The sequence below is a fragment of the Citrobacter sp. wls716 genome, assembly GCF_005280975.1.
GTDB lineage: Bacteria > Pseudomonadota > Gammaproteobacteria > Enterobacterales > Enterobacteriaceae > Citrobacter > Citrobacter youngae.
In genome coordinates this window covers 288,358-343,641 of the sequence record NZ_SZWX01000057.1, presented here as the reverse complement: position 1 = coordinate 343,641, position 55,284 = coordinate 288,358, and the positions used below count along the sequence as shown (strand labels likewise).

Sequence of the window (55,284 nt, the reverse complement as noted above, 5' to 3'; positions counted from 1 at the left end):
GCCGTGTCGATGGAGGCGCATTATAGGGAGTCGACTCAGGAAGACAAGCGGAAAAATGCATTTTTGTTTCAACCGCTCACCTTTTATCCATAGCGCTTACTTTTGCTGCTTTTTTATCGCCATTGGCAAGTCCGCCAGACTATTTAGCACTAAATCTGCCGCATTTTCTGCTTCCGGAGTGACTGGCTTGCCAGTGCGCACTAATACCTTCGTTCCTACATTTGCAGCTGTCGCCGCCTGCATATCTTCTATTTTATCGCCCACCATATAAGAAGCAGCCATATCGATGTGCAGAAAGTCTCGCGCAGAGATAAACATACCCGGATGCGGTTTACGGCAGTCGCAGACCTGGCGGTACTCTTCGGCTGTGCCCTGCGGATGATGAGGACAATAATAGATACCATCCAGATCAACATCACGATCGGCCAATGACCAATCCATCCATTCAGTCAACGTTTCGAATTGTGCCTCGGTAAATTTGCCACGGGCAATACCAGACTGGTTCGTCACGACAATCAGCGCATAACCCATCTTTTTAAGTTCACGCATGGCATCAATAACGCCGTCGATAAATTCGAACTCGTCGATCTCATGGACGTAACCGTGGTCCACATTAATAGTGCCGTCACGGTCGAGAAAAATTGCGGGTACAGATTTTGCCACCTTTTATAGCTCCTGAATAAGGCATGTGGCTCTAGTATCGCATGTTTCGGCGGGCAAGAAAGTGCTCATCGTGCAAAGCTAGATTGATTTAGACGTCTGGATGCCTTAACATCCATCTTGTTGACGGCGTCGACCGTCCCAGACAGACGAAAATGCCACGGCTAACTTAATTACGATAATAAATAACCAATGATTAAACTTTCGAATATCACCAAAGTGTTCCAGCAGGGGACTCGCACCATTCAGGCGCTAAACAATGTCAGCCTGCATGTTCCTGCCGGGCAGATTTATGGCGTTATTGGCGCCTCCGGTGCCGGTAAAAGTACGCTCATCCGCTGCGTAAACCTGCTCGAGCGCCCCACCGAAGGCAGTGTTCAGGTCGGCGGCCAGGAGCTGACGACGCTATCTGAATCCGGGCTGACTAAAGCGCGCCGTCAAATTGGCATGATTTTCCAGCACTTTAACCTGCTCTCTTCCCGCACCGTGTTTGGCAACGTTGCGCTGCCGCTGGAACTGGATAACACACCAAAAGAAGAGATTAAACGCCGTGTAACAGAGCTGCTGGATTTAGTCGGTCTTGGCGACAAGCATGACAGCTACCCGGCCAACCTTTCCGGTGGACAAAAACAGCGTGTGGCGATCGCCCGTGCGCTGGCAAGCAATCCCAAAGTACTGCTGTGCGATGAAGCCACCAGCGCCCTTGACCCAGCAACAACCCGCTCGATTCTGGAATTGTTGAAAGACATTAACCGTCGCCTGGGTCTCACCATTCTGCTGATTACTCATGAGATGGACGTTGTAAAACGTATCTGTGACTGCGTCGCGGTCATCAGTAATGGCGAACTGATTGAGCAGGACACCGTCAGTGAAGTGTTCTCACACCCGAAAACACCACTGGCACAGAAATTTATTCAGTCCACGCTGCACCTGGATATCCCGGAAGATTATCTGGAACGGTTAAAAGCAGAGCCGCAAGCCGACAGCGTGCCGATGTTGCGTATGGAATTCACCGGCCATTCCGTTGATGCGCCATTACTCTCTGAGACGGCTCGCCGCTTTAACGTGAATAACAACATTATTAGCGCGCAGATGGATTACGCCGGCGGCGTGAAGTTCGGCATCATGCTGACTGAAATGCACGGCACACAGGAAGATACACAAGCAGCCATTAGCTGGTTGCAGGAACACCACGTAAAAGTAGAGGTACTGGGTTATGTCTGAGCCGATGATGTGGCTGCTGGTTCGCGGCGTATGGGAAACGCTGGCAATGACCTTTGTGTCCGGTTTTTTTGGTTTTGTGATTGGTCTGCCGGTTGGCGTGCTGTTGTACGTCACGCGCCCGGGGCAAATCATTGAGAATGCGAAGCTCTACCGTACGCTCTCTGCGCTGGTGAACATTTTCCGTTCCATCCCGTTCATCATCTTATTGGTGTGGATGATTCCGTTCACCCGCATGATCGTAGGCACCTCTATCGGACTGCAGGCCGCTATCGTCCCGCTGACCGTCGGCGCCGCGCCATTTATTGCTCGTATGGTGGAAAACGCCCTGCTGGAAATCCCGACCGGGCTGATTGAAGCCTCACGTGCGATGGGCGCTACACCGCTGCAGATTGTTCGTAAGGTATTACTGCCAGAAGCGCTGCCAGGGCTGGTCAATGCGGCCACCATCACCCTCATCACGCTGGTTGGTTACTCGGCGATGGGCGGTGCTGTCGGTGCCGGTGGTCTTGGCCAGATTGGCTATCAGTATGGCTACATTGGGTATAACGCTACCGTAATGAATACAGTACTGGTATTGCTCGTCGTTCTGGTTTATTTAATTCAGTTATCTGGCGATCGCATCGTCCGGGTAGTCACGCACAAATAACGTTACACACAACACTAAAAACTCATTAAGAAAAGGAAATAAGCATGGCGTTCAAATTCAAAACCTTTGCGGCAGTTGGAGCCCTAATCGGTTCTCTGGCACTTGTGGGTTGTGGCCAGGATGAAAAAGATCCTAACCACATCAAAGTGGGTGTTATCGTTGGCGCAGAGCAGCAGGTTGCTGAAGTCGCCCAGAAAGTGGCTAAAGAAAAATACGGTCTGGACGTTGAGCTGGTCACGTTTAACGATTACGTTCTGCCTAACGAAGCGCTGAGCAAAGGCGATATCGATGCTAACGCCTTCCAGCACAAACCGTACCTGGATCAGCAGATCAAAGATCGTGGTTACAAACTGGTTGCCGTAGGTAATACCTTTGTTTATCCGATTGCAGGCTATTCCAAAAAAATCAAATCACTGGATGAACTGCAGGATGGCTCTCAGGTCGCTATTCCAAACGACCCGACTAACCTCGGCCGTTCCCTGCTACTGCTGCAGAAAGTCGGTTTGATTAAACTGAAAGATGGCGTTGGCCTTCTGCCGACCGCGCTGGACGTGATTGAAAACCCGAAAAACCTGAAGCTGGTTGAACTGGAAGCGCCGCAGTTGCCACGCTCACTGGATGACGCGCAAATCGCGCTGGCAGTCATCAACACCACCTATGCCAGCCAGATCGGCCTGACGCCAGCAAAAGACGGTATCTTTGTTGAAGATAAAGATTCTCCGTACGTAAACCTGATCGTGACGCGTGAAGACAATAAAGATGCTGAGAACGTGAAGAAATTCGTTGAAGCATACCAATCAGACGAAGTTTACGAAGCGGCAAACAAAGTCTTCAACGGCGGTGCTGTTAAAGGCTGGTAATTTTAGGCTGTTTTCACAATCTGTAATATCATCAGGACGGGCGCTTGCCCGTCTTGTCATTTATGCAAGCACCTGATTCAATATCTGACGTTTAGATCATTCATTGAGGAAATATTATGCGTGCTTTACCGATCTGTTTAGTAGCACTCATGCTGAGCGGCTGTTCTATGTTAAGCAGATCCCCTGTTGAACCCGTTCAAAGCACCGCTACCCCGCCAAAAGCGGAGCCGGAAAAACCAAAAGCACCGCGCGCGACGCCGGTAAGAATCATCACTAACGCTGAAGATTTAGTGGGCAAACCGTTCCGCGATCTCGGCGAAGTCAGCGGCGAATCCTGCCAGGCATCCAACCAGGATTCCCCGCCGAGCATTCCAACCGCACGCAAACGCATGCAGATTAACGCCTCTAAAATGAAAGCAAATGCGGTATTGCTGCACAGCTGCGAAGTAACCAGCGGGACGCCGGGCTGCTATCGTCAGGCAGTTTGCATCGGTTCTGCTCTGAACATTTCGTCTAAATGAGTCATTTTCAGTTCGAGCAAATAGGCGTTATCCGCTCTCCTTATAAAGAAAAGTTCGCTGTGCCGCGCCAGCCAGGTCTGGTGAAAAGCGCCAACGGCGAACTGCATTTGCTCGCGCCCTATAACCAGGCCGATGCTGTTCGCGGCCTGGAAGCATTCAGCCATTTGTGGGTGATTTTTGTTTTTCATCAGACAATGGAAGGTGGATGGCGTCCAACCGTGCGCCCACCCCGTCTGGGCGGTAACGCCAGAATGGGCGTCTTTGCCACGCGTTCGACCTTTCGTCCTAACCCTGTCGGTATGTCGCTGGTTGAGTTAAAAGAAATTGTCTGCCACAAAGAGAGCGTCATTCTGAAACTGGGTAGTCTGGACCTGGTCGACGGAACGCCGGTGGTCGACATCAAACCTTATCTGCCATTTGCAGAAGCACTGCCTGATGCCACAGCCAGCTACGCGCAGCATGCGCCGGTTGCCGAAATGGCGGTAAGTTTCACTACAGAGGTTGAACAACAGCTCCTGGCGCTGGAAAAACGTTATCCATTGCTGAAAACATTTATCGGCGAAGTACTGGCACAGGACCCACGTCCTGCGTATCGTAAGGGTGAAGAGACAGGCAAAACATATGCCGTCTGGCTACACGATTTCAACGTGCGCTGGCGCGTAACGGAAGAAGGTTTTGAAGTCTTTGCGCTTGAACCCCGCTAATTTCGTGCCCTTCTCTTTTGACATCCCTTTCTCGCTGGTAAACTAAACCACTTTTTTTGTGTCAGGCTGGCATCCAGCCTGTTCGATCGTTCAACTGGAACCGTAACAACATGCGTACTAGCCAATATCTGCTCTCCACTCTGAAGGAGACACCTGCCGACGCCGAAGTCATCAGCCACCAGCTGATGCTGCGCGCCGGGATGATCCGCAAGCTGGCCTCCGGGTTATACACCTGGCTGCCGACCGGCGTGCGCGTCCTGAAAAAAGTCGAAAACATCGTGCGTGAAGAAATGAACAACGCCGGTGCGATCGAGGTGTTGATGCCGGTCGTTCAGCCTTCTGAACTGTGGGAAGAGAGCGGTCGTTGGGAACAGTACGGCCCGGAACTGCTGCGTATCGCAGACCGTGGCGATCGTTCATTCGTACTCGGCCCAACGCATGAAGAAGTCATCACCGACCTGATCCGTAATGAGCTGAGCTCTTACAAACAGCTGCCGCTGAACTTCTATCAGATCCAGACGAAATTCCGTGACGAAGTTCGCCCACGATTCGGCGTGATGCGTTCCCGCGAATTCCTGATGAAAGATGCGTACTCTTTCCATACTTCTCAGGAATCTCTGCAGGAAACTTACGACGCGATGTATGCCGCGTACAGCAAAATCTTTAGCCGTATGGGCCTGGATTTCCGCGCAGTACAGGCTGATACCGGATCTATCGGCGGTAGCGCTTCTCACGAATTCCAGGTACTGGCGCAGAGCGGCGAAGATGACGTTGTATTCTCCGACAGCTCCGATTTTGCTGCCAACATCGAATTTGCTGAAGCCGTTGCGCCGAAAGAGCCGCGCGCAGCAGCAACTCAGGAAATGACGCTGGTTGATACTCCGAACGCCAAAACCATCGCCGAACTGGTTGAGCAGTTCAACCTGCCTATCGAAAAAACCGTGAAAACCCTGCTGGTGAAAGCGGTTGAAGGTAGCAGCTACCCGCTGGTTGCTCTGCTGGTTCGCGGCGATCACGAGCTGAACGAAGTCAAAGCAGAAAAACTGCCGCAGGTTGCCAGCCCGCTGACTTTTGCTACTGAAGAAGAAATCCGTGCCGTCGTGAAAGCAGGTCCGGGTTCGCTCGGTCCGGTGAACATGCCGATTCCCGTAGTTATCGACCGTACCGTTGCGGTAATGAGCGATTTCGCCGCCGGCGCCAACATCGACGGTAAGCACTATTTCGGTATTAACTGGGATCGTGATGTTGCAACTCCGGAAGTGGCAGATATCCGTAACGTGGTCGCAGGCGATCCAAGCCCGGATGGCAAAGGTACACTGCTGATCAAACGCGGTATCGAAGTGGGCCACATCTTCCAACTGGGTACCAAGTATTCTGAAGCGATGAAAGCTGCTGTTCAGGGTGAAGATGGCCGTAATCAGATTCTGACCATGGGCTGCTACGGTATCGGGGTGACTCGCGTGGTTGCTGCTGCTATTGAGCAGAATTTTGACGATCGCGGCATTGTATGGCCAGACGCCATCGCACCGTTCCAGGTCGCTATTCTGCCAATGAACATGCACAAGTCCTACCGCGTGCAGGAGCTGGCTGAAAAACTGTACGCTGAGCTGCGCGCTCAGGGCATTGAAGTGCTGATGGACGACCGTAAAGAGCGTCCGGGCGTGATGTTTGCCGATATGGAGCTGATCGGTGTTCCGCACACTATCGTGCTCGGCGACCGTAACCTCGATAACGATGATATTGAATACAAATATCGTCGTAACGGCGAGAAACAGCTGATTAAAACCGGCAACATCGTTGACTACCTGGTGAAAGCCATTAAAGGCTAATACCAGCAAAAGGCCCTGAGGATCAGGGCCTTTTTTACATCAATTAATTACATCCTTTACCGGGGATAAATTTCGCATCTTTATCCGCCATCAGCGTTTTCACTTTCTCGCCGGTGTCCGGGTTCGCCTCCATTGTGAAATGCGCCTCAAGCGTCAGCAATACGGACTGTCCATTTTCTGCACGCGCAGCTAAATAGTCACGTTCAAGCTGAGCATTATTCGCCACTGGCATCCGCTTACCCGTTGCGCAGTCGGTAAAGATTGCCGCATCAGCCATATAGAAGTACATTCCCCGCATCGGCATTGGCGTCACCGGTAAGCTGGCGGAAACTGGCTGGAGGGTATAGTTGAACTGCGACTCTATCGGATTACCTTCACGATCGAGCATTTCCAGCGCCTCGCCTTTTGCCCGGTAGTACGACTTTTCACCTTTGCTGTCCGTTAGCACCAGCTTATCAGCCGTACGCGCCCACGAGCCATATGAAGCAAACGAAGACGGTTCATCACGTACGCCCTGATAGCGTTCGTTCATTACCCATGTTCCATCTTTTTCCAGGAACAAAGAAGTTTCAATCCCTTCGCAGTCCGCACAAGGCAAGATGCCACGCCAGCTTTGCTGCATCGGTTTTAATTCTGCCGCTTGCGTCGGTTGCAAAGCATCAACTTCAGAGCGGTTGTTACAGCCGATCAAGGCAAAGAGTGTAAATACAGCTGCTAATGACAGTATTGCTGTTTTCACCACAGATTCCTTCTCAATATTGTATTCCCATTCGTCAGTCCTGTGGGCGACGAACTTTCCCGCGCAGTGCCTTCACAGTGGACTTTTGCGCCTTCGATGACAATCTGCGTTCTTTTGAAGCGCGAGTCGGGCGCGTAGCCTGCCTACTTTTCTGCACTGCGGTTAATTCTTTTATCACCGCCACCAGTCGGGAGATTGCCGCTTCCCGGTTCAATTCCTGGCTACGGTATTCCTGCGCCTTAATAATAATCACGCCATCGCCTGTAATCAGATGATGACTGGCAGCCAACAGGCGTTCCTTGTAATACTCTGGCAGCCCAGAGGCCCGAATGTCAAAGCGCAAATGGATAGCCGTCGAGGTCTTATTAACGTGCTGTCCACCTGCACCCTGTGCCCGAATCGCCGTGATTTCCAGCTCGTTATCTGGGATAGAGACATTTCGGGAGATAACGATCATGAACGCGGCTGCCACGTGGTCAGGTGAATTTCCAGATTATTCTGAGAATCAGACAGCCAGATAGCGCCATCCTGAATAGTCGCCTGTAGCGCCATTGTACGACCGGCAAAGTCACTCAGTTGTGCCAGTTGTTCATCATCCAGATACCACACGGTAAGATTCTTAAACTGCGCGCATTTGCTTTGGTTCTGCTGCCACCAGATTTGCGCTGCACGGCTGTTATAGGCAAACAAAGCGACTTCAGCAGACTGGGTACACGCCTTCTTAATGCGACGCTCATCCGGCAAGCCGAGTTCAATCCAGAGATCAATGCCCAGGTGGTCGTTGCGCAACCATGCTTCGGGTTCGTCTTCAGCGCTTAAACCCCGCGTGAATTGCAGCCGCTCGTCAGCATATTTAATCCATGCCAACAGACGCAACATCATGCGTTCCTGGGTTTCTGAAGGGTGACGCGCCAGCGTCAATGTCGCGTCAAGGAACTGGTTGCGGTCAAGATCCGCTACGTTGACGACGGCTTTGTAAATTGTCGCTTTAAGCGCCATGAGAGAACTCCTTTCGAATCAGGCGCACATTGTAGCGAAAACTGCGGCAAAAGGCTGCTAACTGCTCCTCTATCAAGGCGCTGATATTGCTTGAATGAGTATGGTATAGTCACCTTGCTAAACAGAGTTTATCTTCGTAGGCTTAGACTTGCATCCACGGTTAAGTCAGAGTGCTGACAGGAGGGCATGTGGAAAAATATTGTGAGTTAATACGCAAGCGGTACGCGGAAATCGCCAGCGGAGACTTAGGGTATATCCCGGATGCGCTGGGTTGCGTATTGAAGGTGCTTAATGAAGTGGCGGCAGACAGCGCCCTTCCAGAGTCGGTCAGGGAAAAAGCGGCGTATGCTGCCGCGAACTTACTGGTGAGCGATTATGTCAATGAATGAAACGTATCAACCCATCAACTGCGATGATTACGACAATCTTGAACTCGCCTGCCAGCACCATTTGTTACTGACGCTGGCACTAAAAGATGGCGAAGTTTTGCAGGCGAAAGCGAACGACCTGGTTTCACGCAAAAACGTGGAGTATCTGGTCGCAGATGTCGCAGGTGAAACCCGGGAGCTTCGTCTCGACAAAATTGCCAGTTTCAGTCACCCGCAAATTGGTACCGTGGTGGTCAGCGAATCTTAACTTTTTTTCGCCTTATCCGGCCTGCTTTCCATGTGATACGTAGGCCTGTTAAGCGCAGCACCATCAGGCATGCCATACCAGACTCACGCCTTCTTCGCCTTCCGCCGCCCCCTCACGCGTCACGAAAACACCCGCAGCCGCAATCAACGTTTCGCCGTAAAACAGCAGCGGTGTGATATCTCGTCGCCAGGGCGGGATCCCCTGCTCCTGCCAGATTTTCTTTAATTTCCGTCCGCCGTTACGCCCGACAATATGCAATACCCCTGGCGCTTTAAAACGGATACTGACGACTTCATCCGCTTGCGGCAAGCGCAAATCACCCGCAGAGATTAACTGAACCGAACCCAATCCGGCAGGCAGCGCCAACGGTGTTTTCCACTCTAACCACGGGATAACAGTTTCGCTTTGCCCATCGACTGACTTCACCCACCACAGCTGTGACTGATAACGACGGACCTCGTACTCCCCGAGGCGAAAACTTGGTGACGCATCTTCCCGCGCCAGCGCCACTTCCTGCCAGATACGTTCCAGCCCATCACGGGAAGGCATCGGCGCATTTAACCCCGCCAGCCAGCGACGAAGCAGCGCGGCACGACGCACGCCGCTCATCATCATTAATGGCGTCAGTAACAGTGTTCCGCGGGATGTGATGCAATCGGCTAAATCGCTGGCCAGCAGTTCATCCAATAAACTCTCCTGCTCGGCGCACAGCGCGGCGCTGCGGGCAACGGCTTGCGCGAAGTGCGGCCAGCGCTGTTGGAGCAATGGGGTAACGCGCAACCTGAGGAAATTGCGATCGTAGGTATCATCCTGATTGCTTTCATCTTCAATCCAGCATAATTCATGCTGCCGTGCCCATGCTTCAAGCGCCTCTCGCGTTTGCGCCAGCAGCGGTCGAATCAGTTGGGTTCCGGCAAACGGATAGCTTTCCCCCATGGCGGAAAGTCCGGCAGGACCACTGCCGCGCTTAAGCGCCAGCAGAAAGGTTTCACACTGGTCATCGAGATGCTGTGCGGTCATCAGCACCTCGCCCGGTAGTAAGGTCTGCGCAAACGCCTGATAGCGCGCGCGTCGCGCCTGGGCTTCGATGCCCAGACCATCATCCTCAAGGTGTACCCGCTCAACCACCAGCGACACCTGCCACTGCGCGCATACCGACTCACAGTGCTGTACCCAACTGTCTGCGTGCGGGCTTAATCCGTGATGAATATGGATTGCGCGTAGGGCGACATCAGGATGCTGCGCTCGCCACAGCACCAACTGATGCAGTAGTACGGTAGAGTCGAGGCCGCCGCTAAAGGCAACGAGGATCGCGTTAGTGTTCAGAAGTGAAGTGTTCAGTGTAAGTGTCGTCATAATGATTGCTTACAATAGCATTGCCCGGCACGTTACCGGGCTAACGCCACAATGACAAGCCTTACAGCTCGTACAATTCAAGCGGTAATCCGTCTGGATCGTTAAAAAACGTAAAGCGTTTGCCGGTAAACGGATCGATGCGCACCGGCTCACATTTCACATGATGGGCTTCAAGATGAGCAATCGACTTTTCCACATCCTCGACGCTGAACGCCAGATGGCGTAAACCGCAGGCTTCCGGTCGACTCGGGCGGCAAGGCGGAAACGGAAAAGAAAACAGCTCAATCACGTACTGGCCGTTCAGCGCCAGATCGCCTTTCCAGGAGTCACGCTCTTCCCGGTAGGCTTCGCTCATTAACGTGAAACCTAATACATCGCAGTAAAATGCCTTACTGGCTCTGTAGTCCGTCGCAATAATGGCAATATGGTGAACCTGTTTTAACCCCAGCATGCTCTTCGCCTCTTTAATTTTACTCTCAGCACGTTACTCGTGCGCAACGGGTTCAGGCAAGTCGTTATGCCATTTTCAGGACTCTCACACGATACACGCCGTCCTCACCCAGTTTAGCGCCATGGATATCGGTTTCAAATCCAGGGTAGCGCTGCCCCACCGAGCACAGCATCAGCAGGAAATCGAGTACAGCGCGGCTTTTGGCAGTGATCATTTCCCCGGGCATCAGCAGCGGCACACCGGGAGGGTAAGGCAGGATCATATTGGCGGAAACGCGCCCCACCAGTTGATCAAGTGCTACCGTTTCGACTTCACCCTTGATCTGCCGCTGCCAGGCCTGGTGAGGTGTCATTTTCATTTCCGGTAAGGTATCAAATGCCCGCAGCATCAGCCCGGAGAGATCGTGCTGGCGGATCAGTTTATGGATCCCCTGAGCCAGATCCTGAATACGCATATTACGATAGAAATCAGGATCTTCGGCATACAGATCCGGCAGCATATTTTTCACGCGTAAATTCAGGTCGTATGAACGTTTAAATTCCGTCAGGCCACGTAGCAGCCCCATCGCCCGGGTTTTATCAATACCAATGCTGAACAGGAACAACAGGTTATACGGTCCCGTTTTCTCGACGACGACGCCGCGTTCATCGAGGAATTTCGCCACCAGCGCTGCGGGGATCCCCTCTTCGCTCATATTTCCCTGTTCATCCATTCCCGGTGTCAGAATGGTCACTTTCACCGGGTCGAGGAACATGTGGTCGGCGTCAGCATCGACAAATCCGTGCCAGTCTTCGCCAGGCGACACTGGCCAGCACTCTGCTTCATCCACCCTTTCCGGCTGCCAGATGTCAAAGAACCAGCCATCTGACTCTTCGCGTAGCCGCTGCACTTCTTTACGGAAATGCAGCGCCCGTTCCACCGAACGATTGATTAACCGCTTGCCTGAATTGCCACGCAGCATTGCCGCCGCCGTTTCGATAGACGCAACAATCGGGTAGCTTGGAGACGTAGAGGTGTGCATCATAAAGGCTTCGTTGAACGTGTCTTCGTCATAATCGCCCTTAATGTGGATCAGCGAAGCCTGTGACAACGCCGCCAGCATCTTGTGGGTGGACTGGGTTTCAAAAATCACCTTTCCCGGTACCCGTTCGCCGCTCATCCCGCTTTTCCCCTGATAGATCGGATGAAAATGGGTATACGGCACCCAGGCTGAATCAAAATGGATGGAGGGCACATCCAGCGTTTGTTTGATCCAGTTGGTGTTATACAACAGGCCATCATAGGTGGAGTTGGTGATCACCGCGTGGACCGGCCATTGCGCCTGATTGGTTTCCTCAACTTTGCGTTCAATGCTTGCGTGGGTAAATTCCCGACGGGGTATACCGCCGAGGATCCCCAGCGCGTTACGCGTAGGCTTCAGCCAGATTGGCACCACATCACTCATCATCAGCAAATGCGCCAGTGACTTATGGCAGTTGCGGTCAATCAGGAGAGTACTGCCTGCAGGTGCAGCATACATACCGACAATCTTGTTCGATGTCGAGGTGCCGTTGGTCACCATATAGCTCTGCTCGGCACCAAAAGTACGCGCGATATACTCCTCCGCTTCCAGATGCGGACCGGTATGATCAAGCAATGAGCCCAGTTCGGTTACGGAAATGGACACGTCGGCTTTCAGCGTATTGCCGCCAAAGAAATCATAGAACAGGCAGCCGACAGGACTTTTCTGGTACGCCGTTCCCGCCATGTGCCCAGGCGTGCAGAAGGTATACTTCCCTTCCTTCACATAGGTAAACAGCGCTTTGGTAAAAGGTGGCGTAATGTTGTCGAGATATTCATTGGTGTACTGGCGAATACGCGTAGCAATATCGTCAGACTGGCCCAATGCGTACTCAAAGAACCACAGCGCCATGCGCAGGTCGTGTGCGCTGACATCCATCGTCGAATGGGTATTAATAAAAGCGTAGAGCGGGAGATACTCATTGAGCTGATTGATGTCACTGCACAGATCCAGACTGTATTCATCCCAGTCAAAAATGACGCCGCAAATTCGCGGGTTATGCTCGATAAACTTCAGCAGGTCGACGCTATTCTGCGGCCAGATAATCTGAAATCCCTGCTGCTGCAGCGCACGTTCAAGTTCCTTGATGGGCTCATCTTTATAAAAGACGCCATGCGGTCCCATGATGGCAATGATATTCATGCGTTCCTCCTGGAAAAACCTTAGTTAAGCATAGCCTGGTCAAACTGCAGGTAAAAAAAAGGGCCACAGCGTTGTGGCCCTTTTCAGAATTAATGCAGTTTACGCGTAACCATAGCTCATCAGACGCTGGTAACGACGGTTTTTCAAATCTTCTTTGCTTAACACGTCGAGATCGGCGAGATCGGCCAGCAGTTGTGCTTTCAGGGATGCCGCCATCACTTCCGGGTTACGATGGGCGCCGCCCAACGGTTCCGGGATGATAGAGTCAATCAGCTTCAGCTCTTTCAGACGCGGGGCGATGATGCCCATCGCTTCTGCGGCCAGCGGCGCTTTGTCGGCGCTTTTCCACAAAATGGAGGCGCAGCCTTCCGGAGAGATAACGGAATAGGTGCTGTACTGCAGCATATTCACTTTATCACCCACGCCGATCGCCAGCGCGCCGCCGGAGCCACCTTCACCGATAACGGTACAGATAACCGGCACGCTCAGACGCGACATTTCACGCAGGTTGCGCGCAATCGCTTCAGACTGGCCACGCTCTTCCGCGCCCACGCCCGGGTATGCCCCTGGGGTGTCGATGAAGGTAATGATCGGCATGTTGAAGCGCTCAGCCATTTCCATCAGACGCAGCGCTTTGCGATAGCCTTCCGGCGCTGGCATGCCGAAATTACGACGGATTTTTTCTTTGGTCTCACGGCCTTTCTGATGACCAATGATCATCACCGGACGGCCATCCAGACGCGCGATGCCGCCGACGATAGCTTTATCATCCGCATAGGCACGATCGCCCGCCAGCTCATCAAATTCATCAAATGCCAGGCGGACATAATCCAGGGTGTACGGACGCTGTGGATGGCGCGCCAGTTGGGCTACCTGCCATGCGCCAAGATCGGCGAAGATTTTACGCGTCAGTTCTACGCTTTTTTCACGCAGACGATGCACTTCTTCATCGATGTTAATATCCAGTTTCTCATCCTGACGGCTAACCGCAGTCAGAGAATCGATTTTTGCTTCCAGCTCTGCAATCGGCTGTTCAAAATCAAGGAAATTCAGACTCATAGTATTCCTGTATTAGTCAAACTCCAGTTCCACCTGCTCCGAACCAATAAGGCCACGGAGATCGTTTAGCAAACGATCGCTCGGAGAGACACGCCACGTTGCGCCAAAACGCAAACGCGCACGCGCATCCGCCCTCTGATAGTAGAGATGTACTGGAATTGTCCCCGAGCGGTGGGGTTCCAGAGACTGACGGAGTCGGTTTAAAAGCTGGTCATCAATTTGCCTGTCCGTCAGCGAGATAGCAAGCCCGCGAGCATATTTTTCCCGGGCTTCGTCAATATCCATGACTTCACGGGCCATCATTTTAAGCCCGCCGCTGAAGTCATCAAAGCTGACCTGTCCGCTGACGATAAGTATGCGGTCTTTTTCCAGCAATTGCTGGTATTTATCCAGAGCATCGGTAAATAACATCACTTCCAGACGCCCGGAACGGTCATCCAGTGTACAGATGCCGATACGATTGCCGCGCTTGGTGACCATTACCCGCGCAGCAATGACGAGCCCCGCAGCCGTGGTGACTTTACCACGTTCTGTCGGATGCATGTCTTTCAGCCTGTGGCCTCCAACATAGCGCTCAATTTCTTTTAAATACTGATTGATAGGATGTCCCGTCAGGTAAAGACCTAACGTTTCACGCTCACCGTCTAATACCACCTGCTCCGGCCACGGCGTACAGTTGGCATAAGACTGTTCAATTTGTTCCGGCTCTTCCGCCAGTACGCCAAACATATCAGCCTGACCAATTGCCTCGGCTTTCGCATGCTGATCGGCGGCTTTTAGGGCATCGCTGAGCGAGTTCATCAACGCCGCGCGATGCGGGCCAAGGCGGTCAAACGCCCCGGACATGATTAGCTTTTCCAGCACCCGGCGGTTGAGTTTTTTGATATCCGTACGCGCACAGAGATCAAACAGCTCGCGGAAGTAACCCCCTTCATTTCGCGCCTCAATAATAGCCTCAATTGGCCCTTCACCCACGCCTTTTATCGCGCCGATGCCGTAGACAATCTCGCCATCATCATTCACGTGAAAATGATAAAGCCCGGAGTTGATGTCCGGCGGCAGGATTTTGAGCCCCATGCGCCAGCATTCATCCACCAGTCCGACGACTTTCTCGGTGTTATCCATATCGGCGGTCATTACCGCCGCCATAAACTCGGCAGGATAATGCGCCTTCAGCCACAGCGTCTGGTAAGAAACCAGCGCATAGGCAGCGGAGTGCGATTTGTTAAATCCGTAACCGGCGAATTTCTCCACCAGGTCAAAGATTTTCATCGCCAGTTCGCCGTCGACGCCGCGCTTTTTCGCCCCTTCTTCAAAGGTGCCGCGCTGCTTGGCCATCTCTTCCGGCTTTTTCTTACCCATCGCACGACGCAGCATATCCGCGCCGCCAAGGGTGTAGCCGGACAACTCCTGGGCAATCTGCATAACCTGTTCCTGATACAGGATAATGCCGTAGGTCGGCTCCAGTACCGGTTTCAGACACTCATGCTGCCATTGTACGTCCGGGTAGGAAATCTCTTCACGACCATGCTTACGGTCGATAAAGTTATCTACCATCCCCGACTGTAGCGGACCCGGTCGGAACAGGGCCACCAGGGCTATCATATCTTCGAAGCAGTCAGGTTGCAGTCGCTTGATAAGATCTTTCATGCCGCGGGATTCAAGCTGGAAGACGGCTGTTGTCTCCGAGCGTTGCAGCATGTCGAAGCTTTTCTTGTCGTCCAGCGGAATCGCAGCGATATCCAGCGGCGGTTCGCCGTTCTTCTCACGGCGCGCGTTGATCATCTCAAGCGCCCAGTTAATGATGGTGAGCGTACGCAGACCGAGGAAGTCGAATTTCACCAGACCGGCGTATTCCACGTCGTTCTTATCAAACTGGGTAACCGGGTGCAGCCCCTGCTCATCGCAGTACAGCGGCGCAAAATCGGTAATTTTGGTCGGTGCGATAACCACGCCACCGGCGTGCTTACCCGCGTTACGCGTGACACCTTCCAGCTTGCGCGCCATATCAATAAGCGCTCTAACCTCTTCATCTGCCTCATAGATTTCCGGCAGTTGAGGTTCGGCTTCAAAGGCTTTAGCCAGCGTCATGCCCGGATCGGGCGGCACCAGTTTCGAAATACGGTCAACAAAGCCATACGGGTGACCCAGTACGCGGCCCACGTCGCGGATAACCGCTTTTGCCGCCATCGTACCGAAGGTAATAATCTGCGAAACCGCATCACGACCGTACATTTCCGCCACGTGTTCGATGACCTGGTCGCGTTTCTCCATACAGAAGTCAACGTCGAAGTCGGGCATTGAGACACGTTCCGGGTTCAGGAAACGTTCGAACAGCAGGTCGAATTCCAGCGGATCAAGGTCGGTAATTTTCAGCGCGTAGGCCACCAGCGAGCCTGCACCGGAACCACGTCCAGGGCCTACCGGTACACCGTTATCTTTCGACCACTGGATAAATTCCATTACGATCAGGAAGTAACCCGGGAAGCCCATCTGGTTGATAACTTTAAGTTCAACTTCCAGACGTTCATCATAAGGCGGGCGCTTCTGCGCGCGAACTTCAGGATCGGGGAACAAAAACTCCAGACGTTCTTCCAGGCCTTCACGCGATTTCGCGACGAGGAAATCCTCGGTGGTCATGTCGCCAGTCGGGAACTGCGGCAGGAAGTATTCACCCAGGCGCACCGTCACGTTGCAGCGTTTAGCTATCTCGACGGTGTTTTGCAGTGCTTCCGGAATATCGGAGAACAGCTCGCACATCTCATCTTCGCTGCGCATGTACTGCTGCGGCGAATAGTTACGCGGGCGTTTGGGATCATCAAGGGTGAACCCGTCGTGGATTGCTACGCGGATTTCATGCGCGTCAAAGTCACCGGTTTCAAGGAAGCGAACATCGTTGGTCGCGACCACCGGCAGGCCGCGTGTTTCGGCCAGCGCTACTGCAGCATGCAGGTAATTTTCTTCATCCTGTCGACCGGTACGGATCAGCTCAAGGAAGTAGCAATCAGGGAAATGCTCTTCATAAAACGCCACGCACTCGTCGACCAGTGCGTTGTTCCCACGCAACAGGCTGCGTCCGACGTCGCCCATACGGCCGCCGGAAAGCAAGATTAACCCGTCTTTTAGCTCAACCAGCCAGTCTCTGTCGATCACCGGCCCTTCTGCACCATAGCCGCGCTGATAGGCTTTTGATATCAACAACGTCAGGTTCTGGTAGCCCGTATTATTAGCAGCCAGTACAGTCAGTTGCGTGAGTTCATCACCCAATAGTTCGCTACGGACATGAAAATCTGCGCCAACAATCGGCTTAATACCTGCGCCATGACCCGCTCCGTAAAACTTCACCAGACCACACAGGTTGGTAAAATCGGTGATCGCCAGCGCAGGCATGCCCAACGCGGCCGCCTTTTTCACCAGCGGCCCGGTTTTCGCCAGCCCATCGATCATGGAGTAGTCGCTGTGCACCCGCAGGTGGACGAAACGAGGTTCAGACATCTTCAGATTCCTTCGACACAAGAATCAGGACGTGAGTCCCAGTGCGCGTTTGACGGGGCCAAAACTACGGCGATGGTGCTCTGTTGCGCCATGCAGTGCCAACTTTTCCAGATGAAAAGCGGTCGGATAACCTTTGTGCTGTGCAAAGCCATACTGCGGGAACACCGTATCCAGCGCCGCCATTTCAGCGTCACGGGTGACTTTTGCCAGTATCGACGCAGCGCTAATCTCCGCCACGCGGCTATCACCTTTGACCACCGCCATTGACGGCATCGGTAATGCCGGGCAACGATTGCCGTCAATCAGTACGTATTCCGGCGCAATATGCAGACCCGCAACCGCACGCTGCATCGCCAGCATGGTGGCATGCAAAATGTTCAGCTCGTCGATTTCATGCGGTTCCGCACGACCCAAACTCCAGCTTAACGCTTTTTCTTTGATTTCATCGTAAAGTGACAGACGACGCTTTTCCGACAGTTTTTTTGAGTCGTTCAGACCAATAATAGGACGAGCCGGATCCAGAATGACCGCGGCAGTCACTACCGCGCCAACCAATGGACCACGTCCAACTTCATCCACACCCGCTACCAAATGCGTATGTGGATAAACAAATTCAATCATTGTGCTAACTCCAGGACTGCATCCGCCGCCTGCTCATCCGCATTGCAACGGATCTGCTGGTGCAATTCGCGGAACGTCTCGTGCATCGCATGGCTGGTTTTACCGTTCGCCAACAGAGGCAGCAACGCGTGCGCCAGCGCCTGCGGCTCACATTCATCCTGCAACAGCTCTTTAACCAGTTCTCTTCCCGCTAGCAGGTTAGGTAGCGAAACGTAATCAGTCTTCACCAGACATTTTGCCAACCAGAAAGTGAAAGGTTTCATACGGTAGCCAACCACCATCGGGCATTTCGCCAGCATACATTCCAGTGCAGCCGTGCCAGAGGCCAACAGCGCAGCATCACTGGCGACCATTGCTTCGCGTCCCATTCCATTGAGCATATGCACGGAAAGTTCCGGGGCAACCTCAGCCTTGATACGTTCAAATTGCTCGCGCCGTTTGGCATTGACCAACGGCACGACGACTTCGAGATCCGGATAATGCTGACGTAATAGCTGCGCCGTTTTCAGAAAATCGGCGCTGAGCATCTCCACTTCTGCACCGCGACTCCCAGGCAAAAGCGCCAGGCAGTGAGCATCATGAGGAATGCCTAACACATCACGCGCTGCGTTTTTATCCGGATCCAGCGGCATGGCATCCGCCATAGTGTGGCCGATGAAGCGGCACGGGACGTTAAATTTGTCATAAAACGCTTTTTCGAAAGGCAGAAAGGCCAGCACCATATTGGTGGATCTGCCTATTTTGAAAACGCGTTTCTGTCGCCAGGCCCACACAGAAGGACTGACGTAATGAATGGTTTTTATGCCCTGCGATTTCAGGTTGCCTTCGAGGGTAATGTTGAAATCAGGCGCATCAATCCCGACGAAAACATCCGGCTTAAGGTCGGTGAATCGGCGAGTGAGATCGGCACGGATATGCAGTAAACGGCGCAGGCGCCCGAGCACTTCTACAATGCCCATTACTGCCAGTTCTTCCATTTCGTACCAGGCTTCACAGCCTTCCGCCTGCATCAATGGACCCGCAACGCCAACAAACCGCGCATTGGGAACACGGGCCTTGAGTGCACGAATTAAACCGGCACCAAGAATATCGCCGGAGGTTTCTCCGGCGACAAGGGCAATCGTTAAAGGACGCTGTTCAGTCATTAACGAATCAGACCACGCGTTGAGCGTTCAAAGAAGTCACTAAAAGCCTGAACATCGGGGTACTGCTTCGCCAGTTCGGCGATTTCCGGTTTCACTTCCTCAAGCGTTTTACCGCTGCGGTACAGCGCTTTATAGGCGTTGCGGATCGCAGTAATGGCTTCACGGGTGAAGCCGCGACGCTTCAGACCTTCGATATTAACGCCAAATGGCGTCGCGTGGTTACCCTGGGCGATAACGTATGGCGGGACGTCCTGGGCTACGCCAGAGCAGCCACCCACCATCACGTGTGCACCAATAATGCAGAACTGGTGCACCGCGGTCATGCCGCCGATGATAACAAAATCATCAAGCGAAACATGTCCGGCAAGTGTCGCGTTATTCGCCAGAATGCAACGGTTACCTACCGTACAATCATGCGCAACGTGTGCGTTAATCATCAGTAAGTTATCGCTGCCCACCTTCGTCAACCCACCGCCTTGCACTGTGCCACGATGAATGGTGACGCTTTCGCGAATGCGGTTGCGATCGCCAATTTCCACACGGGTCGGTTCACCAGCATATTTCAGGTCCTGGTTCACTTCACCGATGGAGGCAAACTGATAAATCTCGTTATCACGACCAATTTTTGTATGGCCATTCACGACAACGTGAGACTTCAGTACGGTACCCTCACCAATTTCAACATGGGGTCCAACAATACAAAATGGGCCAATGTGAGCATTAGCGCCAATGCTGGCGCCGTCTTCGACAATGGCTGTTGGGTGAATAAAGGCGGATTTATCAATCACGTATCAGGCCTCCCGGCTACGGGCACACATCATCGTTGCTTCGCACACAACTTTACCGTCGACCAGCGCAACCCCTTTAAAACGGGTCAGGCCGCGGCGCGTTTTTTCGAAAGTCACTTCCATGATCATCTGATCGCCAGGCACGACGGGACGCTTAAAGCGTGCTTCATCAATACCAGCGAAATAATACAGTTCGCCCGGTTCCAGTTTTCCTACGCTTTTAAACGCCAGAATACCAGTGGCCTGCGCCATCGCTTCCAGAATCAACACGCCAGGAAAAATCGGTTTACCCGGGAAGTGGCCCTGAAAGAAAGGCTCGTTAACGGATACATTTTTCACTGCGCGCAGAAAACGACCTTCTTCAAAATCCAGCACGCGGTCTACCAGTAAAAACGGAAAACGGTGCGGCAGAAGTTCTAAAATCTCTTCAATATGCAGAGTATGAGTGTTAGTAGTCAAAATACTCTTCCTGTCAAAATATACTAAAAGGCAATAATAACACGGCCTGTCGCAATCGTATGAATGGGACAGGCCGAAAAGTCAGACATGCAAAGACGGTGCTTTAGTCTTGTTGATTAACCTTGCGCTCAATCGCTTTGAGGCGCTTGCTCATATCATCAATGTTCATCACCAGTGCAGCTGTTTTACGCCATACCTTGTTGGGTTGTAGCGGAATGCCTGAGGAGTAGACGCCCGGTTCAGTGATAGGACGCATCACCATACCCATGCCAGTTACCGTGACTTTGTCGCATATTTCCATATGCCCATTAATCACGCTGGCGCCGCCAATCATGCAGTAACGGCCAATCTTCAGGCTACCCGCCATAATGACGCCACCGGCTACAGCCGTATTGTCGCCAATCACGACGTTATGCGCAATCTGGCACTGGTTATCAATGATAACACCATTACCGATCACGGTATCGTCCAGCGCACCACGGTCAATGGTGGTACATGCGCCAATCTCAACACGATCGCCAATAATCACGCGACCAAGCTGCGGGATCTTCACCCAGTTACCGCGATCGTTCGCGTAACCAAATCCGTCGGATCCGACAACGGTGCTGGACTGGATCAGGCAATTTTCACCGATCTGAATGTCGTGGTAAATCGTCACATTCGCCCACAAGCGTGAACCTGCGCCGATTTTTGTGTTTTTTCCAACGAAGCAACCTGCGCCGATAACCACGTTATCGCCCAGTTCTACGCCAGACTCAATGACCGCATTCGCGCCCACAGAAACATTGTTACCCAACTTCGCCGTCGCATCGATTACTGCACTCGGTGCAATATTTTGCGCAGGCTGAGGCGTGGTATCTAAAATTTGCGCCATTCGTGCATAGGTCAGGTAGGGATTCTTCACTACCAGCACAGCACTCTTAGCAAATGGAAGGGAGTCCTGCGTCATCACAACGGCAGAAGCCTGGCATGCACTCAGGTGCTCACGGTACTTTGGATTCACCATGAACGTGATATTGCCAGTTTGCGCAGATTGCATGGACGCTACGCCGGTGATGACGATATCGCCATCACCGTGTAATTCTGCATCCAACTGCTCTGCTAAATCAGCCAGTCGAATTGAAGGCATTACTTATTTAACCTGTTTCAGTACGTCAGCGGTGATGTCTTTTACATCGCTGCTGTTGTATGCAACGGTGTTCGCGTCAACAACCAGATCGATGCTCTGGCTGCTCGCAACAGATTTCACAGCTGTCTGGATACGATTAACCAGCTTGCCGCGTTCTTCGTTAGAACGACGTTGACGATCCTGCTCGAAAGCCTGCGCTTTCTGAGAGAAAGTCTGGCGCTGAGCCATTACGTCTTTTTCCAGCTTGGTACGGTCGCTGCCTGCTTTCATTGATTGCAGACGCTGCATTTTAGATTGCAGGTCGGATTCCATACGCTGCAGTTCGCTGGCGCGGCCTTTGAACTCATTTTCCAGCGTAGTAGAAACACCCGTCTTCTGTGCAACCTGTTGGAACAGGCTACCCATGTTGACGATTGCAATTTTGTCAGCAGCCTGTGCGGACGTTGCCATCGCTAAACCGAGACCTGCAGCTAATAACCACTTTTTCACAATTAACTCCTTACCATCCCATTTGCACCCGAAGGTGCAGTTCTTTGCGTGGCCAGGCGATCCCATGCAAGATCGCCTAAAGTCAGCGCTACACTACCACTACATTCCTTTGCGAAGAACAATTACCAGGTTTTACCAATGTTAAACTGGAACTGTTCCGCTTTGTCTCCATCGTACTTCTTGAACGGTTGGGCGTAGGAGAAAACCAACGGCCCCAATGGGGACATCCATTGTAACGCGATACCCGCAGACATACGGATATTATTCGGATCGCTGTAGTCTGGCACGCCAACTGCACGGGTGTCAGCGGTATTCTGCCAGTTCGTATCCCACACGGTACCCATATCCCAGAAGAAGGAAGTACGGACCGAGTTAGCATATTTATCGCTGATAAACGGCGTAGGTGTGATAAATTCCAGGCTCGCTACAGCCATGGCGTTACCGCCGACTGCATCGTCTGATTGACAAGGTTTATTGTCAGTTCTCGAGCACTCTTCATAGTTACTCGAATTGGAATCCGATTTAGCACCTGGCAAATAGACTGCTTTTGGACCAATGGTGTTTGACTGGAAGCCACGTACAGTGCTGGAACCACCCGCGTAGAAGTTCTCATAGAACGGCATCTCTTTGCCGCCAATGCCATCACCATAACCCAGCTTGGTGCGTCCCAAAACCACCCATTTGTGGTCGTCATCGATCGGCACATAGGTCGCCGTATCCAACGTCGCTTTATAGTATTCGTTATCAGAACCCGGGATGGTCACTTTACCGTTCAGGTTGACACGCGTACCTTCCGTAGGGAAATACCCACGGTCCAGCTTGTTGTAGGTCCAACCGTAGTTGAAGGTGAAATCATCCGCGGCAAAGCTGTTGGTATTGTCTTCACCCATGGATTCAAGATAACGATCCATCGCAATCTGCGGCTGCATGTTGGACAGTTTGTTATGTACATAACCCAGGCCTGCACGCAACGTGTTGTATTCGTTGACCGGGAAGCCCAGCGTTACGTCCGTACCATAGCTTTTGTTGGTATAGTCGGACAGATCTGCATCATCCGCCTGGAAGTCGTTATAGAAGACACGGCCACCGAGACTCACACCATCGACGGTGAAGTACGGGTTGGTGACAGACAGCTCAGTATAGGTCTGATAGTCGTTTTTGGTGCCGCTAATCCCGACGGAATAACCGGTACCTAACCAGTTATCCTGCTGAACGCCCGCCTGGAAGCTCACGCCACTTTCAGTGCCGTAACCCACACCGAAGTTAAAGCTACCGGTGTTGCGCTCTTTCACCTTATAAACCACATCAACCTGATCAGGACTGCCCGGAACACGTTGAGTATCGGTATCGACAGTTTCAAAGTAACCCAGACGGTTCAGACGCTCTTTACCCTGGTCAACCAGATCGCTGCCCAACCAGGCACCTTCCATCTGGCGCATTTCGCGACGCAGCACGGAATCTTTTGAGGTGTCGTTACCTTCAAAACGGATCTTACGCACATAGAAACGGTTACCCGCATCCACGTTTACACGCAATTTAACGGTTTTGTCTGCATCGTTGATTTCAGGCTGCGACTGTACACGCGGGTAGGCATAACCATAGCGTCCCAGTAGCTTCTTGATATCATCTTCCATTTTGGTCACTTTAGTGCCGTTATAGAGTTCACCCGGTTCGATTTTCGTCAGGGTCTCAATTTCGGCAGAGTGCCCGGCCAGATTACCACTCACCTGGACCCCAGAAAGCTTGTACTGCTCGCCTTCTGTGATGTTAACGGTGATGTAGATACCTTTTTTATCCGGCGTCAGGCTAACCTGCGTGGAATCGATATTGAAGCGAGCATAACCGCGATCCAGATAGTAGCTGCGCAGGGTTTCAAGGTCGCCCGCCAGTTTCTGTTTCTGGTATTTACGATCGCCCACCACGTTCCACCACGGTACTTCATCGCGCAGTTGGAAGTGAGAGATAAGCTCGTCGGTTGTGAAGGCATGGTTGCCGACGATATTGATCTGTTGGATCTTCGCCGAAACGCCTTCCTGGAAGACCAGTTTGAGGTCAACGCGGTTACGCGGCAACGGCGTGACCACTGCTTTCACACTGGCGCTGTATTTACCGACGCTATAGTAGAAATCTTCCAGACCTTTTTCGATATCGGCAAGCGTTGTGCGATCCAGAGACTCGCCAACACGTACGCCAGACGCCTCGAGGTTTTGCTTCAGCATGTCATCTTTCACCGATTTGTTACCGGAGAAAGTGATGCTGGCAATCGTCGGACGTTCTTTTACCTGAACCAGAAGGGTATCACCATCGCGCAGGACGCGGACATCCTCAAAGTTACCGGTGGCGAACAGAGCACGAATGGTATTACTGATATCTTCATCATTAACCGTGTCGCCTGTGCGCACCGGCATACTGAGGAGAGCCGCACCAACAGCGACTCGCTGTAGGCCTTCGAAATGAATGTCCTTCACTACGAACCCTTCAGCACCGTATACGGTGGCGCTGCTAAACAGCAGCGACGCTATGAGCAACTTTTTCATCGCCATCGTTATTATGCGTTCTTCCTAACACTCTCTTACAACCGAGAGAAATCATTGAAAAGTGCAAGCCCCATTAACAACACCAGCAAGATAGAGCCAATGCGATAACTAAAGTCTTGAACCCGCTCGGATACCGGACCGCCCTTCAGCTTTTCAATCGCCAGGAACAGCAGATGCCCCCCGTCAAGAACGGGCAACGGAAACAGGTTGATTATCCCTAAGTTCACGCTGATAAGCGCAAGGAACATCAGGTAATAAATAACCCCGAACTCCGCTGACATCCCAGCCCCCTGGGCGATAGAAATCGGCCCACTGAGGTTGTTCAGTTTTACATCACCGGTAATCAATTTTCCCAGCATACTGACCGTTAGCTTCATCAACTGCCACGTTTTATCCGAGGCTTCGAGGATGGCGCTGAATGGCCCATACTGGCGTACAGTCTTATACTCATCAGGCAGAGGAATAACTTTAGGCACCACGCCCGCAAAACCTTCTGCCTTCCCGTTAACCTCTTTTGAATCTGGGGTTAACGTTAAAGACAAGGAACTTCCTTGTCTTTCAATATCTAGCGCTAACGGCTTATCCGGATTATCGCGCACCAACGTCACGAACGTCATCCATTGCGTCAGCGGCTGACCATTGACTTTAACGATCCTGTCGCCAGCTTGCAAACCCGCCTTACTTGCCGCGGAGTTTACCTGCACTTCTGACAGCACCGGTTCAATCTGCGGACCACGAGGACGAATGCCCAAACTCGTGACGGGGTCCTGTTTGTCTGGCTCAAATGCCCATTGGCGCAAATCCAGCGTTTTATCCTGTCGCTGGTTACTGCCAAACGGTGCCACGCTGAGGATAGTCTGCTCATCACCAATTTTGGCTACCAGCTGCAATCGGACGGTATCCCAATCAGGGGTTTCGATACCATCAACCGCTTTTAGTTCCGTACCTGGCTGAATTTGCGCCTGGGCAGCAATCGAGTTGGGTGTTATTTCACCAACAACCGGACGAACGCCAGGGACACCGATGATAAACACCAGCCAGTAGGCAAAAATAGCGAAGAGGAAATTTGCAATCGGGCCTGCAGCGATAATGGCCGCGCGCTGCCCAACTGTTTTATTGTTGAAAGCATAGTGGCGCAGCTCCGGTACAACGGGCTCAGCGCGCTCATCCAGCATTTTGACGTAACCGCCGAGGGGAATTAAGGCGATCACGTATTCCGTACCCTGTTTATCGGTACGGCGCCAAAGCGCTTTTCCAAAGCCAATGGAAAAGCGCTCGACGCGGACTCCGCAGCGCCGTGCAACCCAGAAATGACCAAATTCATGCACGGTGATAAGTACACCAAGTGCAACGATGAATGCAGCCAGATTCCAGAGAATACTCAGCATAAGACCATCCGTTAGAGCGTCCTGAATACCAGTAACAACAGGCAAGCAAAGACCGGCACCGCAGCCGTCAGGCTGTCAATACGATCCAGAATACCACCGTGTCCTGGGATTAAGTGACCACTGTCCTTAATACCTGCTTCACGCTTAAACATACTCTCGGTCAGGTCACCCAGCACGGAGGCCAGGGCTGCAACGATGGAGCAAATGAGCAAGGTGACAGGCGCAACTTCAAGATTCGCCCACATACCATAACCCCACGAGATTACAGCTGCAGTGGCAAGTCCGCCAATAAAACCCTGCCAGGTTTTACCAGGAGAAACCTTCGGCGCCAGTTTATGTTTGCCAAACATCTTACCAAACATATAGGCACCAGAATCCGCTCCCCAAACGAGGATCATGACATACAGCAGCCATAGCGCGCCACTATAATGATTCTCATCATAGTGCCAGGCACGTAGCGCCAGCATTCCCCAAAAGAAAGGAACAATGGTTAACACGCCGAAAATTATGCGTAATGTTTTGGAATTACGCCAGACCGAGGCTGAACCGGGGTAAAACAACACCAGTAATAGCGCCACGGCCCACCAGCCCAGCGACGCCCAAAGCGACACTTCAACCAGCGGTTGGTGAATATTATGATGATACTCAGGCAGCAAAAACAGCATCAGTGCCAGCAATAGCCCGCACAAAACCGCCAACCAAACTCGCTGTGTACGCGTGGCAAAACCGCTTAACTGTCCCCATTCCCAGGCGGCCAGCATACAGACGACCAGCGTAACAATGGCGAACCCCACCGGCGGCAACAAAAACAACGCCGCGATGACAACGGGTATTAAAACAAAAGCAGAAATCAGGCGATACTTCAGCAAAAGCGACCCCCATCAGGCTTTTTCATCACCGGGCTCGGTGCCGCCGAAACGACGCTCACGATTAGCAAAGGCATGTAGCGCACCTTCAAAGTCTTGTTCATCGAAATCGGGCCAGAGAACATCCGTAAAGTAAAGTTCGGCATAGGCAATTTGCCACAACAAAAAATTACTAATTCGATGCTCTCCCCCAGTCCTTATCACTAAATCCACAGGAGCCAGCTCATGCATACACACTTGCTGACCAAGCATCTCTTCATCAATTTGCTCTGGACGCAACAGACCTTCCTGCACCTGTTGTGCCAGTTGCCTGACGCCCTGGACAATATCCCACCGTCCACCGTAATTCGCGGCAATATTCAGCGTTAACCCGGTATTCTGGGCGGTAAGCGCTTCCGACTTGCGAATCCGTTCTTGCAAACGTGTGTTAAATCGACTGATATCCCCAATAATACGCAGGCGCACGTTATGGCGGTGCAGGTTTTTCACTTCGCTATCAAGTGCCCACACAAACAATTCCATTAACGCACTGACTTCCTGCGCTGGTCGGTTCCAGTTCTCACTGCTAAAGGCATACAGCGTTAACGCGTCAATACCGTTATTGGCAGCAAAAGAGACAGCCCGGCGGACGGATTTTGCTCCGGCCTTATGCCCAAAGGCGCGGATCTTCCCTTGCTTTTTCGCCCAGCGGCCATTGCCATCCATGATAATTGCGACATGGCGACAACCATGTGCTGGCAAGTTCTCGCTTAATGGTTTAGTTGCAGACAACATAACGCGTTTTTAGTCCCTGAAAGGATTATACGGTACTCAGGAATACTGAAGCCTATCCACAAAAAAGCCGTGTCAAACCACGGCTTACCCGATCGAAAAAAAGCAAATACCTGCGATCAGGTGGCGCAGACTATATCACTGAAGCCCAACGCTAACAAATAGCACGATCCCTCACAGAGTGATTATCATCAGCTTGAGAGTCGTGTCACTTGTTTTGTCGCGACGTCTCTGGCGATGGCATCGACCCTCAGCACATCTTCAACGCTCTGCGGTTCCTGCAAATCCATCCTATCCAGTACGGACAAATTGAGATCGGCGATATCCGTAAATCGAATCTGCTGCGCCAAAAATGCAGCAACGGTAATCTCATTTGCGGCGTTCAGCGCAGTTGTCGCAGCCTGTCCTTGCTCAAACGCGTCCATCGCCAGTTTCAGGCACGGATAACGCTGATAATCAGGTGCGGAAAACGTCAACGCACTGAGTTTGCAAAAATCGACAGGCTTAACCCCAGAGCTCACACGTTCCGGCCATGCCATCGTATGGGCGATAGGCGTGCGCATATCAGGCTCACCCAACTGGGCCAGGACGCTACCATCCTGATAACGGACCATCGAGTGAATAACCGACTGTGGATGGATCAGCACTTCCATCTGGCTTGCACTGGCATTAAACAACCAACGCGCTTCAATGTATTCCAGACCTTTATTCATCATGGTGGCGGAATCGACGGAGATTTTTCGTCCCATCGACCAATTCGGATGACGACATGCCTGATCGGGAGTCATTAGAGCCAGATCGGGCAATGGCGTTTCACGGAAAGGGCCACCAGACCCGGTAAGCAAAACAGACACAACGCCGTTTTGCTCAAGGTCAGCGTATCCCAGATTGTGTTGGATAGGTTGCGGTAAACTCTGAAAAATCGCGTTATGTTCGCTATCTACCGGCAAAAGCTGCGCTTTATGCCGTTTCACGTCGTCCATAAACAGACGTCCGCAGGTTACCAGAGACTCTTTATTCGCCAGCAAAATGTTTTTGCCTGCACGGATTGCCGCAAGCGTTGGCAACAAACCTGCCGCGCCAACTATCGCCGCCATGACCTGATCGACATCATCCAGCGCGGCCATATCACAGGCAGCCTGCTGCCCGCACATAACCTCGGTGCGACTTCCATGATCCCGCAATGCGGATTTCACCAGCGCTGCACTTTTTTCGTCATCCATCACCGCGTAGCGTGGGGAAAACTCAAGGCATTGCTCCACCATACGGGCGACATTTTTACCCGCTACCAACGCAGCAACACGAAATTTATCCGGGTTATGGCGTACTACATCGAGCGTACTGCAACCAATAGAGCCGGTTGAGCCCAGGATGGTTAATTGCTTCATGAGACATCCAGAAGAATTGAGACAGGATAAAAAAGCAAAACGCCGCCATCCAGCCTTCTCAGGCCTTCTAAGCGGCGTTTTTAGCGTACAGGCGAATCAGAACTGCATCAGTTCCGCTTCTTTCTCTGCCAGCGCCGCATCAACTTTCTTGATTGCAGCATCGGTCAGTTTCTGTACGTCGTCCTGAGAACGGCGATCGTCATCTTCGCTGATCTCTTTATCTTTCAGCAGCGCTTTCACTTTGTCGTTGGCATCACGGCGTACGTTACGCACAGCAACACGCGCACCTTCAGCTTCACCACGTACGATCTTGGTCAGATCTTTACGACGTTCTTCGGTCAGCGGCGGCAGCGGAACGCGGATGTCAGAACCCGCTGAGCTTGGGTTCAGACCGAGGTCAGAAGCCATAATCGCTTTCTCAACAGCCGGACCCATAGAACGGTCAAACACGTTGATTTTCAGGGTACGGGAATCTTCAACCGTTACGCTTGCCAGCTGGCGCAGCGGAGTCGGCGTGCCGTAATATTCTACGATAATGCCATCCAGCAGGCTGGGAGAAGCACGACCCGTGCGAATTTTGCTGATTTGATTTTTGAATGCTTCGACGCATTTGTCCATGCGTACTTCAGCATCTTTTCTGATATCGTTGATCACGTTACGAATCCTTGAAAGCTTGTTTCAGTCAGACCATACCCACCACGCAAGATGTGACAAGTATAGTCTTGATTAATTTTGAGGGACGTATCCCGCGACATTAAAGCGGAATATTACCTGCATTTAGCCGCAACGGGAATTATTCCGTGATTAACGTGCCTTCTTTTTCACCCATCACAACGCGGCGCAACGCACCCGGTTTGTTCATGTTGAAGACACGAATCGGTAATTTGTGGTCACGAGCCAGCGTGAACGCAGCCAGATCCATCACTTTCAGTTCTTTATCCAGTACTTCAGCATAGGTCAACTGTTCGTACATGGTTGCTGTTGGATCTTTAGCTGGATCGGCGGTAAACACACCATCAACTTTAGTGGCTTTAAGAACCACATCCGCTTCAATTTCAATACCACGCAGGCAGGCTGCGGAGTCAGTGGTGAAGAACGGGTTGCCTGTACCAGCGGACAAAATAACCACGCGGTTGTTACGCAACAGGCTGATCGCTTCCGCCCAGCTGTAGTTATCACACACGCCGTTCAGAGGGATAGCGGACATCAGGCGAGCGTTCACATAGGCGCGGTGAAGCGCATCGCGCATCGCCAGACCGTTCATTACGGTGGCTAACATGCCCATGTGGTCGCCCACGACGCGGTTCATCCCTGCTTTCGCCAGACCAGCACCACGGAACAGGTTACCACCACCGATCACTACGCCAACCTGGATTCCCAGCTCGACCAGCTCTTTGATTTCCTGAGCCATACGGTCAAGTATGCTTGCATCAATACCGAAGCCCTCTGAACCTTGCAGAGCTTCGCCACTTAACTTAAGCAGAATACGTTTGTAGACGGGTTTTGCATTGGTAGCCATGTTTCTTTCCTGAGACTGTCAACGAATGAGATGAGTTAATTCCAGCGACATTGTATGTCGCTTTTCAGCCCTGCCACTATAGCGCTTAGCTGAATTTACAAGTCGGGCGCAAAAAGAAGCCGCCCTCAGGCGGCTCCTTTTAAAATTAAGACTGCTTGGACATCGCAGCAACTTCTGCTGCAAAGTCAGTCTCAACTTTCTCGATGCCTTCACCCACTTCGAAGCGGATGAAACCAGTTACGTCAGCGTTGTGCTCTTTCAGCAGCTGAGCAACAGATTTGCTCGGTTCCATAACGAAAGGCTGACCAGTCAGAGAAACTTCGCCGGTGAATTTCTTCATGCGGCCTTCAACCATTTTCTCTGCGATTTCTTTCGGCTTGCCAGACTGCATCGCGATATCCAGCTGAACCTGGTATTCTTTTTCTACTACTTCAGCAGAAACGTCTTCCGGCTTAACGAATTCTGGTTTGCTTGCAGCAATGTGCATTGCCAGCTGTTTAACCAGTTCTTCATCAGCGCCAGTTGCAGCAACCAGAACACCGATACGCGCACCGTGCTGGTAGCTACCCAGTACTTCGCCTTCCAGGGAAGCCACGCGACGGATGTTGATGTTCTCACCGATTTTAGCAACCAGAGCAACACGTTCTTCTTCGAACTGTGCTTTCAGAACTTCAACGTCAGTGATTTTGCCAGCAACAGCAGCGTCCAGTACTTTGTCAGCAAATGCCTGGAAACCAGCATCTTTAGCAACGAAGTCAGTCTGGCAGTTAACTTCCAGAATGAAAGCGATATTGCCGTCGATTTTGGTTTTGATTACGCCGTCAGCAGCAACGTTGCCTGCTTTTTTCGCTGCTTTAATAGCACCGGACTTACGCATGTTTTCGATTGCCAGCTCGATGTCGCCATTAGCTTCAGTCAGTGCTTTTTTGCAATCCATCATGCCTGCGCCAGTACGCTCACGCAGCTCTTTTACCAGGGATGCGGTAATTTCAGCCATTCTAAAATCCTCGGAAGATTTGATCTGCCCGGCATGAAACCGCACAGATTTAAAAGTGAAAAAGGGGGCCATATACAGGCCCCCTAACCAAACGTGATACTACCTGGCCTATATCCGTCATTCTTCAAGCTGCTGGTGCGTTGTTTTCCTTACTCACCCCAGTCACTTACTGACGTAAGCTCCGGGGGATTCGTTGCGTCAACGCCTTCCAGCAACTCGAATTATCTAGGATATATAAGGGGTCGCTCTAACGAGCGTGCCTTATTATTCAGCTTCTACGAAGCTTTCTTCCGCCTGGGAAGCCAGATCCTGAGAACGGCCTTCACGAACGGTAGTAGCTACAGCGCCCAGGTACAGGGTCACAGCACGGATTGCGTCGTCGTTACCCGGGATAACGAAGTCAACACCGTCCGGATCAGAGTTGGTATCAACGATAGCAAATACCGGGATACCCAGGTTGTTTGCTTCTTTGATAGCAATGTGCTCGTGGTCAGCATCGATTACGAACAGAGCGTCCGGCAGGCCGCCCATGTCTTTGATACCGCCCAGGCTGTTTTCCAGTTTCTCAAGCTCACGGGTGCGCATCAGCGCTTCTTTCTTGGTCAGCTTTTCGAAAGTACCGTCCTGAGACTGAGTTTCCAGATCTTTCAGACGTTTGATGGACTGACGAACGGTTTTCCAGTTAGTCAGCATACCGCCCAGCCAGCGATGGTTCACGAAGAACTGGTCGCAGCTGTTAGCAGCGTCTTTCACCGCTTCGCTTGCAGCGCGTTTAGTACCAACGAAAAGGATTTTACCTTTACGAGCAGAGATCTTGTTCAGTTCAGCCAGAGCTTCGTTGAACATCGGTACAGTTTTCTCAAGGTTGATGATGTGAACTTTGTTACGCGCACCGAAGATGAACGGCTTCATTTTCGGGTTCCAGTAACGGGTCTGGTGACCGAAGTGAACACCAGCCTTGAGCATGTCGCGCATGGAAACAGTTGCCATGATTAAAACCTCTATATATAAAAGTTGGGGTTAAGCCTCCACGCATCCCATATTACCGACCCTTAAGGGCACCCCGGAATATGTGTCGATACGTGTGTGTTGTTACACAAAGTGAGATTTGTCGCTCCCGTCCATCGTGTGTAGTCTGCGAATAGAACGGAAGTCCGGCGCGCTTTATACCACAAATACGCCGTCGACACCAATAATTGTTGGTACTGTGTGCTGAATGAACGATGAATTTCGTGTTACAGGAAGGCGGCAAATTTTTGAATCTCCAGGAGCTTACATGTAGTAAGTGACTGGAGTGAAAAAATACAGCCAACGCACCTGTGGCACGAAAGGCGAAGTTTAGAATGATTCTCAATTTGGCAGCATGTATGCGGGACTGATACCATTGGCAGCACTTAAACAATTATTGCCGATATCATCGGCACTGATGGACAGAATTCATGGCTATCTCAATCAAGACCCCTGAAGAAATCGAAAAAATGCGCGTCGCAGGCCGCCTGGCCGCTGATGTACTGGAAATGATCGCACCGTTTGTTAAACCGGGCGTCAGCACCGGCGAGCTGGATCGCATTTGTAACGACTACATCGTGAATGAACAGCAGGCCATTTCCGCATGCCTGGGCTATCACGGTTATCCGAAATCCGTGTGCATCTCTATTAATGAAGTCGTGTGCCACGGGATCCCGGACGATGCCAAGCTCCTGAAAGACGGCGATATCGTCAACATCGACGTCACAGTGATTAAAGACGAATACCACGGCGATACGTCCAAAATGTTTATCGTCGGGAAACCGACCATTCTTGGCGAGCGTCTGTGCCGCGTCACGCAGGAAAGCCTGTATCTGGCGCTGCGCATGGTAAAACCAGGTATTCGCCTGCGTACCCTGGGTGCTGCAATTCAGAAATACGCGGAAGGCGAAGGTTTCTCTGTGGTCCGTGAATACTGCGGTCACGGCATTGGTCGCGGCTTCCATGAAGAACCGCAGGTTCTGCATTACGATGCGGACGACGGCGGTGTGGTACTGCAGCCGGGCATGACCTTCACCGTAGAACCGATGCTGAATGCCGGTGATTACCGTATCCGCACCATGAAAGACGGCTGGACGGTGAAAACCAAAGACCGGAGCTTGTCTGCTCAGTACGAGCATACTATTGTGGTGACGGAAAACGGCTGTGAAATTCTGACGTTACGCACGGATGACACCATCCCGGCGATCATCACACACGGCGAATAATGTTTTGCCTGATGGCGATGCCCCTGCATCTTATCAGGCCTACAAATTGCACCTTTACTCAAAATCATTCGAGTTGCTTCAAGACGGCAAGAGAGTGAATCTCCAGAAGCGTACAAAAGTACGTGACTGGAGTGAACGAGCGCAGCCAACGCAGAAGCAGCTTGAAGGATGAAGAGTAAATCCGTAGGCCGGGTAAGGCGCATTAGCCGCCATCCGGCTTTTTAATGGGTGGCGCATAATGAATACTCTTCCTGAACAGCACGCAAATACTGCCCTCCCCACCCTGCCTGGCCAACCGCAAAACCCAGGGACATGGCCACAGCACGACCTCAACTGCCCCGGCATTAAAGCGCATATCGACGCTTTCCAGCACTGGTTAGGCGAAGCGTTTGACAGCGGGATCTCCGCAGAGCAACTCATTGAGGCCCGCACCGAGTTTATTGACCAGTTACTTCAGCGTCTGTGGATTGAAGCCGGTTTCGGTCAGATTGCCGATCTGGCGCTGGTTGCTGTTGGCGGTTACGGACGCGGCGAACTGCATCCCCTTTCCGATATTGACCTACTGATCCTGAGTCGTAAAAAGCTCCCTGACGCACAGGCCGAAAAAGTCGGCGAGCTGTTAACGCTGCTATGGGACGTGAGGCTAGAGGTTGGGCACAGCGTGCGGACGCTGGAAGAGTGTCTGCTGGAGGGGCTATCGGATTTAACCGTCGCCACCAACCTGATTGAAACACGCCTGCTGATTGGCGACGTGGCGCTGTTTCTGGAGCTACAAAAGCATATTTTTAGCGAAGGTTTCTGGCCGTCCGATAAATTTTACGCTGCCAAAGTGGAAGAACAGAATCAACGCCATCAGCGCTATCACGGCACCAGCTACAACCTGGAGCCGGATATCAAAAGCAGTCCTGGTGGACTGCGCGACATCCACACCCTGCAATGGGTCGCCCGTCGTCATTTTGGTGCCACGTCGTTGGATGAGATGGTCGGCTTCGGCTTCCTGACGCTGGCGGAGCGCGCCGAACTGAATGAATGTTTGCATATTCTGTGGCGCATTCGCTTTGCATTGCATCTGATCGTGAACCGTTACGATAATCGTCTGCTGTTTGATCGACAGCTCAGCGTGGCTCAACGCCTCAATTATGGCGGTGAAGGCAATGAGCCGATCGAGCGGATGATGAAAGACTATTTCCGGGTCACGCGACGAGTGAGTGAACTGAACCACATGCTGCTCCAGCTGTTTGACGAGGCGATCCTCGCCATGCCGGCTGATGAAAAACCGCGCCCAATTGATGACGACTTTCAGTTGCGTGGCACATTGATTGACCTGCGCAATGACGACCTGTTTATCCGCGAGCCCGAGGCTATTTTGCGGATGTTTTACATCATGGTACGCAATAGCGCGATCACCGGAATTTACTCCACCACACTGCGTCATTTGCGTCATGCCCGCCGTCATTTAACTCAACCGCTGTGCTACATTCCGGAAGCGCGCTCGCTATTTCTCAGCATGTTGCGCCATCCGGGTGCAGTGAGTCGCGGCCTGTTGCCAATGCATCGCCACAGCGTGTTATGGGCCTATATGCCGCAGTGGTCACACATTGTCGGTCAAATGCAGTTTGACCTGTTTCATGCTTATACGGTGGATGAGCACACCATCCGCGTAATGCTCAAGCTGGAAAGTTTTGCCAGGGAAGAGACTCGCCCGCGCCATCCGCTGTGTGTGGATCTGTGGCCGCGCCTGCGTCAACCGGAACTCATTCTGATTGCTGCGCTGTTCCACGATATCGCCAAAGGACGTGGCGGCGATCACTCTATTCTGGGGGCTCAGGACGTACTCAAGTTCGCCGAATTACACGGACTCAACTCGCGTGAAACAAATCTGGTCATGTGGCTGGTGCGCCAGCATCTGCTAATGTCGGTGACCGCTCAGCGCCGTGATATTCAGGATCCGGAGGTGATCAAGCAATTCGCTGAAGAAGTACAAACGGAACATCGTCTGCGCTTTTTAGTGTGCCTGACCGTCGCAGATATTTGCGCTACTAACGAAACACTGTGGAATAGCTGGAAGCAAAGCCTGTTGCGCGAATTATACTTCGCCACGGAAAAACAGCTGCGTCGTGGAATGCAAAACACGCCGGATATGCGCGAGCGTGTGCGCCATCATCAGCTGCAGGCACTGGCGCTACTGCGTATGGACAACATTGATGAAGAAGCGCTGCACCACATCTGGTCGCGCTGTCGCGCCAACTATTTCGTGCGCCACAGCCCAAATCAACTGGCCTGGCATGCGCGTCATCTGCTGCAGCACGATCTCAGTAAACCACTAATTTTACTCAGCCCGCAGGCCACGCGCGGCGGGACAGAAATTTTCATCTGGAGCCCGGACCGCCCTTACCTGTTCGCCGCCGTCTGCGCCGAACTGGACAGACGTAATCTTAGCGTTCACGATGCACAGATTTTCACCACCCGTGATGGCATGGCGATGGATACGTTCATCGTTCTGGAGCCGGACGGCAGTCCGCTGTCGTCAGACAGGCACGAAGCGATCCGTTTTGGGCTTGAACAAGCCATTACTCAACGCAGTTGGCAACCGCCGCAGCCGCGTCGTCAACCGGCAAAATTACGCCACTTTACCGTCGATACCGAGGTTACTTTTCTTCCGACCCATACCGACCGTAAATCATTCCTTGAGCTTATCGCTCTCGACCAGCCTGGACTGCTGGCGCGGGTCGGGCAGATTTTTGCCGATCTGGGAATTTCGCTGCATGGCGCCCGAATTACAACCATTGGCGAGCGAGTAGAAGATTTATTCATAATCGCCACCGCCGACCGGCGTGCCCTTAATAATGAGCTGCAGCAGGAAGTACATCAACGGTTGACAGAGGCCCTCAATCCAAACGATAAAGGGTAATGTTTTTATTTATTATGGAAAGAGTTTAACAATGCAGCAGTTACAGAACGTTATTGAGTCCGCTTTCGAGCGCCGTGCCGACATTACTCCGGCAAATGTAGATACCGTAACCCGCGAAGCGGTGAATCAGGTTATTGCTTTACTGGATTCCGGTGCACTGCGCGTCGCAGAAAAGATTGAGGGTCAGTGGGTCACGCATCAGTGGCTGAAAAAGGCGGTCCTGCTCTCTTTCCGTATTAACGATAATCAGGTTATCGAGGGTGCGGAAAGCCGTTACTTCGATAAAGTGCCGATGAAATTCGCCAACTACGACGAAGCACGCTTCCAGAAAGAAGGTTTCCGCGTGGTTCCGCCAGCGGCCGTACGCCAGGGTGCGTTTATCGCCCGTAACACCGTGCTGATGCCGTCTTACGTGAACATCGGCGCTTATGTGGATGAAGGTACGATGGTTGATACCTGGGCGACCGTGGGTTCCTGCGCGCAAATTGGTAAAAACGTTCACCTGTCCGGCGGCGTTGGCATCGGTGGCGTACTGGAGCCGTTACAGGCTAACCCGACCATCATCGAAGACAACTGCTTCATCGGCGCACGTTCTGAAGTGGTTGAAGGCGTGATCGTCGAAGAAGGCTCTGTTATCTCTATGGGCGTGTACATTGGTCAGAGCACCCGTATTTACGATCGTGAAACCGGCGAAGTGCATTATGGCCGCGTTCCGGCGGGCTCTGTGGTTGTCTCCGGCAACCTGCCGTCGAAAGATGGCAAATACAGCCTGTACTGCGCGGTGATCGTGAAGAAAGTCGACGCTAAAACGCGTGGCAAAGTGGGTATCAACGAACTGTTACGTACCATCGACTAACAGCAATTTGAAAAAGCGGGCTTAGCCCGCTTTTTTTACATATGCGAGTGGCATAAACAAGGCTTTTCGTTAATTATTCAATGGTTATAGTGAGCTTAAGGGTACCGCTATGTATGACAATCTGAAAAGTCTGGGCATTACTAATCCTGAAGAGATCGATCGTTACAGCCTGCGGCAAGAAGCCAACAACGATATCCTGAAAATCTATTTCCAAAAGGATAAAGGTGAGTTTTTTGCCAAGAGCGTGAAGTTCAAATATCCCCGTCAGCGTAAAACGGTTGTCGCCGATGGCGTCGGTCAGGGCTACAAAGAAGTGCAGGAGATCAGTCCAAACCTGCGCTATGTGATCGACGAACTGGATCAGATCTGCCAGCGCGATCGCAGTGAAGTCGATCTTAAACGCAAGATCCTCGATGATTTACGTCATCTGGAAAGCGTCGTGACTAATAAGATCAGCGAAATTGAAGCCGATCTGGAAAAACTGACGCGTAAGTAACCGCATGTGAATGTATTCGTAGGCCGGGTAAGGCGAAGCCGCCCCCCGGCATTTTGCCTGATATGTGTAGTGTCATCAGGCAAGGAATTAATGCTGTTCATCCAGTTGCAACGCCACATACAACAACAGTCGGTCGTCAAAATTCCCCAAATCCAGCCCGGTTAGCTCTGAAATTCGGTTCAGGCGATATTCCAGCGTATTACGGTGGATAAACAACGCTTTTGAGGTCGCCAGCGGCTGAACGTTATGCCGAAACCACGCCGCTAAAGTCCGACGCAGCAAGCCGTTGTTATCCATCGCTTTCAGCCGAACCAGCGGACGGGCCAGCTCATTAGCCTGCCAGCCGCCGCGCAGGCTGTCCAGCAGCACTGGCAGCATTAAATCCTGGTAAAAATAGCTGCGGCTTTCCGGCATGCGCTGCTTGCCGACCATCATGGTCGTGCGCGCCGTACGATACGAACGGGCAATACTGCCTGGCCCGGTAAAATAGTTGCCCAGCGACACGCGAAAACGCAGCTGTCCGTTCTCTTTCATGCGAGCAATGAGCTGCTCAACACGCTTGCGGTGATCTTCCGCGTCCCAGCGACCAAACTGATTGAGCGCCGGTTTCAGCACCACCATCTCGGTCAGGGAAACAATCGCAATCAGATTATTACGTTCAGGCGTAGTCAACGCGTTCTGCAATTGCTGTAGCTCAGCCATGGCACTGTCTACACCAAGCTGACCGCTGTCGACCTCCACCACCGCTACCACGCGCGGCTGGTTCAGATCTATACCCAGCCTCTGCGCCCATTCCACCAGCGCCGGGGTGTTTTCTTCAGCCTGAATCAGGTTCATCACCAGTTCTTCGCGCAGACGACTGTCCTGAGCGAGCAGATGCATCAAACGCGACTGCTCCAGCATCATTTCGGCGGTCATACACACCAGTTCACCGTACTTACGCAAATGCTCCGGCTCACCGGTTAAGCCAATAACGCCAACGATTTCGCCTTCGAGCCGCAGCGGCAGGTTTATCCCCTGACGCACGCCGTGCAAATGTCGCGCTACCGCATCATCAATATCGACTACCCGGCCCTGTGAGAGCACCAGCAGTGCCCCTTCGTGCAATTCACCAATACGTTCGCGATCGCCACTGCCGATTATCCGCCCACGGGCATCCATTACGTTGATATTGGTATCAATGATGCGCATGGTTCGCGCCACAATATCCTGCGCCATTTTGGTATCGAGATGCCAGCCAGCCATAAAGCCCTCCTGTGAGCAGTGCTCAAGCATAGGGAAGAAAACAGGCTGCGACATTGTGCAAATGCACAAAGCAGAAGAGAGAAGTATGGAGTTGTGGTAGGTATCACAAAAAGAAACCCCTTCCCTGATATGGGAAGGGGTTCAGAGGGATTATTGCATCAACAGATAGATAGAGCTGTCACCACGCTGAATGTTCAGCGCCAGAACAGCCGGTTTACTGTCGAGAATTTTGCGCAGTTCCGCGATGTTTTTCACCGGTTGCTGGTTAGCACCAATGATGACATCCCCTTTCTTCAGGCCAATCTGTGCCGCTGGCGAATTCGGTTTCACATCGCTTACCACGACACCTTTGTCCTGGCCTTTGTTGCTCATATCCGCACCTTCAATGCCTTTGAAGATAGAGCTGGAATCAACCTGAGTCTGGCTGCTCTGCTGCAGTTCCAGGTTCACCGTTACCGGCTTACCGTCGCGCAGCAGGCCAAGGTTAATTTTGCTACCCACTGGCATGGTGCCGACCTGCGCACGCAGGGCAGCGAAGCTGCTGATTGGTTTACCGTTCAGGGAGGTAATCACGTCCCCAGCTTTGATACCGGCTTTCGCTGCAGAAGAGTTCGGCATAACCTGGCTGACGAATGCCCCACGCTGGGCATCCACTTTCATCGCTTTCGCCAGCTCAGAGCTCAGCTCAGTCCCCATAATACCCAGCTCACCGCGTTTAACCTGGCCGAACTCAACCATCTGCGAAGTCAGGTTTTTCACCATGTTGCTTGGGATAGCAAAACCGATCCCGATGTTGCCACCGTCCGGCGCGAGGATCGCGGTGTTAATCCCGATCAACTCACCATTCAGGTTAACCAGCGCACCGCCAGAGTTACCACGGTTGATCGCCGCATCCGTCTGGATAAAGTTCTCGTAGTTTTCGGCATTCAGGCCACTACGCCCCAGTGCAGAAACGATACCTGATGTCACCGTTTCACCGAGGCCAAACGGGTTACCAATCGCTACAGTGTAATCACCCACGCGCAGCGCATCAGAATCTGCCAGCTTAATTGCCGTCAGATTTTTCGGATCCTGAATTTGGATCAACGCGATATCAGAGCGCGGATCTTTTCCGACGATTTTCGCGTCAAACTTACGCCCATCGCTCAGTTGAACCTTGATCACCGTGGCATTATCGACCACGTGGTTGTTGGTCACAACATACCCTTTCGCGGCATCAATGATGACGCCAGACCCCAGCGCCATAAATTTCTGCTGCTGGCCGCCGCCGTTGTCAGCGCCCGGAGCACCGCCCTGGCAGAACGGTGAGCTCTGGAACGGAGAACCGTCCTGGCAGAACGGAGAGTTATCACCAAAGAACTGCTGGAAATTACGCGGCATACGCGGCGTATTGACCGTCGTGCTCCCCTCGACATTAATACTCACCACCGATGGCATCACTTTTTCGAGCATCGGGGCCAGGCTTGGCATCTGTTGGGCTGTTGTCGCTGAAGACGCTGTCTCAGCCGCCGTTGCAGACAGGGGGGACAACGCCAAACCTAAACTCAGAGCCAGTGCACTCATTGCTAATGTGGTTTTTTTCATGTGTTTCGTTCTCGATTAACAGGTCACGCAAAATTGCTGTATACCTCAGAGTCGTTTTATAGCGCTAAGTTCCAGAATGAAGTTTAAGGAAAAAGTAAAATTTTATTGTCCGTCTTTACAAATGAGTATTTATTGTTCTACCGCCATCAGCCGTCTATATTCATCCCAGGCATACAAGTCAGTCATCCCGCTGATATAATCCTGAATTAAACGGCAGCGGTAATAATATTCCATGACCGGGAACTCGGCACTACCCGGCAATATTTTACTGACCGCCTCAACATAAGCAAGACGATGGCGGGTAGACAACTTTTGAAATAATCGTGATTCGATAGGGAACTGTTTTAATCTTTCGTGTTCAACCAGTCCGCTAAAGTCGGATAATGACATTTTTAGCAGTGGTTGGTAGATTTCCAGAAGCCCACTGATAACCCGATAGCCTTGCAATTCCAGCTGTTCCACATCTGGATGACTAAACACATGTTTTACCGCTACATTTTTATATACCCCTAGCAACTGACTGAAGCTACTGGCATCTTCTAATAAAGCGTGATTAAAACTCCCCTCAAAAATTTGCGGCAAATTATCAATAAAACGCTGAGCGGCGTACGGTACCAGCTTATTCAGCGTATTAACGCGTAAATACATAAAGAACTGATCTTCAGTACTTCGGCTTAATGTATTTGAACGAGATTTTTCCCAGGCGTTCTCAACAACCTGACTAAACAGGGAACCTTTTTCATGATGCCCCCACGCCTCATACAGATGGTGGTAAAGCTGCTCGACGCTGAAGATTCTTTTCTCAACAGCATCCTCCAGATCAGCCACACAATAAGAGATATCGTCCGCTGCTTCCATAATCCAGGTTAATGGAAAGCGACTGTAAGGTGCTAAGGATAATTCTTTACGTAACCGCTCAATATACGGTTCCTCGGAAAGGTAATAGCCCGGTTTCTTCATTAAATAGTTATGCGTCGCCGGCGTACCTCCACGCCACCATGCCGGGCGCGTATATTTTAAAATTCCCCCCACCTGCGACCAGGTCAGGTTCATGCGCATCAGAGTATGCACCAGCCGAATGCCCTGCGCATTGCCTTCAAAATGGCACAGGTCCTGACGTACCTTGCGGCGAATATCATTGAGCGACTCTTCACCTTCACGCAAACGTAACGCAGACACCAGGCAGCGATCGTCGCTTAACGGCTGACTTTCAGCGTCAGCCGGATAGAGTCGCTGGCGAAACCAGTCATTAATCGCTGCCTCGCCAAAATGACCAAACGGCGGATTGCCGATGTCATGCATCAGGCAGGACATTTCGACGATGCTTTCAAAGGGACCGGTCAACTCATCCAGGCCGTACTGCTCCAACAGCTTTTGCTCTTTCAGTCGGCTGAGGATCTCTTTGGCGATATAACGCCCTACCTGCTGAACTTCCATCGAGTGCGTCAGGCGCGTACGCACCGCCGCGTTACGCTCCAACGGAAAGACCTGGGTTTTTTGCTGCAGTCGGCGAATAGCCGGAGAATTGATAATGCGTCCACGGTCGCTTTCGAAAATGCGCAGGATCTCATGCTCAGATTTCACGCCCTGCGGTGAACGGTAACGACGATGCCAGTTTATTTTTTTTCGGAAATCGATCTGTGCCATGTCCTCTCCCGCCTGAGAAATGCGCTACCCCTTAAGCGCATGATAGACTATGCCCTCAAATCTGGCTTATCGCGAGTAAATCTATGAAAATCGGCATCATTGGTGCAATGGAAGAAGAAGTTACGCTGCTGCGTGACAAAATCGAAAACCGTCAGACAATCGCTCTTGGCGGTTGTGAAATTTACACCGGCCAACTGAACGGTACTGAGGTTGCGCTACTGAAATCAGGCATCGGTAAAGTAGCTGCGGCGCTGGGCGCAACACTGCTGCTTGAACGCTGCAAGCCGGACGCCATCATCAATACCGGTTCTGCGGGTGGCCTGGCTTCTACGCTGAAAGTGGGTGATATCGTGGTTTCTGACGAAGCGCGCTATCACGATGCTGACGTCACCGCATTCGGCTATGAATTTGGCCAGCTACCGGGCTGCCCGGCCGGTTTTAAAGCCAACCCGACACTGATTGCTGCGGCGGAATCCTGCATTGCCGAACTCAATCTGAACGCCGTCCGTGGACTGATCGTCAGCGGCGATGCCTTCATTAACGGTTCCGTTGGTCTGGCAAAAATTAAGCATAACTTCCCACAAGCGATTGCCGTTGAGATGGAAGCAACCGCAATTGCGCACGTGTGTCACAACTTTAATGTGCCGTTTGTTGTCGTTCGCGCTATCTCTGACGTCGCCGATCAGCAGTCCCATCTCAGCTTTGACGAGTTCCTGGTCGTTGCCGCGAAACAGTCAAGCCTGATGGTTGAAACGCTGGTGCAGAAACTGGCACATGGCTAAATACATCTCCAGGGCGCTGGTCGCCCTGCTTTTCATTCTTCCGGCGTGGCTTTACGCCGCGCCGCGCGTTATTTCGCTTTCCCCAGCCAACACTGAACTGGCCTTCGCCGCCGGTATTACCCCCGTTGGCGTCAGCAGCTATTCAAACTACCCGCCCGAGGCCAAAAATATTGAAGAGGTCTCAACCTGGCAAGGCATGAATCTGGAACGTATTGTGGCGCTAAAACCCGATTTGGTTATTGCCTGGCGTGGAGGGAATGCTGAGCGACAGGTTAATCAACTGACCGCCCTGGGAATTAAGGTCATCTGGGTCGATGCCGTCACCATCGAGCAGGTCGCAGATGCATTGCGTCAACTTGCGCCATGGAGTCCCAAGCCTGAACAGGCAAAGCAAGCAGCGCAAACCCTGCTTGATGAGTATGCTTTACTAAAGTCTCAGTATGCCAACAAACCTAAAAAACGTGTGTTTCTCCAGTTTGGCGCAAATCCTCTATTTACCAGTGGAAAAGGTTCCATTCAAAACCAGGTTCTTGAGGTATGTGGTGGAGAAAACATCTTTTCCGGCAGCCGGGTTCCATGGCCGCAGGTCAGCCGCGAACAGGTACTGGCAAGAGCCCCTCAGGCAATTGTTGCTACCGGCGGTTCAGGCGAAATTCTTAAAATTGAGCAATACTGGGGAAATCAGCTAAAAATCCCGGTTATTACTCTTGATAGTGACTGGTTTGAACGCGCGAGCCCGCGTATTATCCTCGCCGCAAAACAACTCTGTAATGCGCTTTCACAAGTAAATTAGCGCCTGCCCCCACCAGGTTTATTGTGAGGATGTAAAGATGCTCGTCTATTGGCTGGATATTGTCGGTACCGCGGTATTTGCTATCTCTGGCGTATTGCTTGCCGGAAAACTGCGTATGGACCCCTTCGGCGTTCTGGTCCTGGGCGTGGTAACCGCCGTCGGTGGCGGTACGATCCGCGATATGGCGCTGGATCATGGCCCCGTATTCTGGGTTAAAGATCCCACCGACCTGGTGGTGGCGATGATCACCAGTATGTTGACGATCGTGCTGGTGCGTCAGCCAAGACGCTTACCGAAATGGATCCTTCCGGTGCTGGATGCCGTTGGCCTGGCGGTGTTCGTGGGTATTGGCGTGAATAAAGCGTTTCTCGCCGGAACCGGACCGTTGGTGGCGATTTGTATGGGAGTGATTACCGGCGTCGGCGGCGGAATTATTCGCGACGTGTTAGCGCGTGAAGTGCCGATGATTTTGCGCACCGAAATCTACGCCACGGCGTGTATTATCGGCGGGATCGTGCATGCGACAGCGTTTTATACCTTTAATGTATCGCTGGAAAACGCCAGTATGATGGGGATGATTGTCACCCTGTTGATTCGGCTTGCCGCCATTCGTTGGCATTTGAAGTTGCCGACGTTTGCGCTGGATGATAACGGGCGTTGATGTGACGATGCAAAACATGTAGGCCGGATAAGGCGTTTACGCCGCCATCCGGCACATTGCCCGGTGGCGCTACGCTTACCGGGCCTACACCATCAGACCACCGGTATTGCAGACAGCAATCAGATGCTGAAAGAGGAACCACACCCGCAGGTGCTTTTGGCGTTCGGGTTAGTCACAACGAAGCGAGAACCTTCCAGACCTTCGGTATAATCAACCGCACCGCCTACCAGATACTGCAGGCTCATCGGGTCAACCACCAGACCAACACCTTGTTTCTCAATGGTCATATCACCATCGTTTACCTGATCATCAAAGGTAAAACCGTACTGGAAACCGCTGCAACCACCGCCGGTGATATACACGCGTAATTTCAGATTTGGGTTATCTTCATCTGCGATCAGGCTTTTTACTTTATTGGCTGCTGCTTCAGTAAATTGCAGTGGCAGCGCTACGTCATCACTCATATTTTGCTCCAAACGACATTGGCAATTGGGCAAATTATAACCCAATGGTTAAGGCCATTATCTAATACCCTGGTATTTCGTTCAAGTATTCTCGCCCGTGGCGGTACTCTGGCTTTTTGCCGCCTGCTCCGCTTCCTGTTTAGCCAGCGTGCGGGCAAGGATAGTCGAGTATAGCGGTTTTCCCCCCATAAACTGGGCTAATAGTGTTGCGCCAAGACAGGTAATAATCATTGGCAAAATGAGCTGATAGTTATCCGTCATTTCCAGCACCAGCACAATGCCCGTTAACGGCGCACGCACTGAAGCGGCCAGCAATGCCCCCATCCCGGCAATAGCAAACGTCCCCGCCTCCAGATGATACTGGGGAAAAGAGGCTGCTGCAGCCATGCCAAATGCAGTTCCCAGCAATGTGCCTAACGCCAGCATCGGGGCAAATATCCCACCAGGCGCGCCGGATGAGAAGCACAGCAGCGTGGTGATAACCCTGGCGATAAAGATAAACAACAGCAGGCCCACGCTGAAATTGCCCGCAGCGGCAATCGGGATCAGGTTAAATCCACCGCCTGCCGCTTCAGGTTGAATCAAACCGAGGATCCCGCACAGGCCGCCGATCGCACCGCCCATCAGCACCCATTTTTTAATTTCACCACCGTGAAAGCGTTGAAACATATCCTGGGTACGCAACACCATGGTATTGAACAACGGCCCGACGCAACCAAAAATAATCCCGAGGACCAGATACAACCACAGCGTGTTCACCGGCGCATTGGAGAGCTTCCCAACTTCAATAATCGGGGCCTCGCCGTTGAAAATACGAAATACAATGCTCGACATAATCACGCCGGTAAATACGGCTTTGATCGACACGAGGTTATAACGAAACTGTGGTCGCATCTCTTCAATAATGAACAGAATGCCGGCCAAAGGCGCATTAAACGCGGCTGACAGCCCCGCAGCCGCACCGGTTGCCAGTAAGGTGTGCCGCGCTTCGGCGCTACGCATGCGGAAAATATCCAGCACCATGCGCCCGATATTGCCACCAATCTGCACGGTTGGTCCTTCTCGCCCAAGCACCATTCCGGCACCCAGCGTACCCATACCGCCGATAAATTTTACCGGCAGCACACGCCACCAGCGCACCGGGCGGAGCTCTTCCAATGCGCCTTCAATCTCAGGGATCCCCGAACCACCGGCTTCCGGGGCAAATTTACGCACCAGAAAATAACCCACCATCGCCAGCAATGCAGAAAGAATAAACGCCAAAGGCCATACCAGGACGGCGTGGTCAGCAACCTGTGCCAGCGTGCCAATACGCAGATTCTGCACCCAGGTCACGGCTTTCTCAAACGCCACACCCACCAACCCCGTCACTGTCCCCACCACGGCGGCCATAAAGAGGATCGCCAACGGCGTTTTGTCACGATCAAGGAGTCGACGGATCTGATCCCTGCGCCGTAAACGCACAATTTGTTGTGCTTCAAAAGAAGGGGTGTCTGTTTTCATCAGATAATCATTAATTGGTAATACAAATACGGAAACGGCATTCTACTCGCACGTTTCGTGAAAATCCCCTGTAAATCGTATTGTTTCAAATACGCAAAACTTTCATAACCTTCTCTGAATAACTAGAATAGCGGGCATTTACTTTTTCTACGAACCAGGACCCCATCCATGAGTAAGTCTGAAAACCTCTACAGCGCAGCACGCGAACTTATCCCCGGCGGCGTTAACTCCCCCGTTCGCGCCTTTACTGGCGTGGGTGGTACTCCGCTGTTTATTGAAAAAGCTGACGGCGCATATCTGTATGATGTCGATGGTAAAGCCTATATCGATTATGTCGGCTCCTGGGGGCCGATGGTGCTGGGTCACAACCACCCGGCAATTCGCAATGCCGTGATTGAAGCGGCAGAGCGCGGTTTAAGCTTCGGCGCGCCGACCGAAATGGAAGTAAAAATGGCGGCGCTGGTCACTGAGTTAGTGCCAACCATGGATATGGTACGTATGGTGAACTCCGGTACCGAAGCCACAATGAGCGCGATCCGTCTGGCGCGCGGTTTCACCGGTCGCGATAAGATCATCAAATTTGAAGGCTGCTACCACGGTCATGCCGACTGTCTGCTGGTCAAAGCCGGTTCCGGCGCGTTAACGCTGGGTCAGCCTAACTCCCCGGGGGTTCCGGCAGATTTCGCAAAACACACCCTGACCAGCACCTATAACGATCTTGCCTCAGTACGTGCGGCATTCGAACAGTATCCGCAGGAGATCGCCTGCATCATCGTTGAACCGGTCGCGGGCAACATGAACTGCATCCCGCCGCTGCCGGAATTCCTGCCAGGCCTGCGTGCGCTGTGCGATGAGTTTGGCGCGCTGTTGATCATCGATGAAGTGATGACCGGTTTCCGCGTGGCGCTGGCCGGTGCGCAGGATTATTACGGCGTCGTGCCGGATCTGACTTGTCTTGGCAAAATCATCGGCGGCGGCATGCCCGTTGGCGCATTTGGCGGCCGTCGTGATGTGATGGATGCCCTGGCCCCAACCGGGCCGGTTTACCAGGCGGGTACGTTGTCCGGTAATCCAATTGCGATGGCGGCCGGATTCGCCTGTCTGAATGAAGTCGCCCAGCCGGGGATTCATGAGACGTTGAACGAACTGACGACGCGTCTGGCGGAAGGTCTGCTGGAAGCTGCCGAAGAAGCAAATATTCCACTGGTGGTTAACCATGTCGGCGGGATGTTCGGGATTTTCTTCACCGATGCCGAAACCGTGACCTGCTATCAGGACGTGATGGCCTGCGATGTTGAACGCTTCAAGCGTTTCTTCCACATGATGCTGGATGAAGGCGTTTACCTGGCGCCGTCCGCCTTCGAAGCGGGCTTTATGTCCGTGGCGCACAGTGAAGAAGATATCAATAACACCATCGACGCCGCACGCCGGGTGTTTGCGAAATTGTAAGTGATGAATTGCCGGGTGGCGCTTACGCTTACCCGGCCTACATTTGCCCCCGTAGGCCGGATAAGGCAGTTATGCCGCCATCCGGCATAATTAACGACTCTGTTTTCTCAGCAGATAGATAAAGTACGGCGCGCCAATAAACGTCGATAGCAGTCCCGCTGGGATCTGATACGGAAACAGCACCATACGCCCACACCAGTCGGCAAACACCAGCAACACGCCTCCCGCCAGCGCCGAAATCAGCATATGCGGCATCGCCCGGCGAAAGCCCATCATACGGGCAATATGCGGAGCCATCAGCCCGACAAAGCTCAACGGACCAATGGTCATGGTGGCTGTTGCCGTCAGCCCCGCCGCCAACAGCAGTAATCCTACTCGCGACGGCGTAATAGCCATACCTACAGCCCGCGCCGTATCGCCGCCAAGCGGTAATATCGTCAGCCAACGACGGCACAGCGGCGTCATTGCCAGCAGGATAACCATTACAATTCCGGTGCGCAGCACCTGTTCGCCCGTCGCGTTATAGGTTGAGCCGGAGATCCAGGTCAACACACCCGCCATGCGCGGATCGCCGCTGGCCTGCAGCATCATCAGCAGCATTGTAAACGCCGTGCTGAGCGCCATCCCTGCCAGCAACATGCGGTGCGGTGAAAAGCCCCCGCGCCCGGCGGCAATCATAATAATAAGCAAGGTGGCTGCCGCCCCGAGGCTCCCGGCCGGCATCAGCCAGCCAAAGGCATTTCCGGGGACCAGAAATAGCATTAACACCACGCCAAATGCCGCCCCGGAACTAATGCCTAATACTTCCGGGCTGGCCATTGGGTTTCCGGTCAGACGCTGAATAATACAACCCGCCACAGCCAGCATTACGCCAGCCACCAGTGCAGCCAGAATACGCGGCCAGCGCCAGGGCATCAACTCATCCAGCATTGCACCACTGGCCCATGTCCAGCCGTGCGCATCGCGACCAAACGCGAGCGCCACAATAACGGTCAGCAGCAATATCGCCCCGCCTGCCAGGGCAAACATCAGTACATTCTGGCGCTCAGCAGCGATGCGGTTACTGGCATTCATATCCGGCGCGCTCATACTTCTAAGGCGCGGCAACAGCCACAGCAGCAATGGCGCGCCAATCAGCGCCGTCACCGAACCAGTAGAGACTTCCATCCATACGCGGGTCAGCCACAGAATAATTTGGTCAGAGAGCCAGAGGATCAATGCCCCAATCAGCGGAGCCAGCATCAGACGCGCCAACAAACGCCGCGCGCCGAGCATTTTCGCCAGCAGCGGTGCAAACAGGCCAATAAAGCCGATAATCCCAACGGCGTTAACCAGTAAGGCGCTGAGAACAATCGCCAGCGACAAGGCCGCCAGGCGCGCCAGCGATAACGCCAGACCGAGGTTACGCGCCACGCCGTCATCCAGTCCCATCAGCGTCATCGGGCGCAGTAACAGCAGCGTCAGCATCACGCCGCCCAGCAACTGCGGCCACAGGCGCTGTACGCCGCTCCAGTCGGTTTGGGTTAGCGTACCGCTGCTCCATAAAAACATGCTTTGCAGCTGATCGTGATGGAAGATAACCATCAACTGATTAATTGCCCCGCAGTACAGGCTGACCACCAGCCCGGCAAGGATTAACGTCACCGGAGAAAGACGCTTGCCCCAGGCAACGCCAAACACCAGTGCCCCAACAACACATGCTCCCGCCAGCGCCGCGAATTGCGTGGTCAGCGCACCGGGAATCGCCCATAGCGTGGTGACGGTAATGCCCAACTGCGCACCGGTTGCGACGCCCAGCGTGGTTGGCTCTGCCAATGGGTTACGCAGCACCTGCTGAAATAAGACGCCGACCAGCCCCAGCCCGGCACCGACCAGCAGTGAAATCGCCAGCCTCGGCAGCAAACTGTAGTGGAAAACCATCTGCTCAATGATATCGATATTCGGTGACCAGATAGCCTGTTGCCACTGGCTACGCGGTAGAGCAGCGGAAAAGTTAAACCAGGTCAGCCAGCAGGCAGCCACAAACAGAACCGCCAGCAGAAGGATCGGGAATAGCGCAATTCGTTTACTCACGCTTTGCCCCCCAGCGCATTATCCAGAATGCGGGCAAAATGCATCGCCGATAGCGTTGCACCATAGAACCAGACGGCGGGAACACGCTGAAAACGTCCGGCGCGAACAAATGGCATCGCCTGCCACAACGGTGTGGACATCAGTGCCTGCATATCCTTGTTGTTACCGTGATCGAAGCATAGCACATCAACATCTTTGTAGGCGGCAAGCCGATCAATTCCTACCGCGGTGCTGCCCCAAAAGTTGGTTTCGCCTTGCCAGGCGTTGCGGATCCCGTACTCATCCAGCACCTCCTGAAACAAGCAGTTAGGCCCAAACACCAGCATATGGCGAGGATCGAGCAGGGTCATCAGCAGTAATGGCCGTGAGCCTCGCTGAACAAAGCGCGGTTTCAGGCTGGCAATCACGTGTTCGTACTGCGCCAGATGACGTTCGGCAGCGGTCTGCAGATTCAGCAACTGCGCCAGTTCTTGCAACGACTGACGCGCAACCGCCAGCGGCTTTTTGCCATCACTGAAGTTAAAGCCACGACCCGGCGCAATACGTGCAAGCTTCTCAGGTGCAGGACCGTAACCTGCCGACCAGACCATAAATGAGGGTTTCATTTCGGTCAGCAGTTCGAGGTTTGGTTCAGTACGTAATCCGACATCGATGACGGAGTCCGGCAGCACGGGTTCGTTGACCCACAGTTTGTAGTTTGGAACATCCGCGACGCCGTAAGGTGCAACACCCAGCGCCAGCAGCAGCTCAACCGGAAGCCATTCCAGCGCCACTATACGCTGTGGATCAACCGCCGCCGCACGGGCTGTATTCATTTGCCACAGTAGCGGCGACAACGCCATTGCCGTTAGCAGCCGTCGACGGGAAAGATGAGGTAATCCAATCATTAATAGACAAAACTCACGGGTGCGGCACCGGCCGGATGCGGCAAAATGCCCATCGGGATACCGTAAATCAGTTCCAGGGTTTCACTACGCATCAGTTCCGCGGGCGTTCCCTGGGCAATCATTTCACCGCCGCGCAGCGCGACCAGGTAATCACAGTAGCGGGCCGCCATGTTGATATCATGCAGTACGGCAACCACAGTCAACCCACGCTGTTGGCTCAAGCGATGCACCAGCGCCAGCACGTCAACCTGATGCGCGATATCCAGCGCCGAGGTCGGTTCATCAAGCAGCAGGCAGCGGCTGTCCTGCGCCACCAGCATGGCAATCCACGCACGTTGACGCTCGCCGCCAGACAAGCTATCTACCAGGCGATGCGCCAGCGGCTTTAAGCCGACCAGCGAAATAGCCTCTTCTACTTTCTCTCTGTCAGCCACGCCAAAACGTCCCAGCGCCCCATGCCACGGATAACGCCCAATCGCCACCAGCTCACGTACCGTCATCCCCTCAGCCTGCGGTAACTGCTGGGGTAAATAGGCAACCTTACGGGCAAACTCTTTGCTGCTCCAGCTCTCCAGCGGCTGCTCATCAAGCAGGATTTCACCTTCTGACGGCGGCTGATGGCGTCCCAGCATTTTCAATAAGGTGGATTTACCGGAGCCGTTGTGGCCGATAAGACCGGTCACTTTACCCACGGGAAAGGTTAACGAGAGAGGATGCAAAAGCGTGCGGCCAGGCACACGGAAGGAGACATTCTTCAACGCAAACGTCGTGTCGGGATGGGATCTGTTTTCCTGCATAGCAGCCAACTTGTAAAACGGGCACGCAAAGCGTGCCCAAAAGAAATTAGAAACGGAAGGTTGCTGTTGCAACGACCTGACGTTCTGCGCCCCAGAAGCAGCCATAGGTTTGGAAGCAACTAGAAACGTATTCACGGTCCAGCAGATTGGTAACGTTGACGGCAACACTAGAGCCTGCCATACCAAAACGCGCTAAATCGTATTTAACAACCGCATCCATTACAGCAGCACTTCCCACTTTAAAGGTGTTTGCAGGATCGCCATAGCTAGAACCGATAAAACGTCCACCGGTTCCCAGTGTCAGTCCCGACAGAACGCCTTCGTTAAAGGTATAATCGCCCCAGAGTGATGCCATATGTTCAGGAACTTGTTCTACGTTGTTCCCTTTGAGATTGGTATCCTTGGTATATTCCGCATCAGTGTAAGTATATGAAGCTGTCACATTGATATTGGCATTCAAGGCCGCTTTAGCTTCAAATTCAAAGCCCTGAGAACGTACTTCGCCTGACGGAACTTGCAGATTCGAGTTGGTCGGATCAGTTGTCAGCGTATTCGTCTTCGTCAAATGATATGCCGCAGCCGTAATCACCACCGGCAGATCTTTCGGCACGTATTTTACACCTGCTTCATATTGTTCACCCTTAGATGGCGCAAAAGCCATGCGTGGAGTGCTGTAGAGATCGAATGCGTTTGGTTCAAATGACTGGCTATAGCTAACGTACGGAGAAATACCATTATCAAACAGGTAGTTTACACCGCCACGCCATGTAAACTGATGATCGTTACGCTCAATATAACCCGCTTGCGGCGTGGTTGAATTCTGGCGAATTGTCGTTGCTTGCTGTGACCAGTCATAACGACCACCCAGCGTAAAGACCCACTTATCCCATTCCGCCTGATCCTGGATATAGATACCGGTTTGTTTGGTTTCGTTCATCTGATAAGGCTCGGTAGAATCGAAAGCAAAATCATCCAGAGGCTGTGGGTTATAAAGATCCAGAACAGGAGCTGTACCAAATTTAGCATTGATATCATTACGCATACGCATGAAGTCAATACCTGTCAGCAATGTATGCTCCACCGTTCCCGTCGCGAAATTGCTCTGTAACTGGGTATCAACACTGAAGTTCTGCAAACGTTCGTCATCGACAACGGTGCCACGGCCAAGATAGTGATCGCGCTGATCGACCGGAATTGCCTGGCAAGGCGCATTAAACGTATTTGTTGTACAGATACCCGTGCCGTACACGCTCTGCTGCGACGTTTTCATTTCAGCAAAACGTAAATTCTGCCGGACGGTGAAAGTGTCATTAAAGCCGTGTTCAAAGCTGTATCCCACCATTTTCTGATTGCGGGAATAAGTATTATTTGAAGCACCTTCATTAAAATCTGTCGGCAGACGCTTGCCGTTAGGTAGCGGTTCAACCGTACCCTCCTTCGGCAACCAACCGTAGTAACCCGTTTCGGGTTCATTCTGGAAATAGGAGAGGAATGTAAAGTTGGTCTTGTCGTCAGGACGCCATGAGAAGGACGGAGCAACGGTATAACGCTGTGATTCAGAACCCTGCTGTTGCTCATTTGTGGAACGAGCCAGCCCGGTTAAACGGTAAGAGAATTCACCGTTATCATCTAATGCGTCACTAAAATCAAACCCAGTCTGGAACAGATTATCTGTTCCCATTTTGAACTGAACTTCTTTTAGCGGCTCGGTGGTTGGACGTTTACTAACCATCGAAATAATCCCACCAGGATTACTCTTACCGTACAACACGGAAGTTGGCCCACGCATCAACTCAACACGCTCCAGCATGTAAGGATCGATAACCGCGTCGTTATAGAAGTTTCCTTGTAGTTTCAGACCATCCAGATAGTTGTTCTGGCTTAAACCGACAGAGGTAAAACCACGGATGCTGACAAAATCGTAGGTATTCGAAGCGCCACGGTTACTGACCACAACGCCCGGGGTATAACCCAGTGCTTCCTTTACGGAACGAGACTGATGGATCTGCATCTCTTCACGCGTCACAACCGAAACAGACTGCGGGGTCTTTTCGATAGGCGTATCAGTCTTGGTTGCGGTGGCGGAACGCTTCGCGGCAATCGTCGGCGAAGGCCCCCATGCGCTTTCTTGTGCGGCAGGTGCTGCGGTTACGGTGATTGTTTCTTCTTTCGGTTGAACCGCCGCCTGTGCATACACAGACATGCCGCTAACCGCTGTGGCTACCACGACTGCAATTTTGCGCAGTGAGGAGTTTGGCTGAGCAGTTTTAAGACGCGCCATTGGTATTTCTCTGATGAAAGTGAATGATAACGTAAACGAGAATTATTATTATAACGAGAGCATGATATTCGAAACGCTGTTGCGATCGCAAGCACTACGCGCCCCTACTAAAACTAAGGGGTTAAGAAATAACCAGATGAAAAGAAAGGGTTAATAAATTAAGCTGAAATGTTTTAACGGAAGACGTACCGGATAGCGACACGGCTGCTCAAATTCCGTAGGCCTGATAAGCGCAGCGCCATCAGGCAAAACAAAACCGAATGGCGTCAAAAGAAAAACCCGCCGGAGCGGGTTTTGAGGTAGGCATTAGTTGCTGCCAAACATATCCTTGATCCAACCTGCGACGCCGTCGCTGTCTTTCTTCTCCTGCTGCGGCGGCTGTTGTTGCTGCTGCTGTTGAGGCTGCGACTGCGTTGATTGATCGAACGGATTACCTGACTGCTGCTGCATCTCACCTTGCTGACACAACGAATCCGGATCGGTAGTCCACACTGGCAGCGTACGCATACCACCACTGCACACAAAGTTACCGTCGTAATCTACACCCATATCAACAACATCTTCCGGCGGCGTCAGCACCAGCGGTGTTGGCGTTTGGTTCGCCAGATAACGCTGATAAATCGACATCGCGCCGCTGGCGCCGTACAACTTGGTTGGCTGGTTGTTATCGCGGCCTACCCAGGTAATCGTCACCTGGCTGCCGTCGATACCGGCAAACCAGGTATCCACGTTGTTGTTGGTGGTCCCGGTTTTCCCTGCCAGATGCAGCCCTGGGTACTTCGCGCCAAGCTGGCGACCCGTACCGCGTTGAACCACCTGTTGCATGGTCCACAGCGTCATATATGCCGCCTGTGCAGGCACTGCGCGCTCTGCCTGCGGGAAGCTTTGATACAGCACGGTCCCATCTTCAGCAATGACCGAACGCAGTGCTGATAATGGCGCACGGTTACCCCCGCTGGCGATGGTCTGGAACGCCTGTGCCACTTCAATTGGCGTCAGGTTCAACGCCCCCAGCAGCATCGCCGGAACCGGATTGAGCTGATCTTTCGGGGCGCCCAGTTTCGTCCAGGTCTCGGTAACCGCGGGCAGGCCCAGCGCCATCCCCAGATTGACGGTCGGGACGTTCATTGAACGCGTTAACG

General features: G+C 52.5%; 50 protein-coding genes and 1 pseudogene (1 of these 51 only partly in view). 16 read left to right on the top strand and 35 right to left on the bottom strand.

All coding sequences use genetic code 11. The features are described 5' to 3' along the window. Positions 1-96: 96 nt before the first annotated feature. Complete coding sequence (gene gmhB / locus FDX24_RS23365; protein ID WP_137365010.1) at positions 97-663, bottom strand: D-glycero-beta-D-manno-heptose 1,7-bisphosphate 7-phosphatase; 567 nt, start codon at positions 661-663, stop codon at positions 97-99. 189 nt (positions 664-852) lie between these two features. On the opposite strand from gmhB, the gene metN reads away from it, so the two are divergent. From metN to proS, 6 genes are all read left to right on the top strand, one after another. Next, the gene (metN, locus tag FDX24_RS23360) at positions 853-1,884 is read left to right on the top strand and encodes a methionine ABC transporter ATP-binding protein MetN (RefSeq protein WP_048212630.1); all 1,032 of its coding nucleotides are present in this window, start codon (positions 853-855) and stop codon (positions 1,882-1,884) included. Beyond that, positions 1,877-2,530: a methionine ABC transporter permease MetI gene (locus tag FDX24_RS23355; protein ID WP_006686810.1), complete on the top strand. Its 654-nt coding sequence runs from the start codon at positions 1,877-1,879 to the stop codon at positions 2,528-2,530. Before metN ends, FDX24_RS23355 begins: the two co-directional genes overlap by 8 nt. 44 nt (positions 2,531-2,574) lie before the next feature. Beyond that, positions 2,575-3,390: a methionine ABC transporter substrate-binding lipoprotein MetQ gene (metQ, locus tag FDX24_RS23350; protein WP_003829145.1), complete on the top strand. Its 816-nt coding sequence runs from the start codon at positions 2,575-2,577 to the stop codon at positions 3,388-3,390. A 116-nt stretch (positions 3,391-3,506) separates the two neighbouring features. Continuing rightward, positions 3,507-3,911 (top strand): Rcs stress response system protein RcsF, encoded by a 405-nt coding sequence (gene rcsF / locus FDX24_RS23345; RefSeq protein WP_040230040.1) that lies wholly within the window; start codon positions 3,507-3,509, stop codon positions 3,909-3,911. Then, positions 3,908-4,615, top strand: a complete 708-nt coding sequence (gene tsaA / locus FDX24_RS23340) for a tRNA (N6-threonylcarbamoyladenosine(37)-N6)-methyltransferase TrmO (RefSeq protein ID WP_101741421.1) — start codon at positions 3,908-3,910, stop codon at positions 4,613-4,615. The genes rcsF and tsaA overlap by 4 nt, the downstream gene beginning before the upstream one ends. A gap of 110 nt (positions 4,616-4,725) precedes the next feature. Continuing rightward, positions 4,726-6,444 (top strand): proline--tRNA ligase, encoded by a 1,719-nt coding sequence (proS, locus tag FDX24_RS23335; protein ID WP_137365009.1) that lies wholly within the window; start codon positions 4,726-4,728, stop codon positions 6,442-6,444. Between the two features lie 43 nt (positions 6,445-6,487). On the opposite strand, the gene nlpE is transcribed toward proS, so the two are convergent. Genes nlpE through FDX24_RS23320 form a run of 3 tightly spaced genes read right to left on the bottom strand, consistent with a single transcriptional unit; the run spans position 6,488 to position 8,182 of the window. Continuing rightward, on the bottom strand, positions 6,488-7,186 hold the full coding sequence (gene nlpE, locus FDX24_RS23330; protein WP_105242149.1) for an envelope stress response activation lipoprotein NlpE: 699 nt from the start codon (positions 7,184-7,186) through the stop codon (positions 6,488-6,490). A gap of 31 nt (positions 7,187-7,217) precedes the next feature. After that, the gene (gene arfB / locus FDX24_RS23325; protein WP_061067287.1) at positions 7,218-7,640 is read right to left on the bottom strand and encodes an alternative ribosome rescue aminoacyl-tRNA hydrolase ArfB; all 423 of its coding nucleotides are present in this window, start codon (positions 7,638-7,640) and stop codon (positions 7,218-7,220) included. Further along, positions 7,637-8,182 carry a YaeQ family protein gene (locus FDX24_RS23320; protein WP_061067286.1) on the bottom strand — a complete coding sequence of 182 codons (546 nt, stop codon included), beginning with the start codon at positions 8,180-8,182 and terminating at the stop codon, positions 7,637-7,639. Before FDX24_RS23320 ends, arfB begins: the two co-directional genes overlap by 4 nt. 188 nt (positions 8,183-8,370) lie before the next feature. Here FDX24_RS23320 and FDX24_RS23315 point away from each other — a divergent pair, with 188 nt between their 5' ends. Both FDX24_RS23315 and rof read left to right on the top strand, forming a co-directional pair. After that, entirely contained in the window at positions 8,371-8,571 is a 201-nt protein-coding gene (locus FDX24_RS23315) for a YaeP family protein (protein ID WP_003018499.1), read from the top strand. Further along, a complete protein-coding gene (rof, locus tag FDX24_RS23310; RefSeq protein ID WP_003018503.1) occupies positions 8,558-8,818 on the top strand; it encodes a Rho-binding antiterminator in 261 nt (86 codons plus the stop codon). Before FDX24_RS23315 ends, rof begins: the two co-directional genes overlap by 14 nt. A gap of 63 nt (positions 8,819-8,881) precedes the next feature. On the opposite strand, the gene tilS is transcribed toward rof, so the two are convergent. From tilS to rpsB, 20 genes are all read right to left on the bottom strand, one after another. Continuing rightward, positions 8,882-10,174, bottom strand: a complete 1,293-nt coding sequence (gene tilS, locus FDX24_RS23305; protein WP_137365008.1) for a tRNA lysidine(34) synthetase TilS — start codon at positions 10,172-10,174, stop codon at positions 8,882-8,884. Between the two features lie 61 nt (positions 10,175-10,235). After that, positions 10,236-10,625: a VOC family protein gene (locus FDX24_RS23300; protein ID WP_048212638.1), complete on the bottom strand. Its 390-nt coding sequence runs from the start codon at positions 10,623-10,625 to the stop codon at positions 10,236-10,238. Between the two features lie 64 nt (positions 10,626-10,689). Next, complete coding sequence (ldcC, locus tag FDX24_RS23295) at positions 10,690-12,828, bottom strand: lysine decarboxylase LdcC (protein ID WP_124021709.1); 2,139 nt, start codon at positions 12,826-12,828, stop codon at positions 10,690-10,692. A gap of 99 nt (positions 12,829-12,927) precedes the next feature. Beyond that, complete coding sequence (gene accA / locus FDX24_RS23290; RefSeq protein ID WP_061067282.1) at positions 12,928-13,887, bottom strand: acetyl-CoA carboxylase carboxyl transferase subunit alpha; 960 nt, start codon at positions 13,885-13,887, stop codon at positions 12,928-12,930. A 12-nt stretch (positions 13,888-13,899) separates the two neighbouring features. Beyond that, the gene (dnaE, locus tag FDX24_RS23285; protein WP_137365007.1) at positions 13,900-17,382 is read right to left on the bottom strand and encodes a DNA polymerase III subunit alpha; all 3,483 of its coding nucleotides are present in this window, start codon (positions 17,380-17,382) and stop codon (positions 13,900-13,902) included. 24 nt (positions 17,383-17,406) lie between these two features. After that, positions 17,407-18,003, bottom strand: a complete 597-nt coding sequence (gene rnhB, locus FDX24_RS23280) for a ribonuclease HII (RefSeq protein ID WP_048212642.1) — start codon at positions 18,001-18,003, stop codon at positions 17,407-17,409. Then, complete coding sequence (lpxB, locus tag FDX24_RS23275) at positions 18,000-19,148, bottom strand: lipid-A-disaccharide synthase (protein WP_137365006.1); 1,149 nt, start codon at positions 19,146-19,148, stop codon at positions 18,000-18,002. Before lpxB ends, rnhB begins: the two co-directional genes overlap by 4 nt. After that, the gene (lpxA, locus tag FDX24_RS23270; RefSeq protein ID WP_005132096.1) at positions 19,148-19,936 is read right to left on the bottom strand and encodes an acyl-ACP--UDP-N-acetylglucosamine O-acyltransferase; all 789 of its coding nucleotides are present in this window, start codon (positions 19,934-19,936) and stop codon (positions 19,148-19,150) included. Before lpxA ends, lpxB begins: the two co-directional genes overlap by 1 nt. Before the next feature lie 3 nt (positions 19,937-19,939). Beyond that, a complete protein-coding gene (gene fabZ / locus FDX24_RS23265) occupies positions 19,940-20,395 on the bottom strand; it encodes a 3-hydroxyacyl-ACP dehydratase FabZ (RefSeq protein ID WP_003018528.1) in 456 nt (151 codons plus the stop codon). 103 nt (positions 20,396-20,498) lie between these two features. Further along, the gene (lpxD, locus tag FDX24_RS23260; RefSeq protein WP_040230032.1) at positions 20,499-21,524 is read right to left on the bottom strand and encodes a UDP-3-O-(3-hydroxymyristoyl)glucosamine N-acyltransferase; all 1,026 of its coding nucleotides are present in this window, start codon (positions 21,522-21,524) and stop codon (positions 20,499-20,501) included. Between the two features lie 3 nt (positions 21,525-21,527). Continuing rightward, on the bottom strand, positions 21,528-22,013 hold the full coding sequence (gene skp, locus FDX24_RS23255) for a molecular chaperone Skp (protein ID WP_005132103.1): 486 nt from the start codon (positions 22,011-22,013) through the stop codon (positions 21,528-21,530). 122 nt (positions 22,014-22,135) lie between these two features. Further along, complete coding sequence (gene bamA / locus FDX24_RS23250) at positions 22,136-24,556, bottom strand: outer membrane protein assembly factor BamA (protein WP_061067279.1); 2,421 nt, start codon at positions 24,554-24,556, stop codon at positions 22,136-22,138. A 29-nt stretch (positions 24,557-24,585) separates the two neighbouring features. Beyond that, positions 24,586-25,938: a sigma E protease regulator RseP gene (gene rseP, locus FDX24_RS23245; RefSeq protein ID WP_061067278.1), complete on the bottom strand. Its 1,353-nt coding sequence runs from the start codon at positions 25,936-25,938 to the stop codon at positions 24,586-24,588. Positions 25,939-25,949: 11 nt separating this feature from the next. After that, positions 25,950-26,807, bottom strand: coding sequence for a phosphatidate cytidylyltransferase (gene cdsA, locus FDX24_RS23240; RefSeq protein WP_048212646.1), 858 nt, complete (start codon positions 26,805-26,807; stop codon positions 25,950-25,952). A 12-nt stretch (positions 26,808-26,819) separates the two neighbouring features. Next, positions 26,820-27,578, bottom strand: a complete 759-nt coding sequence (gene ispU / locus FDX24_RS23235) for a (2E,6E)-farnesyl-diphosphate-specific ditrans,polycis-undecaprenyl-diphosphate synthase (RefSeq protein ID WP_040230029.1) — start codon at positions 27,576-27,578, stop codon at positions 26,820-26,822. Between the two features lie 188 nt (positions 27,579-27,766). Next, positions 27,767-28,963 carry a 1-deoxy-D-xylulose-5-phosphate reductoisomerase gene (ispC, locus tag FDX24_RS23230; protein ID WP_048212647.1) on the bottom strand — a complete coding sequence of 399 codons (1,197 nt, stop codon included), beginning with the start codon at positions 28,961-28,963 and terminating at the stop codon, positions 27,767-27,769. Positions 28,964-29,059: 96 nt separating this feature from the next. Next, on the bottom strand, positions 29,060-29,617 hold the full coding sequence (frr, locus tag FDX24_RS23225) for a ribosome recycling factor (RefSeq protein ID WP_005132113.1): 558 nt from the start codon (positions 29,615-29,617) through the stop codon (positions 29,060-29,062). Between the two features lie 139 nt (positions 29,618-29,756). Then, the gene (gene pyrH / locus FDX24_RS23220) at positions 29,757-30,482 is read right to left on the bottom strand and encodes a UMP kinase (protein ID WP_005132114.1); all 726 of its coding nucleotides are present in this window, start codon (positions 30,480-30,482) and stop codon (positions 29,757-29,759) included. A gap of 145 nt (positions 30,483-30,627) precedes the next feature. After that, positions 30,628-31,479, bottom strand: a complete 852-nt coding sequence (gene tsf, locus FDX24_RS23215; RefSeq protein WP_005132116.1) for a translation elongation factor Ts — start codon at positions 31,477-31,479, stop codon at positions 30,628-30,630. Between the two features lie 264 nt (positions 31,480-31,743). Continuing rightward, positions 31,744-32,469 carry a 30S ribosomal protein S2 gene (gene rpsB, locus FDX24_RS23210; protein WP_005132117.1) on the bottom strand — a complete coding sequence of 242 codons (726 nt, stop codon included), beginning with the start codon at positions 32,467-32,469 and terminating at the stop codon, positions 31,744-31,746. A 449-nt stretch (positions 32,470-32,918) separates the two neighbouring features. Here rpsB and map point away from each other — a divergent pair, with 449 nt between their 5' ends. The 4 genes from map (at position 32,919) to FDX24_RS23190 (ending at position 37,976) form a co-directional block, all read left to right on the top strand. After that, positions 32,919-33,713 (top strand): type I methionyl aminopeptidase, encoded by a 795-nt coding sequence (gene map, locus FDX24_RS23205; protein ID WP_048212648.1) that lies wholly within the window; start codon positions 32,919-32,921, stop codon positions 33,711-33,713. Positions 33,714-33,951: 238 nt separating this feature from the next. After that, positions 33,952-36,624 carry a bifunctional uridylyltransferase/uridylyl-removing protein GlnD gene (gene glnD / locus FDX24_RS23200; protein WP_048212649.1) on the top strand — a complete coding sequence of 891 codons (2,673 nt, stop codon included), beginning with the start codon at positions 33,952-33,954 and terminating at the stop codon, positions 36,622-36,624. Between the two features lie 31 nt (positions 36,625-36,655). Beyond that, entirely contained in the window at positions 36,656-37,480 is an 825-nt protein-coding gene (dapD, locus tag FDX24_RS23195; protein WP_003837532.1) for a 2,3,4,5-tetrahydropyridine-2,6-dicarboxylate N-succinyltransferase, read from the top strand. 109 nt (positions 37,481-37,589) lie between these two features. Continuing rightward, positions 37,590-37,976: a DUF3461 family protein gene (locus FDX24_RS23190; protein WP_003018562.1), complete on the top strand. Its 387-nt coding sequence runs from the start codon at positions 37,590-37,592 to the stop codon at positions 37,974-37,976. A gap of 87 nt (positions 37,977-38,063) precedes the next feature. On the opposite strand, the gene cdaR is transcribed toward FDX24_RS23190, so the two are convergent. The 3 genes from cdaR to dgt form a co-directional block, all read right to left on the bottom strand. Beyond that, positions 38,064-39,221: a DNA-binding transcriptional regulator CdaR gene (cdaR, locus tag FDX24_RS23185; protein ID WP_005132128.1), complete on the bottom strand. Its 1,158-nt coding sequence runs from the start codon at positions 39,219-39,221 to the stop codon at positions 38,064-38,066. 150 nt (positions 39,222-39,371) lie between these two features. Further along, positions 39,372-40,805 carry a serine endoprotease DegP gene (degP, locus tag FDX24_RS23180; RefSeq protein WP_005132129.1) on the bottom strand — a complete coding sequence of 478 codons (1,434 nt, stop codon included), beginning with the start codon at positions 40,803-40,805 and terminating at the stop codon, positions 39,372-39,374. A 129-nt stretch (positions 40,806-40,934) separates the two neighbouring features. Continuing rightward, positions 40,935-42,452: a dGTPase gene (gene dgt, locus FDX24_RS23175; RefSeq protein WP_048212650.1), complete on the bottom strand. Its 1,518-nt coding sequence runs from the start codon at positions 42,450-42,452 to the stop codon at positions 40,935-40,937. A gap of 83 nt (positions 42,453-42,535) precedes the next feature. Here dgt and mtnN point away from each other — a divergent pair, with 83 nt between their 5' ends. From mtnN to FDX24_RS23160, 3 genes are read left to right on the top strand one after another with little or no spacing between them, the layout of a single operon-like run. Continuing rightward, positions 42,536-43,234: a 5'-methylthioadenosine/S-adenosylhomocysteine nucleosidase gene (gene mtnN / locus FDX24_RS23170; protein WP_048212651.1), complete on the top strand. Its 699-nt coding sequence runs from the start codon at positions 42,536-42,538 to the stop codon at positions 43,232-43,234. Continuing rightward, entirely contained in the window at positions 43,227-44,027 is an 801-nt protein-coding gene (btuF, locus tag FDX24_RS23165) for a vitamin B12 ABC transporter substrate-binding protein BtuF (RefSeq protein ID WP_048212652.1), read from the top strand. Before mtnN ends, btuF begins: the two co-directional genes overlap by 8 nt. A 37-nt stretch (positions 44,028-44,064) precedes the next feature. After that, positions 44,065-44,688, top strand: coding sequence for a TRIC cation channel family protein (locus FDX24_RS23160; RefSeq protein ID WP_101741410.1), 624 nt, complete (start codon positions 44,065-44,067; stop codon positions 44,686-44,688). A 119-nt stretch (positions 44,689-44,807) separates the two neighbouring features. Here FDX24_RS23160 and erpA read toward each other — a convergent pair whose 3' ends face one another. The 3 genes and pseudogenes from erpA to clcA all read right to left on the bottom strand — a co-directional run bounded on the left by erpA (position 44,808) and on the right by clcA (position 46,655). Continuing rightward, entirely contained in the window at positions 44,808-45,152 is a 345-nt protein-coding gene (erpA, locus tag FDX24_RS23155; RefSeq protein WP_003018581.1) for an iron-sulfur cluster insertion protein ErpA, read from the bottom strand. Beyond that, a pseudogene (gene yadW, locus FDX24_RS23560) lies at positions 45,145-45,210 on the bottom strand (small protein YadW). Before yadW ends, erpA begins: the two are co-directional and overlap by 8 nt. A gap of 23 nt (positions 45,211-45,233) precedes the next feature. After that, positions 45,234-46,655: a H(+)/Cl(-) exchange transporter ClcA gene (gene clcA / locus FDX24_RS23150; protein WP_137365005.1), complete on the bottom strand. Its 1,422-nt coding sequence runs from the start codon at positions 46,653-46,655 to the stop codon at positions 45,234-45,236. 168 nt (positions 46,656-46,823) lie between these two features. Here clcA and hemL point away from each other — a divergent pair, with 168 nt between their 5' ends. Beyond that, positions 46,824-48,104 carry a glutamate-1-semialdehyde 2,1-aminomutase gene (gene hemL, locus FDX24_RS23145; protein WP_137365004.1) on the top strand — a complete coding sequence of 427 codons (1,281 nt, stop codon included), beginning with the start codon at positions 46,824-46,826 and terminating at the stop codon, positions 48,102-48,104. A gap of 90 nt (positions 48,105-48,194) precedes the next feature. On the opposite strand, the gene fhuB is transcribed toward hemL, so the two are convergent. From fhuB to mrcB, 5 genes are all read right to left on the bottom strand, one after another. Beyond that, positions 48,195-50,177, bottom strand: coding sequence for a Fe(3+)-hydroxamate ABC transporter permease FhuB (gene fhuB / locus FDX24_RS23140; RefSeq protein ID WP_115600950.1), 1,983 nt, complete (start codon positions 50,175-50,177; stop codon positions 48,195-48,197). Beyond that, a complete protein-coding gene (gene fhuD / locus FDX24_RS23135) occupies positions 50,174-51,064 on the bottom strand; it encodes a Fe(3+)-hydroxamate ABC transporter substrate-binding protein FhuD (protein ID WP_048212657.1) in 891 nt (296 codons plus the stop codon). Before fhuD ends, fhuB begins: the two co-directional genes overlap by 4 nt. After that, positions 51,064-51,861: a Fe3+-hydroxamate ABC transporter ATP-binding protein FhuC gene (fhuC, locus tag FDX24_RS23130; protein WP_137365003.1), complete on the bottom strand. Its 798-nt coding sequence runs from the start codon at positions 51,859-51,861 to the stop codon at positions 51,064-51,066. Before fhuC ends, fhuD begins: the two co-directional genes overlap by 1 nt. A 46-nt stretch (positions 51,862-51,907) precedes the next feature. Next, the gene (fhuA, locus tag FDX24_RS23125) at positions 51,908-54,142 is read right to left on the bottom strand and encodes a ferrichrome porin FhuA (protein ID WP_048212659.1); all 2,235 of its coding nucleotides are present in this window, start codon (positions 54,140-54,142) and stop codon (positions 51,908-51,910) included. Between the two features lie 306 nt (positions 54,143-54,448). Further along, a protein-coding gene (mrcB, locus tag FDX24_RS23120; protein ID WP_048212660.1) for a bifunctional glycosyl transferase/transpeptidase crosses the window boundary here: on the bottom strand, positions 54,449-55,284 show its 3' end. 1,699 nt of this gene lie beyond the right edge of the window; 836 of the gene's 2,535 nt are visible here — the last part of the coding sequence; its start codon lies off the right edge, out of view; the stop codon is at positions 54,449-54,451.

Coding starts and splice junctions, on each gene's coding strand:
- FDX24_RS23190 (WP_003018562.1), top strand. CDS start 37,590: ATGTATGACAATCTGAAAAGTCTGGGCATTACTAATCCTGAAGAGATC.
- hemL (WP_137365004.1), top strand. CDS start 46,824: ATGAGTAAGTCTGAAAACCTCTACAGCGCAGCACGCGAACTTATCCCC.
- accA (WP_061067282.1), bottom strand. CDS start 13,887: ATGAGTCTGAATTTCCTTGATTTTGAACAGCCGATTGCAGAGCTGGAA.
- rseP (WP_061067278.1), bottom strand. CDS start 25,938: ATGCTGAGTATTCTCTGGAATCTGGCTGCATTCATCGTTGCACTTGGT.
- bamA (WP_061067279.1), bottom strand. CDS start 24,556: ATGGCGATGAAAAAGTTGCTCATAGCGTCGCTGCTGTTTAGCAGCGCC.
- FDX24_RS23320 (WP_061067286.1), bottom strand. CDS start 8,182: ATGGCGCTTAAAGCGACAATTTACAAAGCCGTCGTCAACGTAGCGGAT.
- pyrH (WP_005132114.1), bottom strand. CDS start 30,482: ATGGCTACCAATGCAAAACCCGTCTACAAACGTATTCTGCTTAAGTTA.
- glnD (WP_048212649.1), top strand. CDS start 33,952: ATGAATACTCTTCCTGAACAGCACGCAAATACTGCCCTCCCCACCCTG.
- dgt (WP_048212650.1), bottom strand. CDS start 42,452: ATGGCACAGATCGATTTCCGAAAAAAAATAAACTGGCATCGTCGTTAC.
- metQ (WP_003829145.1), top strand. CDS start 2,575: ATGGCGTTCAAATTCAAAACCTTTGCGGCAGTTGGAGCCCTAATCGGT.
- FDX24_RS23300 (WP_048212638.1), bottom strand. CDS start 10,625: ATGCTGGGGTTAAAACAGGTTCACCATATTGCCATTATTGCGACGGAC.
- fhuA (WP_048212659.1), bottom strand. CDS start 54,142: ATGGCGCGTCTTAAAACTGCTCAGCCAAACTCCTCACTGCGCAAAATT.
- tsaA (WP_101741421.1), top strand. CDS start 3,908: ATGAGTCATTTTCAGTTCGAGCAAATAGGCGTTATCCGCTCTCCTTAT.
- rpsB (WP_005132117.1), bottom strand. CDS start 32,469: ATGGCAACTGTTTCCATGCGCGACATGCTCAAGGCTGGTGTTCACTTC.
- rcsF (WP_040230040.1), top strand. CDS start 3,507: ATGCGTGCTTTACCGATCTGTTTAGTAGCACTCATGCTGAGCGGCTGT.
- ispU (WP_040230029.1), bottom strand. CDS start 27,578: ATGTTGTCTGCAACTAAACCATTAAGCGAGAACTTGCCAGCACATGGT.
- clcA (WP_137365005.1), bottom strand. CDS start 46,655: ATGAAAACAGACACCCCTTCTTTTGAAGCACAACAAATTGTGCGTTTA.
- dapD (WP_003837532.1), top strand. CDS start 36,656: ATGCAGCAGTTACAGAACGTTATTGAGTCCGCTTTCGAGCGCCGTGCC.
- metN (WP_048212630.1), top strand. CDS start 853: ATGATTAAACTTTCGAATATCACCAAAGTGTTCCAGCAGGGGACTCGC.
- rof (WP_003018503.1), top strand. CDS start 8,558: ATGTCAATGAATGAAACGTATCAACCCATCAACTGCGATGATTACGAC.
- map (WP_048212648.1), top strand. CDS start 32,919: ATGGCTATCTCAATCAAGACCCCTGAAGAAATCGAAAAAATGCGCGTC.
- lpxD (WP_040230032.1), bottom strand. CDS start 21,524: ATGCCTTCAATTCGACTGGCTGATTTAGCAGAGCAGTTGGATGCAGAA.
- fhuC (WP_137365003.1), bottom strand. CDS start 51,861: ATGCAGGAAAACAGATCCCATCCCGACACGACGTTTGCGTTGAAGAAT.
- lpxB (WP_137365006.1), bottom strand. CDS start 19,148: ATGACTGAACAGCGTCCTTTAACGATTGCCCTTGTCGCCGGAGAAACC.
- mtnN (WP_048212651.1), top strand. CDS start 42,536: ATGAAAATCGGCATCATTGGTGCAATGGAAGAAGAAGTTACGCTGCTG.
- dnaE (WP_137365007.1), bottom strand. CDS start 17,382: ATGTCTGAACCTCGTTTCGTCCACCTGCGGGTGCACAGCGACTACTCC.
- tilS (WP_137365008.1), bottom strand. CDS start 10,174: ATGACGACACTTACACTGAACACTTCACTTCTGAACACTAACGCGATC.
- FDX24_RS23355 (WP_006686810.1), top strand. CDS start 1,877: ATGTCTGAGCCGATGATGTGGCTGCTGGTTCGCGGCGTATGGGAAACG.
- btuF (WP_048212652.1), top strand. CDS start 43,227: ATGGCTAAATACATCTCCAGGGCGCTGGTCGCCCTGCTTTTCATTCTT.
- arfB (WP_061067287.1), bottom strand. CDS start 7,640: ATGATCGTTATCTCCCGAAATGTCTCTATCCCAGATAACGAGCTGGAA.
- cdaR (WP_005132128.1), bottom strand. CDS start 39,221: ATGGCTGGCTGGCATCTCGATACCAAAATGGCGCAGGATATTGTGGCG.
- fhuD (WP_048212657.1), bottom strand. CDS start 51,064: ATGATTGGATTACCTCATCTTTCCCGTCGACGGCTGCTAACGGCAATG.
- degP (WP_005132129.1), bottom strand. CDS start 40,805: ATGAAAAAAACCACATTAGCAATGAGTGCACTGGCTCTGAGTTTAGGT.
- tsf (WP_005132116.1), bottom strand. CDS start 31,479: ATGGCTGAAATTACCGCATCCCTGGTAAAAGAGCTGCGTGAGCGTACT.
- ispC (WP_048212647.1), bottom strand. CDS start 28,963: ATGAAGCAATTAACCATCCTGGGCTCAACCGGCTCTATTGGTTGCAGT.
- erpA (WP_003018581.1), bottom strand. CDS start 45,152: ATGAGTGATGACGTAGCGCTGCCACTGCAATTTACTGAAGCAGCAGCC.
- FDX24_RS23160 (WP_101741410.1), top strand. CDS start 44,065: ATGCTCGTCTATTGGCTGGATATTGTCGGTACCGCGGTATTTGCTATC.
- proS (WP_137365009.1), top strand. CDS start 4,726: ATGCGTACTAGCCAATATCTGCTCTCCACTCTGAAGGAGACACCTGCC.
- rnhB (WP_048212642.1), bottom strand. CDS start 18,003: ATGATTGAATTTGTTTATCCACATACGCATTTGGTAGCGGGTGTGGAT.
- ldcC (WP_124021709.1), bottom strand. CDS start 12,828: ATGAATATCATTGCCATCATGGGACCGCATGGCGTCTTTTATAAAGAT.